The sequence below is a fragment of the Pararhodobacter zhoushanensis genome, assembly GCF_003990445.1.
In the GTDB taxonomy this organism is placed as follows: domain Bacteria; phylum Pseudomonadota; class Alphaproteobacteria; order Rhodobacterales; family Rhodobacteraceae; genus Pararhodobacter; species Pararhodobacter zhoushanensis.
This window is the reverse complement of sequence record NZ_REEZ01000014.1, coordinates 1-55,106: the sequence shown is the minus strand read 5'-3', so window position 1 is coordinate 55,106 and position 55,106 is coordinate 1. Positions and strand designations below refer to the sequence as shown.

Genomic DNA, 55,106 nt, shown 5'->3' with positions numbered 1-55,106 from the left:
GGAGATGTATTTGGCCGTCGCTGGAACAACGCCTCTCCAAGTGTACGTGCCGTCAGCCCGGATCGCTGGGTTCGAGCTGCCCGCGTAGTCGCTGAACGGCGAGGGGCTGGTGATGACGGATTGATCCGCAAGCCGGAACTGCACTCGCAATCCAGCTGCCCCGCCGTAGCCCGAGACCTTAAACGCCAGCTGTGAATACTTCCCGGCGCTGGCGCTCACGTCGCCCAGCAGCATTGAGAAATTCGATGTGCTGGCGTGATAGGCGCCACCCCCCACGGCAGACCAATGCCCGTCCGGGTCCAGCCACCCCGTCAGGTCGTTCGAGAAATCGCCGTTCGATAGCACTTCCGGCCCGAGTGCCAGCCCCTTGCTCTTGTCGAGTACCAAGCCGCTAGGCTGGCCCGGCGTGGATACGTTGGTGATGCCCGCGCTTGTCAGGAAAAGCGTCCTCAGGTCGCGGGCGTCGAACAAGACGCCCGTGTCGGACGGGCCGAAGATGGCAGCAGGCGTCCAGCGACTGCCCCCTGCCCGCGTCTGCGTGAGGCCCAGCCCAAGGCCAAGCGACAGCATCAGTCGATCCCCACGATGTTTGTCGCCGTCGTGCCTGTTGCCAGCACGCGCGCCACCCGGAACGGCAAGAGCGATCCCGCCAGCACGCCCACGATCGGCACCGGATCGCCCAGCTCGCCCCCGTTCCAGGGAATAACCATCAGATCGCCATCGCCGCCGACGTAAAGACCGCGCGTCACAAACGCCAGATCCGCGTCGTCGCTGGGCGTGATCGGCCACAGATTTTCACCAGGTGATCCGTTGTGACGGGAAATATGGATTGCCTTGTCTTTCATTGTGTTTCTCCAAAGGTGAACAGTGTTTCAGGTGCTCGATTGCCAACGCAGCCTATGGGTGGCGAAGGGCGGCACTCAGCCAATCGGCACAGGCAAGCGTGCGGGCGTTCTGGCGCGCCAGGGCGGCATCGAGGCGCAAGACGGCGACGTCCAGACGCTCACCCGCGAGCACGCCGCCACGCGTGGTGCGGCGGCAGTCCTCAGGCGGGGTTGCAAACACCTCGGCCACAGCCGGGGCGGCGCGGGCCGTACCGATCGAGCGACCGGCAGCAGCAAGGCGCGCGGCGTCAGTTTGCGCGCAGGCGGCGCAGCAGATCGGGACCGACAACGCAAGCAGGGTCAACAGTCGTTTCAAGGCGGTAGTCCTCCAATTGCGCCGCGCGCGCCTCGGCCTCGGCCTCAGCCTCGGCGACGCGCCCGCGCAGTCCCTCTGCTGCGACGGCAGCGGCCCGTTGCGCCTTGCGCAGGGCGTCGAGCTCGGCCAGTGCGGCGTCGCGCTCAGCGGCCAGCACGTAGCCCGTGCGCGCCTCAGTCACGGCGGCGCGGCGGTCGATCAGGTGCCAGGAATAGGCCGCGACGGCCAAGCCAAGCCCCGCCGCCGCGCCAATCGCCAGGCGCGACGGCATCAGGCCGCGCCGCCCGCGTACCATGTAGCGACATTGAAACCGGGGCACGCCTTGGAGGCGTATTGGTTATGCCCGCTCAGGGCCATCGACCCGCCGACCCGGCCCTTGATCGCCTCGATCAGGCGGCGCAGGGCCGCGTCTTGCGCGGGCGTGAAGTTGTCGGCGAAGGCGTCGCGCGCGCCCGAACCATGCCCACCGATCAGGCTGACCCCGATCGTGCCCGCATTGTGCCCCGCAACATGCGCGCCGATTTCGGTCTCACTCCGGCCAGCCATCACCGCGCCGTCGCGGTCGATGATCCAGTGATAGCCAATGTCGCGCCAGCCGCGATCCTGCACATGCCAGCGCCGGATCTCGGCGACCTTGTCGGCCAGCGGGCGATTGTGAAACCAGCTCGGGCGGGTTGCCGAACAATGCACGATGACTTCGCGCACCGGATGCCGGGCGCGGCCTTGATAGATCATGGTCTTTCCTTTCAGGGAATGCGCAGGATCAGCCCTGCGCGGGCAGGTCGAAGATCTTGCCCGTGCGCCTTCATCCGAACATTTTGAACATGACGGGCAAGGCAACCAGCAGCACAACAAAGATCGGAATGCCGACCCGTATGGTGTGCCAGAAGTCGTCGCAGGGAGATCGCTTTGGGCGGCGCAGGACCGGGTCAGGCATCGTCGCCCCCCTGCTGCGGCGCGATCGACTTGCCGTCGATCAGCCGCTCGATCAGGGTCACGGCCATCAGGCCAACCAGAAAGGAAGCCGCGCAGAGCGTGCCGAGGGCACCCGCGACGTCATCTGGCAAATCGCCGATCCACGGGCGCAGGATGAAGGGCGCAAGCACGCCGACGCCAAACGCTGTTGAACCGCCCATGAAGACGACGCGCAGACCTTCGCGCCAGGTTGTCTTGAGCGCTGCCGACCGAACAGCACCGCCGAGCGCGCCGAAGAACGTGAGCAGCGCACCCCGTTCATTGAAGATCTGTTGCCACAGGTTCCAATCCATGCGGGCCTCTCATTTTGGGAATTTCGTTGCAATTTGCGAGGATTACGCCCGAAGGCGCGAGATCAGCGGAAGCGACTGCGGCAGGTAAAAAAAAGCCCGCAAACTGCCCAAATATTGTCAGATTTTTTGACGACCACACGGTGTCTCGCCCACTTCAGGGGGGCGGGCGCAGCCACCGAGCCTTGATTGCCAACCTGGTTCGGTGGCACCTGCCACTCCCGCAAAATCCTCTTGGCCTTTGGCCACGTCAGAGATGACCCTGGGGATACAGCAGGCCGTCAGGCAGCAGTCTAAACCACAGCCTAGCGGCATTGGTTCAGGTGCCCCAAACCGGCAGCGTCGCCAGACCATCGTCAGCCGTTGGAAGCGTCCCTGCCCCCGCGTGCGCGGCTTCTTGCTGGTACGCCTGCGGCAGGTGCCACCGCGCCTTGTAGAATCGTCCGAGTACCGTTCAAGTTGTGGACAGCTACGCCGTCGCCCTTCGTTGACGGGGTGGTCAGCCGCCGGGTCTGTGTTCGCCAACCTGGCTCGGTGGCGATACTCAGCGTTGCGAAACTTTCATGGCCTGCACCGATATCATCGATGATTCGCGGGCTTAGGCGTCGGGCCACTGGCCAAGCTTCCCAGCTGCGGCTTGGCTCAGTCTCTCCAAACCGGCAACGCGGCCAGAACGTCGTCGGCGGTCGGCAGCGTCCCTGCCTGCGCATGCGCGGCCTGCTGGGCATATGCCTCGATCCAGACCGCATCGCGCCAGGCGATGAAGCTTTGCGCCTCGGCTGACCAGGCCGGGACCGTTGAGTCGCGATACCCGGCGCAGGCGGCGGCCGAGTTGTAGCCAAGCGCCCGCGCCTGCGCCTCGACCAGCGCGTCGATCGCGGCGGTGATCTGCGCTTGCAGCGTTGCCAGCGTCTCGGCGGCGCGGGCCTCGGGGGTTTCGATCGTCAGGGTGAAGCTCATTCGGCGGGTTCCTCGATCCGTGTGGCGGGAAGGCTGATCGCGCCCGAGGACGCGGTGACGGTCCAAGGGCTGTCGGGCTGATCGGGCGCGGCGGTGTCGCCCAGGATCACGCGCACTGTGCAGCGAATCTCGCCGCCCTCACGGGTGATCGTGCCGACAAAGGGATGCTTGCCCTCGGGTGTCGCGATCCCGCCCTCGGGCACGCCCGACAGATCGAACGCAGCACCGTCGACGCTCAGGACGTCGCCCGCGACGGAGAGGGTGGTTTCGGGTGCGCCGGGCAAGCCCCGGCAGGGAGACAGGGTGATGTGCATGGGTTTGTCCTCAGAACCAGCGACCGACGGCGAAGACGTCGACCGTCACGTCGGTTGCATCCGTGCCACTGCTGAGACGCGAGGCGCGGATATAGGTGATGCCCGTCGCCGAGGCCGCAGAATTGGAGACGGCGAAGAACCGATCCGCGATCTGCACCGGCGCGCCTTGGCCCGCGAAGGGGAAGAATTTCGGCGGGGCGACGAAGGCCGCAGGCAGCGTCCAGTCTTGCGGCCCTGAGTAGTAGGGTAAGGCGCGGGTGCCTGCGCCATTCGCGACCGGACTGCCAAGGTTGAGGCTATGCCAGCAATACTGCGTGCCATCGGCAAAGCGCACATAGCTGCCGTTGGCATTGCTGCCGCGCTCGATCACAGCGCCGGTCGGCACGCCGCCAGCCTGTGACACTTGCCCGATCATCGAGCCGGTGTGGTGCAGCTTGTACCAGGCCCCCAAGGCACCGCCCGCATAGCGCGCGACATAGAGCGGCGACGTGTTCAGCGCGTTTTGTCTGGCGGCAATCTGCACGCCGTTGTTCTGGTTGAAACCGCCCAGATCGAGCACGGACCAGTTCGCTGACCCCGCCTCAGGCGCGCTGATCGCATCGGAATAGGCGTAATAGAAACCAGCCCGCCGAACGCTGTTAAGATCCGCCAAGGGACCGTGCGACGCGCCCAGGCCAAAGGCACCGACCGGCAACAGCCGCCCTGCGGTTGCGTCGATCGCGCCCGATTGAACCGCGGTGCCGCTCAGCAGGCCGGTGATCTCAGCGCCACTGGCCATGAGCCGCAGGCGCAGCGAGCCACCCGTGGCGAACCCGAGGACGTTTGCCCCCTGCCGAAACATCCCCGTGTCAGGGTCAGCAGCAAACGACAGCGCGGGCGCAGCCACCGTGCCATTCGGAAACAGACCATTGCCCGAGCCGACAATCGCGACTGCGATCGCCGCTGCCGCCGCTGCCTCATCGCGGAACCCCAGAGCTTTCGCCGCATGGTGCAGCGCCGAGAACTTGCCGGGCTTTACCGTTGCGTCTTCCGGCTTCTCCGCCCAATCCTCGGCTAGCGCCAGCGCCTCAAGCACCTGCGCGAGGATCGGCGAGACCGGTTGCGCCTGATCCATCAGATCCGCCAGCGTTGCCGTGGCCTCGGGCGGAACCGCGATCAGCACCGCGTAGGTCTCGCCGGTCGCGGGCCAGACCGTCAGCGCGTACTTGCCTGTATAGAGCACGGCGCTGAACTCGCCGCTGGCCCCGGAATGACCGGTGACGATCTTGGGAATGATCGTGGCGCTACCGCTGCCGACGATCCCGCCCGCGCGCGAGAGCCGGTAAGGTGCGCCCGCAAGCGCGATCCCGCTGGGGTCAACCAGCGTGCCTGTAACTGTGCAAGTCATGGGGTGCCTCAGGGTTTGGGGGCGGCGGCGCGCGCAAGGAAGTTGCGAGGGCTGGCTGGCGCGATCATGGCGCGGTCACCCGGTACTCGGACCAGAACACCAGACTAGCGCCGACATTGATGCGGTACTTTGCGCCCGCCGGGACTTCTGCCGTGGCCGAGGAGTAGAAGCCACCGGCCTCGACAAAGTGGCAGACACTGACCCAAGTTGTGCCTCCGTCGTGCGAGACTTGGAAAAAGCAGCTGATCGTGAGGGCGTCCGCAGTGATCGTGACCAGAATCGGCAGGGGCGTGCTGTTGGTGTAGATGGTCACGGCCGCACGGCTGGCGGTCACATCGTACCATTTCCTGCTGTTGAGCAGCGCCACGAGCTTTGCCGGGCTGATCACCGTTTCTGTCGTGCTCACGCCCGCATTCCAGACCGCCTGCGACGCGCTTGTCAGCGTCAGATAGCCCTGAAGCTGCGCGAGGGTCACGGCGTCAGCCGGGTCGGTGCCTGCGGCCAGCCCCGTGACCTTGTTGCCCCCCATGGCAAGGGCGGTCGTCGCCGCGCCAAACAACGACAGCGGATGCACCCAGGCGGTGTTTGCCGGGTTGCGGATCTTCAAGGTGCCGCTGGACGTATCGGCCCAGAATTGCCACGGCACAAAGGCCGTCGGGGCCGAGGCCCCGCTATGGTGCGAATTGACCGCCCCAACCAGCGCGTTGATGTTCTGGCGGACCTGCTGCGCAAGGTCGTTCTCGACCGAGAGACTGGGAACCTGTGTCATGCTACCTCATCAAAAGTGACGCGCAGGACCGTGACGATCGGCGCGTAGTCGATAGTTTTGGTGGACAGAAGCGCGCGCGCCTGAACGCCGCGCGCGGTGATTTCGGTGGCATTGATCCGCCGCCACGCCGACCAGCTGGGCGAGCCGGACGGATCGTCCGGCGTGGTGCGCAGCTGCACCTCGGCGTCGCACTCGGCATTCTCGGTGCCGTCGAAATCGCCCCAGCCGTCGATCGGGCCGGTGCGGCTGTCGAAGATATCGTTGAGCGCGATCGATTCCATGGTGACCACGGCGCGCGCCCGCACCGTCTTTGCAGCCCCAAGGTCGAGCGTCGTGGCAAAGGTATAGATCCCCGACAGAGTGATCCCGAAGGGCAGATCCCAGCTTTGCACGTCGTCGATAAAGCCGGGGATATCGTCAAACAGCGTCGTGCCCGCGAGCGTCAATTCGCCCGCATCAACAGCGGTGCCGTCATGCGTCCCCGAGAACGCGCTATCGGCCTGCAACAGCCCGGCGGTCGAGAACGCCACCGCCTGCGCCGCGTCGGTCTCGACCTGACTGACCGGGCCGGGAATGCCCGTGCTGTCGATCGCGCGCACCAGATAAGTGCCCGGCAGCAGCGGCACCACGGCAATCGTGGTGTTTCCGGTCACCTCATCGACCAGCACCGAGTTTGTCCATTGCGGCGACGCGCTGGACGAATGGCGGATGACGACGCGCCCCCCGATCAGCACGTCCAGATCGACGGGCACGCGCCACTTGAGGACAGCAAGCCCCCCCGCCGACTGGATCGACACGTCCTGCAAGGCTTGCGGCGGTTGCAACAGGCCGTGGATCTCTTGCTCATAGATCGCCCAGGGCGAGCGAACACCGAGCTTGGAAATCGCCGCCACGCGGAACGCCCACGGCCCCGGCGTGATATCCTCGATCACGGCGGTTGTGCTCGCCGTGTCGGTCAGCCGGACCCAGTCGCCGCCCGCGAGACTGCCTTCCAACTCATAGCGCAGGATGCCGTTATGGCTGGACGGCGACCAGGTGATCGTTGCGCGCGCCTTGACCCCGTCGCCTGCGCGCGTGGCATAGAGCGTTTCGACAACATTGGTGATACCCGGCGCGGCCACATCAAAGGCGCTCGGCAGCGTGGTGCGGGGCGCAGCCGCGTAGATCTGTTCCTCGGTCGCGTCCCAGGAATAGACCAGCGGCGAGGTCTCAGACAGGCGCAGCACCGGCATAAGCCCGATGCCGTCGGCGACAGGTTGCAGGGTCAGCCCGGTCGTGGCGAAGGGCTTGGCATTGGCCCCCCAGCGGGCGCGGGTCAGCGACACGGTATCGCCGGGGCGCACGCGCAAATGCGTCAGGTGCGCCGGCCACTCGACACTGAGTTGGCGGCGGGACATTTCCAGCTCGATCTTGGCAATCCGCTGGGCCGCGCTTGAGGAAATCGTGAACGGCAGCGTGATATCGCGCCACGCGCGCCGCCCGTTATCCTCGGCCAGATACACGTCCGACGCATAGACGGGGAAGTCATCCGGCTGCCAATCATTCTCGGGCGAGATGAACGTGCCGCGCACCGCGTTGAAGCTGCTGGCCCGCGACAGCCGCGTCACCAGCTTGAGCGGCCCCGCTGCATCATCGTCGGACAAGCTATGCTCGGGCGTGCGGTAAGCCCCAGACAGGATGCGCCAGACGCCGCCCGAGCGCACAACCTGACCCGCAATCGCCGTCTCCATCGCCTGAATGATCGCCTGGGGCGTCGCGCTGGTGTCGACCACGCCGTTGATCGTGTAGCGCGGCTCGGTGCCGCCGTCGGCCAGCGCGATCTCTTCGTCGCAAATGTTCGCCTCGCCGACCAGATAATCGCCGTCGATGCCCTGCGGATCGCCGATGCCTGCGCCGAGGCCAAACTCTTCATTCGCCATGTAGTCGGCAAGGCACAGGGCGGCGTTGGTGGTGTAGCCCCGCTCGCCGGTGCGCGGGTCCAGAATGTCATTCTTGCCGCGCACAATGGCGGTGACCTTGGGCACACCCTGCGGATAAGTGTCGGTATCGTAAAAGAACCGGATCGCGATGGCAGCGCACCCGGCAAGCCGGTGATCCGCCGTCCACTTCTCCGTCCAGCCGGGCGCAATGAACGCGGTCTGATCGTCCGTGCCCAGCCGCTTCTCGACAGCCGCACGGTCATAGTAGCGGCCCTGCGGAATGCCCTCGGCGTTAAACGCCAGCTCATTGTTGAGATAGATCTCATCGATCCCCGCGACTTCATGCGCCGCGAGGACGATCACCAGGTGATACAGCTGCTCGCCGAACCGGTTGCCCTCGGCGCTCGATCCCTTGAACACGATGGTGCCGCCCTTGCGCACGCGGCCATAGACAATCTCGCGCGGTGCAATCGGTTGCGTGATCGAGACTGTGCGCGAGTTGTTCGCCTGCCCGCGCTGCGCATAAGCCTGCCCGGCGGCGGACAGCAGTAGCGACGCGCCAAAATTGGCGATCGTTGCGACGAACCCGGTCAGGCCGAACGCGCCCGCAACGCCGAGCGTGGCAATCTTTCCGATGATCGCAACCGCGACAGCCATGGCTCACACCCTCCACGCGGCAGAGCACTGGCCGAGACGGGCATAGATCAGCCCGGTCTCGCCGACAAAGGCTGCTGACGCGCCGACGCACACGCCAAAGGTCTGCCCATCCATCACCACGTCACCGCGCTGCGCCATCAGCACCGGGATAGGCGCGCCCAAAGCGGCCTCGGCCCCGGTTGCCAGATCCGGCCACCCCAACCGGCGCAGGGCGCGCGCCGCGCCGATCTCGGTCTTGTAGCGCCCGCGCCATGCTTGGGCGGCGCTCTCGGTGCCAGTCAGGGCCGCGCGCACATCTGCCGCCCAGGTGGCGCAATCATGCACGCCCCACTGAAACGGTCGCAGGCGCGCAGCCTCGATCTGCTCGGCCAGGATGGTTTCCCATCCGGCAATCCGGGTCACTCGCCCCATGTGTCTTCCTGATTCTGAATGGTGGTGACAAACTCGAACCCCAGATCGCCGGGGTGTTTGACCTGCTGATCTTCATGCGTGTAGCGGCGCACGCGCGGGCGCTGGAGGTCGATCAGCTGGTTCTCATAGCTGATCGAAATGGTGCAACTGTCGTCGCCCTCATCAATCTGCGGCACGTCCAGCAAGCCGCCGAACAGGAACACCGGGTCGGCAATCAGCGCGCCGGTTTCCTCGAACATGCCCAGCCAGACGTTGCCGCTGTCGCCTTGTCGCGCTTCATCAATCGCGATCTGCACCAGATCCAGCGGCACGCCCGACAGCGCCACGGTCAGGCCCTGCGCGACAACGCCGTTGGATTCCTCGATCGGTGACACCGCGAGCAACTGCCCCGCGCCCGTCCATTCGTGCCCGCCCCAGCTGATCGGGCCGAGGCCAGACCACAGCCGCAACGCGCCGCTTTCAAACTGCCCTTCCACGAACAGCGCCAGGCGCGGCGTCTCACTGCGGGCGATTGCGGCGATTGCCGCCGCCGTCATGTCCCGGCTCATAGCGCCTCGACCGCCTCGACAGTGAAGCGCAGCAAGCCGAATTCCACGCCGGTAATCACGGGCGACACCGCCCGCAAACGAACCGCAGGCGCGGCGACTTCGACAATCGCGCCATGCTCGGGCGCGGTGCGCAGCGCAGGCACGAAGTCGAGGGTTGCGGCCCCGCTGGACGGCACCACGTCGGCGGTCAGCTGATAGAGCCGGGTTTGGTCGCCCGTGCCCAGGCTGAAGAAATCCCCTGCCACCAAACCGACGACCGTCCATCCTGCCGTGATCAGGCTATTGCCCGATTGCCCTGCACCGTTGACCGTGATCGTTGAATGCGCGGCATTGGCGATCGTCGGATCGCGAAAGATGAACGGGCGGCGCTTGTTCAGCGTCTGGCTTGCGAAGGCTTCAAAAAGGCGACCGCGCGCCTTGACGCCAATCGTGTAAGCCCACCGCTCGCCGCCCCAATCCTGCACCTGCCCGGCATAGGAAAACGGGCTCTGCGTCGCGACCACGGCGCTTTGCAAAAAGCGCTCGGTCTTGGCGCTGCAATTGACGGGGAAATCGACCATCAATACCCCCGCATCTGCGCCGATTTGGTCGCGAGCATGGCCTGCTGAACAAGCGCCGGGGTGCGCGCATCCAGTTGCGCCGCGATTTCCTCGGCGACGCCGCGCTGCGCCCCGCGCGCGTCGATGTTGTAGACGATCGACGGGGCCGCCCCCGCCGAGCGCAACAGCGATGCGGTCTCAAGCGCGGGCGTGATTGCAGCACCGACCGGCAAATTCAGGATCTCGGGGCCTTCCTCGCCGACGATCGACGGGCCACCGCGCCAACTTTTGGTGCCGCGCGCGTTTTTCCCAAGCAGGCCCCCGATGATCGAGAAGATACTGCCGCCGCCCCCGCCCGACGCGAGGGATTGAAACCCGCGCATCGCCTGCATGCGGGCCAGTTCAAGGATCAGGCTGACAACGGCCCGCCGCCCCTGCTCGCCGCCCTGCGCCATTGCCATGAAAATGTCAGTGACAGCCCCGATGCCGCGCTCGCCCGCTTCCTGCACGCGCCGCATGCGCTCTGCGGCCTGTTCGGCATTGTCGCCCGCCGTGACATAGGCCGCCGCCATCGCGTCGATCTCGGCGGTCAGTTCGGGCGTGATTGCCCGCCCCTCGGCTTGCGCAGCGGTCAGCAACCGGGCGCGCTCGCGCGCATACTCGATCGCGTCTGCATACTGGATGCCCGAGGCCGCGACCTGCGCCAGCGATGCCGCCTCGGCCAGCAGCGCCTCGGTGCGCTCGCGAATATCGGCCACCGTGCCCGCATAGCCGGTTTCGCTGTCGCCGCTGCCGCTGCCGGATTGAACCGGCGGCAAATCAAAGTCGATGTTGCGCGGTGCGGGACGCGGGCGGGGCGATGACTGCATGTCGGCATCGCCGGGAAGAAGTGGCCCGTTTGGGTCAAGCGGCGCGCCGGTATTCATCGGCAAACCACCACCAGGCAGCGCCGCCATTGTTTCGGCGGCGACGGTGGCGGCACGGGCAAGGGCTTCAGTAAGCGTGTTTACGCGCCCTGTGACACCGTCGAGATTGACGCCGTCCATGTCCGCAAACTGGCTGATCACACTGCTGATCCGTTCGGCAAGCCGTTCGGCCTCGGCCCGGAACTCTGCCCCGCTGATCGTACCTTCCGCGAGGCTCACTTGCAGAGCATCGGTTTCGGTAACCAGTCTGCGCAGCACTTCCTCTGCGCCAATTTCACCGGCCTGCCTCAGAGCCATGACGAAATAGTCGAGTTCAGGGCGGGCGTCGGTCAGCGCGTTTTCTACCTCGGCTGACGCGATCGCGATTGCCGTCAGTCTTTCGCGCGTCCCATCGAGGCTTTCAAGCGCACCACGTTGAGCGGTCAAGGCATCAAAGACCCCATCGCCAAGGATCGCGCGCGCACGCTCCAATGAGCCGAACATAGTCTCAAGCGCGCCGGTTGCGGTCTCAATGCCGCCCGCAAAAACGTTAACCGCCGCAGTCTGGAGAAGCGCCGTCGCGCGGGCGGTCAGTTGAGTGAATTTCTCCTCCAGGATCGACGCCCGGTCGATCAGATCGCTATCAATCACCAAGCCAAGATCGCGCGCCTGTTGCACCATGTCGCCCAGCCGATCCGCGCCTTGCGCGACAACGCTGACAAAGCGCTCACCCGCCGTGCCGCCGAAAATTTCGTCGCCGATCCGAATGCGGCTCGCATTATCCACGCCCTCAAGGCGGCGCATGATTTCCAACAGCAGCGCCGAGGGGTCTTTCAGACGGTCAGACAGATCGGCGGCGGTAAAGCCCAGACGGGTAAACGCCTCAGCCGCCGAGCCGCCGCCCGTCACAATGAATTCGTCAGCGCGCAGGTTCAGCTCGCGAAACCCGTCAGCGACGACGTCTTGGCCGACACGAAACTGGCCGAACACATAGCCCCATTCCTGGAACGCCTCAGGTGTCACGCCCGCATTGCGCGCCGCATCGCCGATCTGCGCCACGTCACGCATGATGCCACGCACGGCGATCGCCGAGGTCGCGAGCGTCGCCCCCACAGCTGACAGGCCAAGAACGCTTGAGGTCATCCCGCGAATCCCCCGCGCGAGACCCGCGTGAAACCCGGTTACCTCTTGCCGCGCGCCACTCAGGCCCCGCGAAAACTCCGCCGTATCCAAGCCCAGCGACGCGCGCAGCCGACCGATATAACCCGCCATCAGTTCCCCCGTTTCTGGCCGCGAATGCGCGCCCGGTAATCGTCCATCGAAATTGAGCCTATCTTTGACGCCATGCTTTGCAGGGCATGGCCCTGCGCTTCTGGCGGCAATGTCTTGCCGGGCGTTGCTTCCAGATCGTCCAGAAAGCGGCGCAGCCCGTCGCCGTCGACATGCGCGCCGACCCACGCCGCAAGCGCGGCATCGGCCAGGCGACGGCGCTTTGCCAGCGCCTCGCCTTTAAGCGCGCGTTGCAGCGCGCGCGGTGTTTGTGCCCAGAATGCCCCCGGTTCAAAGCCTGCGGCGATCCACTCGACCGCAAGCCCGTCAGCCCAAACTCTCAGGCCGACGGGGGCGGCGGATTTCCCGAGGCGTCACCCTCGGCCTTTTCGGGGGCCGAGCGTTTCAGCGCCTCGGCGAGACCGTCGCGTAGCGCCTGCCCGTTCTGATCCAACAGGTCGCCGACGGCCTGCACCGTCAGGCTGGGGTGATGCACCACAGCACAGGCCCAGATCAGCGCCCGCAGACCAGAGAAGGTGCCGTGAAACCCCTGCTCGATCCCGGTCAACTCGCGCAGCGGGTCCAGCCCGGCGCGCGACACCACGCTTTCAAATTCGCACAGCGCGTTGACGTCGGCACGCAGGTAAAGGGTGGCCCCGTCAGCCAACGGGACCGCGACTTTTTCAAAAGGGGCGCTGCTCATGCTGCGTTCGCAACCGTCGCCATCAAGCGCCAGGTCGCCCGCATCACGATGTTGCCTTTCAGCGCGCCCACCGGCTTGTAATCTTTCAGATAGCCCATGCAGGTCAGCTGCTTCTTGTTCACACCAGTGCCGACCGTGATTTCGACCAGGTGCAGTTCCTTGTCGCCGGTCGCACCGTCGCGGACGTTAAGCTCGGTCAGGGCGGTGTCACCGTCGGACCCGGCGTCCAGCAGCATTTCTTGCGTCCAGTCGACGGCAGGCAAGAGACCCGGCCTGTTTTCCTCGGTCGCACCCGGTGACGCCTGGTGCGTCACATCAAGGTCGGCGGGCATGCGGTCGGGCCATTCGACGTTTTGCAGGCCCGTGATGATGATCCAGTCCGGCGTTTCGCCGCGACCGACGCGCAAGGCAGACCCATGCGCAAGCATGGACGCAATGGACAAAGCGGGGGCGGGCATAGCGTTTCCTTTCAGAGGGGGAGAATGCGGGCGCGCGTGGTTGTCGCGCCAAAGGTCAAAGTCAGAGTCCCGATGCGGGGTGACCCCTCGCCGGAAATCTCGATCGCCGAGGACCGCAACGCAAAGTCGCGGCCCTGTGCTTGCACCCCGGCCTCGATCGGCCCGACCAGCGCTTCGGCGTCGTCGTCAAGGGTGTCTTCAAGCTCGGTGCCGTCGCCGCCCTTGTGTGCGCGCTTGACGACCACAACGGCAACGAAGGTCTGGAAATCAGTGTCCTGCGCCGCCGCGTCGCGTTCCTCGGTCGGCGTTGCAACGCCGATCACGGGCAGAGCGTCGGGCGAAAGATTGGTGGTCCAGGCCGAAATGATCGACTTGCCCGCCCAGGTCGGGTTGCCCGCCATCACCGCAGCGACAGCGACGCGTAGATCCTCGCGCAGGGCCTTGCGCTCGGCACTCATCCGGGCACGGCCTCAAGCTCGCAGATCAGGTGCGCGTCGGCGGCGGGTGAGCCTTGCGGCCAGATATTCAAGACACGCAAAGTGCCGTCCGCGTCCGAAACCCGATCATCGCGCGCCAGCTCGGGCACCAGATCACGCCGCACGCGCCAGGTCGGCGCGGTGATCAGCACGTCGACCCCGTCGGGACCGATCGCGCGCACGGGCGTGCGGCGCAGAATGGACTTAACCACGCGCGCCGAGCCGCCCTGCGGGGTGTAGGGCACGCCACTGCCGAGAACGGCAGCGGCGATCCCGGACATACCGTCAAACAGCGATGTCACCGCACGGCACCGTCCAGCAGAACGACGCCAAGTGCCGAAGGGTTGGCGGCGATTTCCGCCGCCGTGCCCGCGAGCGTGTTGCCGCTGGCCGTGGTGGTAAACACGAAATTCGTGTTGTCCCAATACAGCTTTGCGCCGACGGTCCACGCCTGCGCCGACGTCTTGGCATGGGTAAACACACCCCGGCGCTGGATCTCGACCTGCGCGCCGGTCAGGGCGTCAGTCAGCGCGATACCCAGCAGCGAGCCGATCAGCACGCCCTCGCCCGACTTCACGTCACGCGGGGCGAGGACGCCGACGACCTCGCCCGGTTGAATGTAATTTTTCATTTTTCAGCCTTTCTCGACAGGGCACCACCGCCCGAAATGCAAAGGGGCGGCACTGCTGCCGCCCCGTTTGGGTTCAGATCACGTGCAGGTCAGATCACGCGCCGCCGTTGAACCAGCCGCCGACCCGACCGGCAGCGCCCGCGCCGAAATCGTGCTCCAGCGTCCAGGACATGCCCGCGCGCCCGAACACATCTTCTTGGCGCATGCGCGGCGCGCTGGATCCCTCAAGGAAGCCGAACACAAAGAGCGCAGCGTCCGCAGGGTTCGCCAGCAGATACCAGCCGTTCCCGGTCAGTTCGGCGGTCGACATGACCTCAAGCTTGCCCGAGAACGGGTTGGCCTTGTCAGCATCGGCAGGCGTCAGCGGTGCGACGACCTGCTCGGCGACCGTTTCCTTGTCCGGTGAAACCAGCAGGATTTTCGGCGACAGGTTCAGCTTTGCGCCGCCGATCGACGTGTGCTTGCGGATCGCGGCGCGGCCCGCCGCCAGCGTGGCGATGCTGATCGCCGCATTCGCCCCGGCCTTGGTGCCGTCGGCCGCGTTGAAAACTGCGTTGCCGTCGGACAGGTTCGGCCCGGCCCCGGCGTTGCCGAAACAGGCCGCAAAGAACGTCGCTTCCTCGAACCGGGCCACCATGCGGCCCTGATCGGCGATCGCATCGGCAATGGCGCCGATATCGTCATTGATCAGGGTTTGCCGCGTCACGTCAAAGCGGATGCCATACGACCCCAGCGCGACGGTTTCTGCCGACTCGCCAATGGTGCCCGACTTGATTTCACCGCCTTCGCCCAGCGGGCGCATCATCGGGAAGTCACCGGGGCGAATGATCGAATGCGCCCGGAAATCCTTGAAGGATTTCTCGCGCGCAATCTGGCGGTAAATCGGCACTTGCTCGCGGTAGCGATCGGCCAGCGCCTTATTCAGCGCATTGGACAGCGACAGCGGAAAATCCGACGTCGTGTGCATGTCCATGAACACGCGCAGCCGGTCGTCGGCGGTGCGCAGCGACCCACGGTAGCCCGAGGCGGTCGCCGCCATTTCCGCAAGCGACATGGACATGAACGGGCGGGCCCGCGTGTCGGTCGGATCATTGCGAGCGAATTGCGCAACCAGCGCGGCGGTCATACCCGCGCGGCGCGTGTCGCGCTCATCACGGGTGATACGGGCGCGCGGCCCGGTCGGATTCGGCACGGTATTTCCTCTTTGCTGATAGTGGGCGACAACTTGGCGATAGGTTTGGCGACGCGCGATGAAATCGCCTGCAACCGCTGCCGACTCGCCGTGCATCTCCACCAGGTGACAGATCGCCGACGCATCGCTGGCGGCCGGATCTTCTTCTTCACCGTCTCCGCCGGTTGTGGTGTCGTCACCTTCACCGGCGTTCGTGGTGTCATCCCCCTCGCCGCCGGGCTTGGTATCGTCACCCTCGCCGCCGGTCGTGGTGTCATCGCCCTGCCCTTGGGTCAGGTCGTCGTCGATTTCTTCCGGGTCCATGCCCATTCCTTTCAGTGAAGCGCTTGCGGGATTAGCCCCGCCGATCCAGGCCATGACGGCCTGCCGTGAGGGGCCAGAGGCCCGAGACCCGGCCAGCAAGTGCTGGGGGGCATGCTGATAGGCCGCATAGGAAAAGGCGGCGGCGTTTTGCGCGGCGGCATCCTCGGCAATGTCGGCAAAGCCTGCGGCGATCGCCTCGGCGGGCGTGAACCACGTTTCCGCGCGCATCACGTCGCGCGCCTCTTGAGCGGTGATCCCGGCGCGCGCGGCGTAGATTTCTGCATAGCCGCCAGACATGCGGCCCAGGGCATCGGCGGTTTCGCGGTGCTCGGCTTCTGTCCCGCGCCCGTCGACAAAAGGCACCGCCGGGTCATGGATCATCAGAACCGCCCCGGCGCGCATGGTGATCGTGCTGCCCGCCATGGCGATCAGACTGCCCGCGCTGGCCGCAACGCCGACGATCACCACGTCAACGCCGGGCGCGTAGTCGCGCAACGCGTGGTAAACGGCCAAACCCTCGGTCGCCAAGCCACCGGGGCAGTTCAGCAGGACCGTCACGCGCTCGCCGTTGGCACGCGCCAGCATCGCGCGCACATCAGCGCCGGTAAAATGCGGCTCATCGGGCCAAGGCGGCGTGCCGACCATGCCCTCCAGATAAATATCAGGCATCAAGATTCCTTTCGGTTTCGGAGGCGTCGCCGGGTGCTACCTGCGGCGTCGCGCCAGGCGCTTTGATCGCGGCAAGATTGGCGCGGCGCTTCATATCGGCGTCGATCTCGGCGTCGATGGCGTCGGGGTCGTAACCCGACTTGCGGATCTCCGACCGGCGCGAGGAAAGACCCGCCTCGATCCGCTGCACCGACACCGCCGTTTCAGCTTTCGGGTCGGCAATCACCGGCGGCGGCGGGGTCCATTCAATCCGCGCCTCTTGAAGCGCCTGCGCGTTGTGGCGGTTGCCTGCGTCATAAGCCCATTGCAGCATTGTCCAGGTGCCGATCGGTCGACACAGGCGCGGGATTGCCATGTGCCATTGCCAGCGCTCGACGTTTTGCCCCATGGCGATACGCCCGAGGCGCGCAGAGGAAAAATTGACGTTCGACAGATCGCCGGACATGTCCTCGTAGGTGATGCCAAGACCGCGCGCGATGCGGCGCAAATGAATGCGCCCGAAATCATCGTATCCGGTGACGTCGGGCGGATTGGCGAAACTCACCTCATCGTTGAGGCCGATGCGCTGGATCAGGCCGGGGGCAAGCGTATTTGGAATACCCTCGTTATCCCCGTCATCGGTGCGCCAGAACGCCGCGAAACAGGCGGCGATCTTCTGGCGCATCAGCTGCGCCTCGTCATTGTCAGACAGCGCCACCAGGTCATCCAGGACACCCGCGAACCAGGTGACGCCGCGCCGCTGGCCGGGCCGATCGACCCGGAACAGGTGTGCAACCCGCGACGCGTCAACCCTGCTGGACGTCAGGCCGCGCATGTTCGACCCGAGCACGGGCGAGCCGGGGTGCTCATCGAACAGGTGATAGGCGACCACCCGGTCACCATCGTATTCGATGCCATCAAAGATCAGGTTGCGCCCGCGCCCGACCGGGCCTTGCAGGCGATCGTCCAGAAACTCGGCCTCAAGCACGCGCACCGAGGCCCCGCGCGTGCCCGGAAGGGGCCAGACCACCAGCGCCTCGCCATCGGTCACGCACGCGCTGAACGCGAGCGCCTGCAACCCGCCCAGAGTGGACACCCCGTCAACGTCGATCGCCAACGTGTCAAAGCGCGGCTTGATCAGGTCGGCCCATTCGCGCTTAAGGCCCTTGTCCTTGCTTACCAGGCGCGGCTCGATCCCCGTTCCGATCACGTTATTGACGATCACCGACAGCGCCGAGGCGGCAATCGGGTTATTGCGGATCACGTCGCGCGCCACCAGCGACAGGCCGCGCCGGGCGTACATCGCCACCGCGTCGGCGTCGCCATTGACAGCGCGCAGGCTTTCCGAGCGGCGGGTCAGATCGCCCGCGCGGTAATGCGCCATGACGCGCATCGCCTCGCGGGCCTGCGCACGCTTCACCGCCGCAGCGGGCGAGACCTGCCCGACAATCCAGTCGATTGCGTTCATTGCGGACGTCTCACAAACCGGGGGTAAATCTGCGCCGAGGGGCGCGCCGGGCCTGCAACCTCGGCTTCCATCAGCGCGAGCGTCTGGCGCATTTCGGACAAGGTCCGAAACGTCACCATTTCGTCGCCGATCTTCACCGACGCCGCACCTTTGCCGATCGCGCCCTTGAGCGCGTCGACGTCTTCCTGCGTCCAACTCACAACCATTTTCCTTTTCTCGGTGCGATCCACCCGGCGCGCGGCAGCGCGGCGGGGGTCGGCTTTGGGGCCTCGACAGCGGCGCGCGGCCCGACCCAATCGGCAAACGGGTTATCCGCGTCCAGCCGCGCCCAGAACGGCGGCGCGGCCTCGGTGATCGTCTCGCCCTTGATCTGGATATGCAGCGCACGGGCCTGCACCAAATGGTCCAGGCTTTCGTTGCGCTGCATGCCCGGCTTTTTGACCCAGCCTTTCGGCCCCCGGCGCTCTGCCGTGAATTCCGCCGTCTCGGCCTCGCCGAACCATTCCGGCAGGCCGCACCAGTTGCGGCCCGGCTCGGTCAGACGCAGCGACGACGCGACCGCGTCTTTCAGCCGATCCGTCGCCATGTGCAGGATTTCGACGTCAGACGCCGCGCGGCGGCGCTTGTTCGCCGAGCGCTCGGGCGCGCGAAGCCAGACGCGGTCGCGATGCTCGCCCCCCTCGCCCCGTGTCAGAAACCAGAGCTTGCCCTGCCCCTCTTTGCGCCGCCCGCGATAGAAGCGGTAAGCGTGTTCGGTGGTCGACCCGCCGCCGTGCATGTCGACGGCCAGCGCCACCGGGCGCAAAACCCAATGCGCGCCGTCGACCGGCCAGCTGCGCATTGCCAGCCCGTCCAGCACCGCCCAATCCTCGGCGATATCAAAGGGCCTGATCCCGCGCGACGCGCCACCCGGCGCGCCCTCGGGCGGATTGACCAGGTCGAAACGGTCGATCGGCTGGTGCCGACCGTCCAGCCCCCAAGCCGTGACACCGACAACAAATCGCCCGCCCTGCACGTCAACCGAGACCGTCAGATAGGCGGTCCAGCTGGGCGCGGTTCCCTGCGGAGTCGAATTGCCCGCCGCCTTGTCGCGCAGCGCCTGCACCGACAACTCGCCATCCGCCCCGGCATGGCGCGGCAGATACGGGCGACCAATCGCGGTGTTGGTCACTGTTTTAAGTTGTTCCTCATCCCCGGTGCGATCGAAGGCAGCAACCGCCGTGACCCACAACCCGACAATTTCTGCCCAGGTCGCAAAGCTCGCCGCCGCGCCGTCCAGCCAGTACGACGCCATGTCGGTGCGGCGGATCGCGGGATCGCCGAGGCGCACCAGATCGCGCCCGTTCGCGGCCTCATGCAGCCAGCGGCCCGCCGTGTTCAACTCGCCCTTAAGCTCATGCCCGAAACCCTCGCGGCAATGCGGGCAGATCATCTGCGCCGTGGCCCCGCATTCCGCCGGATCGTTGCTTTCAGCCCACCGCAGCCGCGCAAAGGTCGGCTCAAAGAACGCCCCGCACTCAGGGCAAGGCCAGTACCACCGCCCCCGCGTGCCCGCCGGATAGAGGCTCAGAACGCCACCCGCGACCGGCGGCGCATCGTGCGGCGTCTTGGCGCGCCACGATTCATCCGTGATCGCCCGACCCGGCGACGACTCGATCACCACCGAGCCGCGCGAGCGCAGCGTGCGGGTGCGCGCCCGCATCATCACATAGCCCGACCCCTCGCCGTCGATCGAGTCCGCCCAGCGGTCAAAGTCGGTGCCCATCACCAGCCGCCCGGTGAAGCTGGCAAGTTTGGTCGCGGTCGGCCAGTCAAAGGTCAACTCGGTGCCGCCGATAAACCGCTTTGAATACTGGTTATCAGCGCCCCTGCCCGCGTCCCGGCGCTTGGCGACGTCGGGCGAGTTGCGCACCATCGGCGACCATTTGTTGCGCTCGAATTCCGCCGCTGCTTCGCGGGTCATCTGAAACAGCGCCACCCGCGACGGCTGCGAACAAACCGCGTGAACCGACGCCGCTTGCAGCATCAGCGTCTTGCCCGACTGCGACGGCCCGCAAAACACCGTCGCCGCATAGTCCCGCGACACGGTCGTGTCCTGCGGCTCGACCATGTAGGGCGCGTCGGCGCGCCGGTACGGTTGCCACTGCCCGCCGGTATAAACCCGCATATACTTCTCGGCGGCATCCGTGACCGAGATCAGCTCGGGCGGCGTCAACGCGGGCAAGGCCCGGCGCAGGGCGGCGCGCGCGCTGGCATAGGGCGGCAGCGGCTTGATCGTCTCCAATCGCGCCGCTTCCCTGATCACGCGAGGGTCGCCCATCACACGAACCCGTCGCCGCCGTCGCGCTCGGCCAGCTCGGCGTCCTCGATCCGCACCCGCATGGCGTTGATCGCATCCGCCGAGGCCCGTTGCACGGCACCGGCCTGCGACGGCGTCAGGCCAAGCTCGCGCTCCAAACGATCAGACAGACCGTCCAGCCCCTCGCGCACGATCGTCAGCAGCGCGTCGCACAGGTCGATCACCTCATCGAGCGGCACCAGTGACCGCTTGAGCCGTGCCGCCTGATCCCAGGCAACCGAGGCCATCGCCATTTCCTTGCGTTCCTTTGGCGTCAGCGTCGCCTCGGGTTGCGCGACGTCGACGCCCAGGAAATGCGCCTGCAACGCCGTGACCTGCGCGGCGTTATGCGCCGAAGCTGCCTTTTCTCGGGCCTCGCGATCGTTGACCCACGCCCAGCAATGCGACAGCCGGTAGACATAAGAACGGCCCTGCCCGCCCTCTTGCACAACCGGCATTCCGGCGCGCGTCCACTTCGCGACCGTGTTGACCGTCTTGCTGATCGCCTGCGCAATCTCTTCCTGGTTCATGTCGGCGTCGGCGACACCCTCGGGCAGAGGGAATGCAGCCAGCATGGCGCGCAGATCGTCAGCGACGTCGACCGGCAACAGCGCCGGGGTTTCGGTTTCAGCCATTGCCCAATCACAACCCCTATTCACACCCCACCGGATCACCCAGCCCCCACCCGAACCGGGGCGCGAATTACCCGCGTGCAGGGTTTCGGCGGGAAGGACCCAAACCGGGGGGGATGCGGGTCAGCGCGGGTTCTTCATCGCGCGTTCAAAGGCGCGACGCAGATTGATTTCCAAACGCTCTGTATAAATCCGCGAGATCACGCCCTCGAAATTCAGCAGCGGCGTGTATCGCGGCGCGTGATCCACAAAATGCGCGACCTTGGACAAATCGCCCTTGCGAGTCCGCTTCCAGATGCCGGGCGATAGCCCGCCGTTCGTTGGCACGAAATACGATGCCCTACCGCGTTTCCGTGCTCGCGCTATGGATTGAGCCGTCGCGTTTGCAGTTGCGCCCCGACGCATGTCTTGACGCTGTGCCCCGATTTCGGAGAGGGCTTGGTTGCGCTCACCCGGCGACCAGTTGCCGTAAGAATTCAATTTAGCGCCCGAGGCTGGAACAACGGCCCGCAGGATCTGTGCCGAGACAACCCGCGCCTCTACCAGCTTCTCAAGCGCCGTTTGCGGACGTGGCCCGCCTTGGTTCTGCACCTTCAGGAAGTGCTTCTTCTTCAGAGCGCCGCGCTCTTCAATCACCGCCTCGCGCGTCGATTTCCGGGCACGCCACACATAGAACGCACCCGTTTTCGGATTTCCGGCAACGCCCGCAATCGCCTTTGTGGGCCGATCAAAAACAACGCTCATACGGTGCTTCAGCGCGTCGACAGCTTCGTCCGCTGTCCAGTTCAATGCCCATGTCTCGATAATGGACAGATCCCGGTTCATCAGATCGCCGGTGCGCTTAAGGAAATCGGAGGCATCGACGGCCATCTTGAACACGGCGGGCACCTCGCGGACATGACAACGCCCGCGCCGGGGGTCCGGTGCGGGCGTGATTGGTCATCTTGGGAGTTCTTGTAGCTGCAAGTGACTTAAGGGGGCAACGCCCTTTTTTCACAAAACGTCACGCAGCCTTTCCAGTGCCGCTGACAGCGCCTTCTTGAGCGCGGCAGTTGAAACGCCATTCTTTGCCCAACCATGCGACACAAGCACCGCTTCCAAGGGCAGATCGTGCAGCGCAACCGCGTCGACCAACGCCCGATCGGTGATTGACCGCCGATCCGGCCCGCCCCGCGTCGACGGTCGAACACGGCGCACGGCAAGCGAGACCCCGTGCCCGATCGCGTTGACCGCGCCGTCATAGCGCCGCCCCGCCATCAGGTGCCAATCCATCGCCGACATGGTCCCCGATCCGCCCCCGCTATGCGGCTGCATGGACGCGAGCGCCGACTTGGGCGACAGCCCCGCCGAATAGCCTTCGACCGTGTCGCGAAAGCGCCGACCCGCCGAGACCTGACCGGGCGTGAGGAAAAACGGAACATCGTGACGGATCGCGTCGCTTTCCATCCGATCGAACACGTCGCCCAGGCGCAGGCGCGTTCCGTCGTCGTCAGGCCCGTTCACATAGCCCGGCCCATCCGCGCGGCGCTCACGTCCGACCACCAGCAGGCCCCGCGCCGGGGCGGGCGTCACGATATGCGCGATCTCGGGCGGCACCACCGTGCGCGTGTTCACCAGCTTGCCGCCGTCGCTGACCGCATTCGCAGGCGTGCGCCGCTTAATCTTCATGCGCGCACTCCAACGACAGCGCGCCGATCTTCCGGCACTTTTCGGTCGCGGCCCGGCGGCGCTCAAGCCATACGGTTTCCTCGGCGGTCAGCGCCTCGCCACCGCGCTCGATGCGTTCAAGGTCCGCCGCCCGCCGCATGGCCTTGTCGGCACCGTCGCGGATCGTCTTGACCGCAAATGATTTCGGGAAGGCCCGGTTCTTCTTGGCCCAGACCAGCAGTTCCGGCGCATAGCCCGCCGCGATCGCCTCTTGCCCGGTGGCGTGCGCAAAGATCGCGCGCAGCAAGGGCGACGCATCATCAGGCGGCGCTTGAATAGCGATCCCCCATTGCAGGACCAGCGGGCCAGCAGGCCAGCGGTCAGACCCCTTGCCTGGGGGGCGCGAGGTTATCTGCTCGGCCAGCGCGGCCAGATTGGCGGCGCTCATATACGCCAGCTTGCGCGCCAGCTCCTCGCGCATGGCGTCAAACTGATCGACCTTCATTCCCGCCGGGCGCAGCAGCCCCAGCCCGACCAGCGGGTCGATCAGACAGTCCTTAACCCTTTTCTCGCCCGCCTTTTGTGCCTCAGCGTCCATCGTTATTCCCTCGTTTTCTAAGCCAAATCCGTTGCACCTCTCGCCGTGTCGGTTGGTCAATCTCGGTTCCCGCCAGTTTCTTTTCTTATTTTTTCTTGTTGCATCCGCCCGAACTCAGTCTTTCTCAATTCCTCTTTCTCGACCGTTCCGCAGTTATCCACAGTTTAGCCGGTCGATTTTGCCCGGTTCTGTCTTCTGTGTTTGTGTATGTGTTTGTGCTTGTGCTTGTGCGCAGGACTGTCGCAATTCAGTCCAAAACTGTCGTTGCGACAGTCCAAACTGTCGCTGCGACAGAAGTGCGACAAAAACTCGGCTAAGCCCTTGTTCTTACACGACCCCCATTAAGAAGCCCTTGCTCACTGGCCCACTTCACAGCGCGCCCATAAACGGCTGGCGTGCGGTTGCCCCGGCAAGTGGCCTCCAAGTAGTCCTCGATCGCCTCAATCGCAGCGCGGTCCTGTAGAAATGCCTCTGGCATGGACATACCCCGAAACGTGCTTACCATCCGCTCGATGCGCTTTTCGCGGGCTCGGCTCTGCGCAGAGAGGGTGCGAGCCTCTCGGCGGGTAAACACGTCGTCCAGCACCTCGATCACAACAGGGTGCATCCAGCGCACCTCCCCCTCAGAGGTGCAGCGCTCCCAGCCATGCAGGGGCGAAATCGCAGCGCGGCACATGTCGCGCCATTTAGATTCCTCGACCCGCAGCAGGCGTGCGAGCATCATATCGTCGCAAGGCAGTGACCCGACCGGCGTTTGGTTTTGGGCGATGCAAAACAGGGCCGTCGCCATGCCCTGGACCTCGTACGACCCCTTTAGGTGAAGGCTCGAATTGAGCCAGCGATTGAATTGAAGCGGGAAAAAGAAGTGTGTCGGCAGCCGCTGATCGCGCGGAATAGGATATTCCGGCAACCCATCATTCCCGACGCTGGCAAGGCGAGCCATCATCTTCCGCCCCCAACTTTCGCGCCGACGCGGCGATCGAAGCTTTTTGCCAGCGACGCAAAGCGTACCTCAAGTTTCGCCAGATCGTCCCGAACGGCGCGCACCTGATCGACCTTGCCTTTCAGCGCTTCAAAGTCAGCCTCGACCGCAGCGAATGCGTCGGAACAGCGCTGGCGCAATGCGGCCAAATCATCCGCGTATTGGCCCGCTGCCTCATTGCCGCCGCCTTCACCGAAAAACTCGGCGCGCAGGTCGGCAACCCAACCGGGCAGAGCGCCGCGCACCGCCTCGGCAACGGTGCCGTCGGTGTCCGCTCCTCGATAGCGCCCGGCGTCGGCGTCATAGGACACCTGCAACAGTTCCAGGATTTCGCGCTTTTGTTCACGCGTCGGCCCCTTGTCAGTCCCCGCGACGGCTTGAACCGCAACGGGCACAGGCGGCGCGTTGCCCGCCTTTCGTTTCGCTTCACACGTCATACACCGCAGCTTTCCTTTGACGATTGACCACCCCTGAGCCCGCAACTTCGCGTGCGCTTGCCCTTCATTGGCGCTCCAGACACCACCCGACCCGCGCGTTATTTCGCACGGGATGACCTCGCCACGCTGGCAGTCGTAACAAGTGGCCTTGACGCGCGAAACAGCGCCGCCGCTCTTTGGCAGAATCTCAAGCATTGAACCTCCCTTTCGCTTCCTCGGCCCGCGCCCGACGGCAGCGCAGCCAGTGTGTTTGCAACTCGCCCAGGTAGCGGCGCGCTGCCGCTGACAGGGCACGCAAGGCGGGGTCGCGGGTTTCATACTTTCCCAGCCGGTGCGCCAGCAGAGCGGGCGCAGCCTTGAGGCCGACGCGGCGGAATTCCTTCTTGTCGGCTGCGCGGCAGGCGTCGGAGCAATACCGCTGCCAGTCGCGCCGCAGATCGAAAGGCCGCTGACAGTCGGGGTTTTGACACCGGCCCGGCTCGCCCAGCGGGCAGGCCAGCAATTCCGCAAAGGCGAAATCGGCAAAAGCTTCCACGTCAAAATGCGGTGCCACTGCATCCGCGACCGCCTCTGCCTGTATGGTCACGCCCCGGCCCCCGTGCCGTCGGCGCGCTGCGCGGCTTTTTCCAACGCACGCACCGCGCGGTCCTCAACCAACCGGCGCAAGACTTCCTGCCGCTTGATCGAGCGCAGTTCCGGCGGGTAGATCGCATCCCAGCGGCCCCGGCAGGCGATCTCTGATCGGCCCGTCTCCGCAACCGCACCAGCAAACCCATTGCCCCGCAGGACACCGACGACCAGCTTGCGATCATCTTCGCAGGTCCAGTCGCCACACAGCGCGGGCGACTGCATCAGATCCAGCAACGACGCGAAATCCTTGACCGTCTCGACCCATTCAAACATCAAGTGCCCCCTGCCGCCCGTCGGCGACCTCACGGAACAGCCGCCGCTTGCGCCATTCGTGCGGGCCAAGCGGCGGGCGGTTCACGTCCCAAACAAACCAAGAATTTGACTGCGGCGGAGCACCGCCGCCGCGAAAGTCGATCCGAAAACAGCAGACGTATTCGATCGACGGCGGGTGATCGTGGAACAACGCGTCAAAGCCATTGATCCGCGCTTGTGCCCATTCCGACCCGAGCAAGAGCGCGACGTAGCGCGCGCCCAAATTGAAGGCGTGCCGCAGCCAGCGGCCCTTGCCGTCGCGCGCGCTGATTTCACCGAAAGGCGGGTTTGTGATCTGCACGGGCGACAGCGCAGTTGCGGACGTGAAATCAAAGAACGATTGCAGCGCCACGCCGGGAAAACCCCGGTCGACCAGATCAGAGCCGACCACGTCGAACCCCGCCGCGATCAGCGGCCCGGCCAGATCCCCGCGCCCGACAGCGGTTTCCCAGATCGGCATGCCCTGCGCCGTATGCTTGCGGATCGCGTCGCCCTCGGCGGCAATGAAAGGCGCGGTCGCATAATCGGGCGTCGGGTCGAAATCGAGCGGGTCGCGGGCGACAGGACGCCCGGCTTGCGGCAGATCGGCGAACATGCCGCCCTCGGCGATGCGCGGACGGCGGGCGTTGAACAGGCCATTTGCAGGGTTTGCGGTCATGGGCGATCATCCTCGCCCGTGGCGCGCGCCTCAAAGGCGATCAGGAACACCAGACACGCCAGCGCGTGCCACAGGTGTGAGCGCCCCGTTTCAGCGTCGGGTCCAGAGCGTGCCCACCACGCCCAAAGGTGCCGCATCAACGCGGCAAAGACCCGTCCCCAACGGAAACCGCATTCCCAGTTTCGAGGCGCATATTTCGCCGCGCCAAAGGTCAGGATTTCGGCCAGCGCCTCCAGCGCCTCGGGCGGGATAAGGTCATACCGCGGCTTGCTGTCATCCGCCTTGACGGCAGCGGTCAGAATGTCCTGATCCCGAAAATCAGCGTCGGCAGCATTCCATTGGTTGCCCTTCATCAGACAACCCCCACCAAAAGCCCCCCGGCACAAGGCCGGGGGCAGTTGAGGCAGTGAACCGGAAAATACCGGCACGGCACCCCGCCAGAGGCAAGGACACCCCCGACGGAATTCTTGGGACGAAGGGCGCACATCATGCCGCGCCCCCCGCCTTTGCGACCATGGCCGCGCGCAGCCGCAGGGCTGCGCCGACCAGTTCGTCAATCTCGCAGATCTGGCGGCGCGCTTCCTCGGGCGTGTAGTCGGCAGGATCGCCCGAGGTCGACGAATGCGCCTCGGCATGGACCTGCAACACGTCGGAAAACTCGCGCGTCAGGGTATGGACACCCCCGGCAATCGGTCCCGACCAGTCGATCGGCTGGAACACCCCGCCCGCCAGCGTGGCGAAGTGCTGCGCAACCGGCAGCGCGGCGGCGACGTCGACGCGCCCGAGGCGGTCCAGATAATTGACCCCCAGCCCGCCGGGGCGATCCTCGCGCAACTCGGTGCCGTAAGACGCCGACGACAGCGACAGCCCCATATCGGCAGCGGCGTTTTCAACACCCCCGACCGCCACATAAGCGCGGCGCACGGCGTCTTGGATGGTTCCGGGGCGAGAGGGGCGGGTCATGACCGGGCCTTTCTTGTGAAGATTTCACGGGGGGTTTCGCGTGTTTTCGCGGCGTCGCGCGTGGCAGTGTCGCGGTATGGAAATGACACGCCGATCGTATTGCCGTCCGACCTGCCATGACGCGACGTCCACGCGAGTGCTGCGTTGCGCCACCGCCCGACACATTTGCTGCCCAAGCGCGAAGTCAGATCGCACCGTCGCAAAGGCGCGGCGCAACTACCCAAAGACGCAGTGTAGTCGACCGGAAGTTTGTGGCAGCGTGCGCCACTCAATACCAAAGCGACCTTGCGCAAACCGCACTCTTCGTTGCCCAACTTCAAACGCTTTGGCAGCGAGGCTAACCCCGCAGCGGAACGGACATTAAATGGCTGCACCCCAATCATGCGGCACCACTTTGCTCGCCTACCCCAACCGCGTGCAGGGCAACGATCAACTCGGCAGAAACCATAGGGAACCCACGCCGACGCGCCGCCTCAATAACGCCTTGCTGGTAGCGCGGCGGGATCGAATTCGCCTGCGCCCACTTGTGGACCCGTTCCGCCTGAACTCCCAAGTCATCGCCCAAAGCGCGACGGGTCGGCCAAAGGCCGATCAGACAGCGAACTGACCCAATCTGGTCTGCGGATCTTTTTTCCATTCACCTGAAATAATGGAGAAAAGATCCATCCGTCAAGATGGAGAAAACACCAGTGGAGATTTATTCCATAAGTAGCCACGATGCAGTCATGTCAAAACTCGCATCCTCTCTCATCGAGCGACGGTCCAGACCGGACCAGGTGGCACCCAGGGTGTTCGCGATCCGCGAACACTTGGGCATGTCGAAAGCAGAGTTTTCCGAAGCGGTCAGCGTCGATCGTAGCTCGCTTACCAAGATCGAGAAGGGAACTGCCGGTCTTGATATTGCTGTTGCAGAACGAATAGCAGAGCTTTTTGGCTTCGGTCTGGACTTCATCTACCGTGGCGATTTAGCCGACGTGCCACTTGCTCACCGACCGGAAATTCTTAGCTTGATGCACAGCCACCGTACGACCCTATAGGCCGTAGCGACCCTGCAGCGCGTCAAACGCGCTATCATCAGCACAACCATATCACTCAACTTGTAGGGCACTCACTCATCCTCCAGATGTAGCTTGTGCCGTTCCCTTTCCGTTCTGTAAATAGATTTTTTATCCACTTTTGTGTTGACGGTGGAGTTTTTCTCCATATTCTCCCCTCACATCAACCGTGAGAGGCGAGACCATGACCAAACCCAACGACCTGCAAACCATCCTCGCCGATCCCGCTGCCCTTAAGCGCTGGATCAGTTGGTGCGTTGCCCTGCGCGCGCGCCGCGACCGCAACGCCGCGCGCGTTGTGTTTTGCTCCAGCCGGAAGGCAGCGCAATGATCCAGGTGCGCGGCCTGCATGGCGTCCCGCTCGCCGCCCCCGCCTCGCGTGCGCTGGCCGAGGCAATCGGGCTGACCTTTCAAACCCTCGACCCCGACGCGCTGCCGATGGACGCGCCCGAGCTTTCGCGCAGCCTTACCCGCCGGGCGCTGCGCGTGCTGCACGCCATCGGTCAGAGCACAAGCACCCCCGACGCGATCCTGGCAACGCTGGCCGTCGACCAGCCGACGAAAGAGCAAGTGACCGATACGCTTTATCGCCTGCGCAAGTTGGGGCTGGTTGCCCGCGCGGGCGCGCAGAGCAGCGGGACTAACCGCCCGTCCATTTGGCGGCGTACGCCCTTGGGCGCGGCACGGGCCTTGCTGGACATGACCAGCATTTCCGACAGCGAGATCCTTGACGCCGTGCGCGCGATCAACGCCCGCGATTTGGCGGGGCGTCCGCAATGGTGGCCGGTGACATGCAGCGTGACCCGGCGCGAACCGGCCACCACCGACAAGGTCTGCCGCTATCTTTTTGCGAAAACCAAATCGGCGCGCGCAATCGGCAAGGTCGCCCCGCAGCTTGTCGCGCTTACCAGCTCGGGCGCGTTGATCGCCGCCGACTGGAACCGGGGCGACGTCGTATCGCGCCTCTACTGGGCCGCAGCCCATGGCTGACCCGGCCAAGGCGCACGCCCGACGTGCGGGCATCCTGTGCAGCGACAGCGCGTTTCAGCGCTTTGCCGGTGAACGCAGCGGCTTGAGCGGGGCACAGTTCACCAGCACCGCCGCCGCCCACTTCCTGCGCCGCGAATGCCAGATCGCCAGCCGCAAAGACCTCGACACCGACGCCGGGGCGCTGGCACGCTTTGATGCCCTGACCACTGAATTTGACGCATGGCGCGGGCGCATCGCCGCGCCCCGCTGATCATCCCAGCCGTGCAACCCTCAGCCCAGCGAGGCCCCATGCCCCCCGATTTTCTGACCAACCTCCTGCCTGTGTTTGTCGTCGCCCTGACCGGCGGTTTCGGCGCGGGCATCGGCTTTTTCACCGCCGCGTGGATCACGCGCAGCGCCCGCAAGACAGGCTGACCCATGACAGCCCAAGTCCTGCAATTACCCGTCGGCGAAGTCGCGTTTTTCCACGACCCAGACAAAGCCGCCAAAGCCGCACGGATCGGAAAACCTCCGATGAAGCATGACGCCGATTTCGCCGCCGCAGCGCAGCCCGCCTATGACGCCACCGCCGAGGAACTGCGCCAATTCATCGAGCGGTACGAAACCCTTGAGACAGAGAAAAAGGACATTGCCGACCAGCAGAAGGAAGTCATGGCCGAGGGCAAAGGACGCGGCTACGACGTCAAAGTTTTGCGCATGATCATCGCCCTGCGCAAACGCGACCCCGACGACATAGCCGAAGAAGAAGCGGTCCTTGACCTCTACAAAACCGCGCTCGGCATGACCTGAGCCCATTCCCAAGAACCCAAAGTGACCGCCCCGCCTCCGGCGACCTATCACTTCCCGCCGAGGGCGGCTGACCGTGGAGCGACCCGCAATGACCGCAATCCCCAAACTCTTAACCGCCGCCGAGGCCGCGCACCTGCTGGGCGTGCCTGAAAAAACTCTGCTGCGCGTTGCCGAAGAAACCGGCCACCTCGTTGCCTTTGGCCGCGCCAAACGCATTCCCGCCGATGAATTGAAGGAACTGATTGAAAAATGCCGCAGCCCAGCAAAGGCCCCCGCCTCTATCTCAGACGCCGTAAAGGCCGAACAGGCGTCTATGTCATCCTTGACACAGGCGCAGCCGAGCATTCAACGGGCACAAGCGACCTTCGACAGGCTGAAACAATCCTCGCGGGGTACATTGCCCAAAAGCAGCGCGACGCGCGCGGGAGTAGTCCCGTTGCGGCCAGCGACTTCCTGATCAGCGACGCGCTGGACATTTACGCCCAGGAGCACGCACCAACGACACGCGACCCGGTTCGTATCGCACACGCGTGTTCGGCGCTTCTGCCGTTCTGGGGGGCGCTTCCGCTGACAGCAATCAAGGCAGAGACCTGCCGCCGCTACGCCAAATCGCGCACCGTGCCAATTTACGGCCCGCAGCTGGAAAAGGGCACCGGGCGGCGCGTGGTCGGACACCGGCCTGCCGCACCCGGCACCGTGCGCAAAGAGTTGGGCACCCTGCAAGCGGCAGTGAACTACTGCGCCGCCGAGGGTCACACGCTGGCCGCGCCGCGCGTCACCCTGCCACCCAAGCCCGAGACCACAGGGCGCGCCCTCACCCGCGCCGAGGCAGCAAAGCTGATTCGGGCGGCTCGCTCGATCGGTGCGGAGCACATCGCGCGGTTTATCCTTGTCAGCCTCTACACCGGCACCCGGCGCGACGCGACGCTGGCGCTCTGCCTGCATGGGCCGAACGCAAAGGGCGGCTGGTTCGATCTGGAGCGCGGCGTGCTCTATCGGCGCGGCACGGGCGAGACCGACAGCGCAAAGCGCCGCACCCCTGCCCCGATCCCGCGCCCGCTTCTGGCGCACGCCCGGCGCTGGCGCGCTTCGGGTCAGGTCTGGGCCGTCGAATGGCGCGGCTTGCGCGTCGGTTCTATCAAGACCGCATGGCGGTCGACGGTCACGGCAGCGGGCCTCAGCTGGGCACCGACCCCGCACACGCTCAAGCACACAGCGATTTCATGGGCGATCGAGAACGGCATGAAGCTGGAAACCGCCGCCGCATATTTCGGCACGTCGGCGGCGACGATCGAGCGGACCTACTGGCATCATAGCCCGCACTACCTCGCCGACGCCGTCGCGATCATGGAGCGCCGGGTGCGGCGTTGACCTCGGAAGATCGCGATTCGGCCCATTGCGGGCATCGGATCAGCTCGCAGCGAGCGACAGCTCCCCCGCCCGATACTCCGGGCAGGTTGAACCCTGACCAATCCACACGTGATCTCAACCGAATGTCTTGACAGGATGCGTGCCGCGTCGGACCTTCTGCCAAGGGTTGCGTATCAGGGAGGGAGATTTGAGCATCAAAAAACCATCAAGCAGCTGTGGCATCGATTGAACCAGCGCGCGGACAGGACGCCCACCGAGGAGACCGTGGAGCAAGTCCCATATTGCACACATTAGAAAGCCAAGCGGTTGGCGCGCTAATGGCGCTAGATATTGGAACGGTTTTTGATCGCTCGAATGTGAGTTTCTATAGAGATCAGTGCAGGCTGACGCATTCTCAGCACCTCTCACCCTCCTTAATTCGCCGATGATTAAGAAGCGGCAAATCTATTTATCGCAGGCAAATCAGGTAGAAAATATGAAAAAGATAGATCTGCACATGCATACAAAGAGTAGCAGTCAGGATAAAGATTTTATCTTCAGCTTGGACAATTTGAAGCGATATGTTGCGGATGCCGAGCTTGACTGCATTTCGATTACAAATCACAATCTTTTCGACGTATCACAATTCGAATTAATCAGATCCAGTATCGATGCATTGTGTCTACCCGGCATCGAAGTGGATGTCGAAAATTGCCATATTCTAGTTATATCGAGCGGGCAGGATCTCAACGAATTTTCCGAGCGTTGCCAAAAGGTATCTGACAGTTGGGCGGACACGGAGAACCCCTTGAACGCGGCGCGATTTGAAGAGATATTTGGGAATCTCTCTCAGTACATACTTATTCCTCACTACCTCAAGAACCCACGAATAGGGGTGGACCTACTAGGAAGGCTGTCTAGGTATATCACCTGCGGCGAGGTTAGTAGCCCGAAAAAGTTTCTGTCCTGCGTTAAGGACGCCGAGATGCTAATTCCAGTATTTTTTAGCGACTGCAGGATATCAGAATGCCTTTCTGATCTGCCGACCAAGCAAACTTATATAGATTGCGATGATATCTCGTTCGGAAGCCTGCGGCAGGCGCTTAAAGATAAAAGCAAGGTAAAGCTATCGAAGGGCGAGGGAAACAAATTTTTCCAAATTGGATCCGATGGGCAACTTCTTTCGACTGGCCTAAATGTGGTTCTGGGTGACAGGTCGTCCGGAAAGTCTCACACTCTTCAGAGAGTTTTTGATTGGTTTGGCGAGGAGAACTCGTATTATATTAGACAGTTCGACCTAGTGTCTCGAGATGAGGCCGAGGATGCGAAGAAATTCAAAGACTTTCTGAGCGAGAGCACCAGCCTATTTGCGAGGGATTACTTGTCAGACTTGCAGTCAGCTGTCGCAGATGTTTTAGAGATAGACTTAGAGTCCGACAATGCATCAGTCGAGAAATATATTTCATCGCTCCTATCGTATGCAAGAGAAACTAGTCGCCAAGACGCATTCTCTAAGGCGAAGTTTTTTAGTGAAGATGCCTTCCGGAAGAAAGACCTAGCAGGCCTCATTGATTTAGTCTCCTCAACCAAGAAGCTCGTGAGCAACGTTGAGTATCGAGAGGCAATTGATAAGCACTTAAACCACGATAGCCTGAAAGCGCTATATGTGGAATTAATGAGGACCTATGAGGGACATGAAGAGGTCAACCTCAAAAAAGAGTGGGTGAACAGCGTCCTCTTTGACATAAAGGGAAAACTTCAACGAAAATCTTCCGCAACCGGCGTCACCGAGGTTGATCTCTTTCGCGTTGCGTCAAATAAGAATGCTGTCAAAAAATTTGAGGAGCTTGTTGAAGTTGCGCGAATGCCGAAGACCCCGCTACGGAAACGAAAGGGAAGCTTCGAGGTGGTGGCTCAGGTTGGAAGGTTCTCTGGCGCCGGTGAACTTAAGGCTGTTTCGCGATCTCCCAGGAGTTTTAGCGCAGCCTTTTCGGCATACTCCCAGCCGTATAAATTCATTCAAGAGCTGAGAAAGATTGGTGATCCAGTTGTTGCTTCGGAGTTCAGTAGGTATTTGGTGAAGGTCGACTACAAAATCTTGAACAGAGATGGCCTTCAAGCCTCCGGTGGCGAGCGGTCGGAGTTTTTCCTTTTGGACAGAATTGAAGGCGCGAGCTCAGCCGAGGTGCTTTTGATTGATGAGCCAGAGTCCTCCTTTGACAACCACTTCCTTAAGGCGGAGGTCAACGAAATGATCAAAGAGATGTCAGCTCAGATGCCTGTAGTCGTGGTAACACATAATAACACTGTTGGAGTATCCATTCGACCTGATTTCCTCTTGTATACCAGGAAAGATGTTGAGATGGGCGAGCTCAAATGGAGAATTTATTCTGGACGACCAAGTAGCAAAACACTAGTTTCTACTGACGGTCTTTCCCTGAACACCAGGGACGTGCTTTTAGGGAATCTGGAAGCTGGCGTCGCCACCTACGAAGAAAGGAGCGCGACCTATGAAGATCTTAAAAATTGAAAATGGGAATGGTTTTTTCGTTGAAAAGTCCACAGGCGACTGGAAGAAAATCGACGAAATCGATAAAGCTGGACTGCTCTCCCTCTTAGACACTTTCCTCAGTGAGGATGTTGAGATGGACTCCCCGGAAGACAATCACCTCGCCAATGAGGTTCATGTGATTGTTTATCAGCACATTCTTAATAAGCTTCAATCGCTTTCTGAGAGCAAGTCCTCATTCAAAGATGACAGTGAACGCAGGTACTTTGAGGAGATCAGTAAGTACTCTTCAGCGTAACACGCAACGGCACCAATCGTATATCTAACGAGTATGCCATCTCTATGAAGCGGGTACCCGTCCAAGTTGGGCATGGTCTTCATATTGGCGCTGGAAAGCGGCTCATTTTGCGCTCTCCTTCCTGAGCAGTGCGGCGCTTAACCCGGCATCTACTTGCACAGAGGCTCCGATCGTCTAGGACGGAGTGAAAGCCCGCTTCCCGGCCTTAGAGTTGTGGCTTGTAATTTCGGCGAAGCAAACCTGGCCAAAAGTCTGCTTCTGCCCTTGTTCCACGACTGGTTCGCGCGTGCGGCGAACGTCAGCTATCCGCCATTATTGACCACGTGACCGGCGCGTCGTCCACGACCCGACGGCGACATTCACGCTTGGCACCGATGCAGCACTGCGGCTTTCCAAGGCTGGTCATTCGTGCATCGTGCAGCATTCTCAAGGGATCAATGACAGATGTGCGGACAAAGCGCCAATTCGCCGCAGCTCCGCTAATTTCTGATCCGCATCCGCCACATGCCGGGACTGAACACCCAGGCGGGATACTCTTTACTAGTTGAGCGCGCCGAGTTCCATCCGCTCCTGACTTTTGCCTCACATACAACGTCCCTCCACGGACACTCAAGATTTTTATCTCGCCATGACTGGAACGAATCGTAGCGGGCAGAAACTCCATGGTAAGATATTCTCGATTCATGTTGCCTAATCTGGCCGACAACTTGAAATATGACATGCTGCGGCCTATCTTTTTTTAATCTGGATCGCAAATCAACACAGTCGTATCGCAGTTTAATGAATTGATTTATCTATTCTTTGTCCTTTTCAGGGATTTGTGAGAGGCGGCGAAGAGAGTTGCAAAACATCTCCCACCAAAGAGGGCTTTGTGACATCACATTTTGTAGGTATTGCCCTATAACTTGGTCATTATTAGTGAGAAACAGCAACAAGTAATGTCCGGCGACGGTATGGCTGACGAATCCGCCGGGCGGGTCCTTGGCGATACGCCAAGCTTTCCTAACTACGCTAGCTACAAAATTCCAAGCCCATTCCTCCAACTCACCCAACGCGGCTACCCCTGCGGGCGTATCTAAATCAGAGGTTTGGATGTTTTCTCGTGCGACTGATGTAGCGTCATCTGCCACGGCATTGGAAGACTCGGCAGCTTCCACAATTGTTATCGCAGCCTTCCGCCGTTCCCGACCATCCTTTTGATTAGCGTGTCTGCTTGCACGCTGCTCAACCTCGCGTGCACCGGGGTGGCCGAGGAACCAAACTCGATGAGTTTCTGCAAGATCGGCGAGTTTTGCAGCAACTGTTGAGGGTAACTCGTCAGATGCTCTGTCATTTTTTACTGCATGATCGTGAACTTCTAGCGTCGCTTCAAGGCTGTTAGCCAAAGACCAGATCTTACGTGCTCCGATTGAAGAAGCATCGTTACCGATCATTTCGCGGTATTTTTTAGCGGTATACAACAGGTTTGGAGCGACGTTCGCAGCCAGATCAACGATTCCTAAGAGTTCTTCAACCTTACGTTTGCACTCTTCTTGAAGCTCAACTTGGTCTTCGTCGTCGCTTTCAACTAGAGGAACATCAACCAGTTTGATCGGGCCATGGTCATCAACTATGAACTCAGGGCCACCTTCTATAACTTCGGGAGGGTCTGCCACTTTATTGGCATCCAACCATCCTTGCAAAAGTTCACTTCTCTGCGCAACGTCAGTAGTTGTTGCGATCATTTGCAGTTCAGCATCGTTTTCTGCTGCTGGTATGCCTTCAAAATTGACTTGTCCAAGCCTGCCCAGATTGGCGAGAGGTCGAAGGTCATTGATGCCTGTCCCCCTCAACTCAATGAACACACCTGACGTCAGATGGCGAACTTCGTCAGGCAAAACTGTAAGATCTTTGAGTATTGCGAAGCCTTCCCTTGGATTGCCATCACCTTGAAAGAGCGGACTTAAACAAACGTAGCTCCACTGCTCTGAAACGGCCTGAAGCACCATTTTCTTAGCCAACAGATAGGCAGCCTGTTCTTCCTCGTTAATCACTAAGGGTTCTCCAATCAAACAATCCGCCTGCTTTCATTGACCCACATGCAGAACTCACTTTGAATAGAGCCTTTGTATATGACGTCGGTCCGTGTGCCAATGTCTGCTTCGAAATAGGCAAGAGTTGGCTGGTGTGTCCGCAGCAAAGGTCCGCTCTCCGCCCTTCGTGCCAACACAGCACGCGACTGAAATCGTGCTCAAAGCTCGCGTAACTTTCGGAAGGTGCCCAAACAACCAGAAGCCGCCGCCCTCGATCAAGGGCGGCGGCTTCTTCTTGGGACATTTTGCGTCAAGCTTGGGCGAATCTTGGGCGGGCCTATTTCGGGGCGCCCAAATTGGGCGATAAGCCATTGATTTCATTGGTCGGAGTGAGAGGATTCGAACCTCCGGCCCCTGCCTCCCGAAGACAGTGCTCTACCAAGCTGAGCTACACTCCGACCGTGAGCGGGGGATTACCCCGCCCTGCAGGGGTTTGCAAGAGGCTTCGACACCTCAAGAGGCACTGTTTTCCGGCATCGGTTCAAGCTCTTCCATCACAATCGGCCGTGGAGCCGACACGGATTCGTTGCGCATCCGGGTTTGTTGCACCGGGCGGTTGGCCGACACATTGCGCCGCGATTCGCGGAATACGATGTAGAGCCCTGACGCAATGATCAGCGTGGCCCCGGCGACGGTTGCCAGCTTGGGCGACTCGCCGAACAAAAGCGCGCCGAACAGCGCTGCCCAGATGATCTGCGAGTATTGCATCGGCGCGACCAAAGCGGCCTCGGCCCGACGGTATGCGCCGATGGTCAGCGTCATCGCGCTCAACGCCAGCGTTGCAATGACACCGACAAGCGCCAGATCGCGCAGCTGCATCGGCACATAGACGGCCGGCAGCAGCATTGCCATCACAATCACATTGGCCAGCATCGGATAGAGCAGCAGCACGGCAGAACGCTCGTCGCGGCCAATCTTGCGCACGATGACGCCGTTCATCGCCGCCGACATTGCCGAAACCAGCGCGGCGACATGGCCCAGCCCCAGTGGTGCCGCGCCCGGCTGCAGCACCACCAGCACGCCGCACAGGCCAACGATCACGGCCAGACCCCGGTGCAGGCCGACCCGCTCGCCCAGCATCGGAATCGCCAACACAGTAATGAGCAGAGGCGAGGCGAAGAGCACGGCATAGACCTGCGCCAACGGCAGCACGGTGAAGGCGTAGAACGCGCCGCCGGCCGAGGTGACCACACAGACCGTGCGCGCCAGTGACCACCAGGGATGCACCGCGCGCAGGGTGCCCGGCTCGGGATCCCGGATCAGGATGACGACCAGCAGCGGGAAGCTGAGCAGGCCCATGTAGAACATGATCTGAAAAACGCTGTATGTCGCGCCGAGGATCCGGATCAGAACGTCATGGGTGGCGTATAGCGCGAAGCCCAGCAGCGCCATCAAAGGTCCGATCGGACCCGAGGGAGCACGCTCTTGGGTCATGGCGGTCGGAGCTGTCATCGGCGGGTCCATTTCACTGTTTGCGCCACCAGCCTAAACCGCCCCGCTCTGACGCCGCAAGGGAGGGGATCGGCGCAAGGGGGCTTTCCGCCCCCCTCTTTGGCTGACGTCAAATTCACCCCCCGAGGATACTTTCAGACAGAAAATGTGCGGTTAACGAAACCCTAATGCGCCCATTTTCTGTCTGAAAGTATCCTCCAGGAGGGTCCGGGAGGATGGAAAATCCTCCCGGGCGGGTGCGGGTGGCAACCCGCGCGGGCCGAGGGGGGCTCGATGCCCCCCGAGGCCCGCCCTGCCCTTATCCGCGCAGCACGCCGCCGGTGGCCTTGCCGACCTTGTCGATGATCTTGGCGCTGACCGCCTCGATGTCTTTTTCGGTCAGTGTCTGGCCCTGCGGCTGCAATCGCACGGTGATCGCCAGCGATTTCTTGCCCGCGCCCATTTGTGCTGCGGCCTTGTCGCCGGTGAACTCGTCGAACACCCGTACGCTGTCGATCAGCCCCTTATCTGCGCCTTGCGCCGCATTGACCACGGCAAGGGCCTCGACGCTCTCATCAAGCACGAAAGCGAAATCGCGCTCTACCGGCTGCAGGTCATTGAGCACCAGCGCCGCGCGGGTGGCCGAGGCGTTGCGTGGCATTGGTGCGGCGGCGACGGGCAGCGTGAAGGCGACAACGCTGCCCTTAATGCCGTAGGCTTTGAGAACGCGCGGATGGACCTCGCCAAAGCTGGCCAGCGCCAGTTTCGGCCCCAGCGTCAGGCGGCCCGAGCGGCCCGGGTGGAACCACCCGGCAACGCTGCGATCCGCCTGCATCCGCGCCGGTGCGCCGATCGCGGCGAGCACGGCCTCGGCGTCGCCCTTGGCGTCGAACACATCGACCGGACGGCGCGCATGATGCGGATCGCGCGGGCCATTGGCCCCGACCAGCAAGCCGGTGGCGTGGATCGCCTGCTCGCCCGGCTCGCCGCCGTGGAACACCGGGCCCAGTTCGAACAGCGCCATATCGGCAAAGCCGCGCGCCTGATTGCGGGCTGCGGCCTGCAGCAGGCCGGGCAGCAGATCGGGGCGCATATGCGTCATCTCGCTGGAGATCGGGTTCTCCAGCTTCAACGCATCCTCACCGCCACCGAACAGCGCCGCCGACGCACCATCAATGAAGCTGTAGGTGACGCATTCATGGTAGCCGAGCGCCGCCAGCGTGCGGCGCATCAGCCGCTCGCGCTTTTGCATCGGCGTCAGGATCGGTGCCGGAACGCCCACCGTCGCCCGCGCCATCGGCTTGCCCTCAAGCTTGGTCAGCGAGGCGATGCGCGCGATTTCCTCAACGATATCCGCGTCGCCCAGCACATCAGGTCGCCAGCTCGGCGGGGTCACCTGCGTGCCGTCCAGCCCGAAGCCCAGCGCCTCCAGCGTGGCGCGCTGTTCGAACTCGGGGATGTCCATACCGACCAGACTGACCACACGGGCGGGGTCGAAGCGGTACTGTCGCGTGGTGTCGGGGGCTGTGCCATCAACGGCCAGCTCACTCGCCTCGCCGCCGCAGAGCTCCTGAATCATCCGCGTTGCCAGTTCCAGCCCCGGCAGGGTGAACGCCGGATCCACGCCGCGCTCGAAGCGATAGCGCGCATCCGAGTTGATCTTGAGCGCGCGGCCGGTGGTGGCCACGGTGATCGGGTCCCAATAGGCGCTCTCGACGAAGACATCGGTGGTCTCGTCGGTGCAGCCCGAATGCTCGCCGCCCATGATGCCCGCGATGCTCTCGACGCCATTCGCGTCCGAGATCGCCATCATTCCGGCGGCCAGCATATAGGTCTTGCCGTCGAGCGCGAGGATCTCCTCGCCGCCCGCCGCCGGATGGATGCGCAGCGTGTCGCCCGCAACCTTGGCCACGTCGAAGACGTGCAGCGGGCGGTTCAGCGCAAAGGTGAAGAAGTTGGTCACATCGACCAGCGCAGAGATCGGCCGCAACCCGATCGCCGTCAGCCGCTTTTGCAGCCATTTCGGCGAAGGGCCGTTCTTGACGCCGCGGATCACGCGACCGGCGAAAAGCGGGCAGCCCTTGTCCTTGAGCGACGGATCAATGGCGACGCGCAGAGGGCTGGGGAACGCGCCCGCCACCGGCTCGGCCACCAGCGGTTTCAGCGTGCCCAGACCGCGCGCGGCCAGATCGCGCGCAACGCCGCGCACGCCCAGCGCGTCGGGGCGGTTCGGCGTGATCTTGATATAGATCATCGGGTCATTGAGGCCCGCATAGTCGATATAGCGCGCGCCCAGCGGCGCATCGGCGGGCAGGTCGATGATGCCGTCATGGTCGTCGCTGAGCATCAGCTCGCGTTCCGAACACATCATGCCGTTGGACGCCTGCCCCCGGATCACGCCCGGTTTCAGATCGACGCCGGTGCCCGGCACATGCGTACCCACGGGCGCGAAGACGCCGACCAGCCCGGTGCGCGCATTCGGCGCACCGCAGACGACCTGTACTTCCTCAATCTTGCCCCCCGGCCCGTCGGGCAGGGTTTCAACCCGGCAGAGCCGCAGTTTGTCAGCGTCGGGGTGCTTCACGGCTTCCAGAATGCGCGCGATGCGGAACGCGCCCAGACTTTGGGCCGGGTCCGAGACCTCTTCAACCTCAAGCCCCAGATCGGTCAGCGCCTCGACGATGGTGTCGAGACTGGCTGCAGTGTCCAGATGTTCCTTGAGCCACGACAGGGTGAATTTCATCGCCAGACCTTCGGTTTCGTTCCGCTTTGCGCGCCCTGTTAGCCGATCCGCGCGGCCAAGGAAAGGCGGCAGTCCGGCCTGTGCGCGCGCCAGTAAAAAAGGCGCGCCCCCGGGGGGACGCGCCTGACAGGGTCAAAGCAAAGGCGATCAGCGGCGAGGCTTGTCGTCTTCCTCGTCCTCATCGTCGTCCTTCTCGCCATCGGGCAGGTTGAAGAAGCTGTCGGCGTTGGAATAATCCACCGGCTTCTTGTGCTCGTCGGCCTCTTCATCCGAGGAACCGCCCAGCGTGAAGGTCTCAAGCCCGGCCATGTTCGAGGGCAGGCGCGGCTCGTCCGACATGTCCAGCGACTGCTCGGTCGACACCAGCTTGCGACGCTCGTCATCGGTCATCACGGTGCCTTCGGCGGCCTTGGCCTTGGCGGCTTTCTGCACTTCCAGATCCAGCTCGGACTGGCGGCACAGACCCAGCGCAACCGGGTCGATGGGCTGGATGTTCTGGATGTTCCAGTGCGTACGCTCGCGGATCGCCTGGATCGACGGGTTGGTCGTGCCGACCAGCTTGCGGATCTGGGAATCGGCCAGCTCGGGGTGGAACTTGACCAGCCACAGGATCGAGGCCGGGCGGTCCTGACGTTTGCTGAGCGGCGTGTAGCGCGGGCCACGGCGCTTTTCCTCACCGACCGAGGCCGGGTTGAACTTCAGCTTGAGCGCATAGGCGGGATTCGCCTCGCCCTTCTTGATCTCGACTTCTTCGAGCTGATTATGGGCGATGGGGTCGAACCCCTTCACGCCCGTCGCGACATCACCGTCGGCAATGCCCTGCACCTCAAGCTCGTGCAGGCCGCAAAAATCAGCGACCTGTTTGAAGCTGAGCGTCGTGTTGTCTACCAACCACACGGCGGTAGCCTTCGCCATCAACGGTTTAGCCATCGTTATCGATCCTTCAATCCGGCGAGAACCGCATGGCGCGGCAGTCGCCGGGGGACCGGCCGCGGCCGCGGGCCACGCATCCTCGATTTCGGGGAATGGAGCGTATATAAGCGCCCCGAGGACCATAGGAAAGAGAAAATGCAGCGCCTGATCCCCGCCTTTGCAGCCCTTTTGCCGATTTTCGCCGCCCCTGCCGCTGGCGCGCAGGACCGGGCGGGCGCGTTTGACCATTACCTTCTCGCGCTCAGCTGGATCCCGGCCTATTGCGCCACCGATGGCGACGACCGCGATGATCCGCGCTGCCGCGAGGGCAGTGCCATCGGTTGGGCGGTCCACGGGCTCTGGCCACAGAATGCGGGGGGCGACTGGCCGGAGTACTGCAACACCACCGAGCGCGCGCCCTCGCGGCGCGAAACCGCGCAACAGGCGGATCTGTTTGGAACGTCGGGCTCGGCCTGGCACCAGTGGAACAAGCACGGGCGCTGCTCGGGCCTGTCGGCGCAGAACTATTACCGGCTGGTGCAGGCTGCGGTCGACGAGATCGCCCTGCCCGAGGTGTTCGAGGGCGTTAACCGCGAATTGCGCGTCGGGCCCGAGGTGGTGGAGGCGGCGTTTATCGAAGCCAACCCGGACCTGACGCAGGACCGCATCGTCACCAGTTGCCCAGGCGGCGCGATGGTCGAATTGCGGATCTGCCTGACCCGCGCGCTGGAACCGATGGATTGCGGCCCGGCCCTCACCCGCCGCGAATGCCGCCTGAGCGCAACGACGCTGTTGCCCTTGCGGTGAACGCGAAAGGGGGGCTGTCAGCCCCCCTCTTCGCTTTCAGCGAATTCACCCCCCTGAGGATATTTGAAGCATAAAGTTGGGCGTTAAGATTCTGTTAACCCAACTTTATGCCTGAAATATCCCGGGGGGCGGGCCGGAACGGCCCGGTGGGGGGCAGCGCCCCCCGTCCGAAGCCTCAGCTTACCCATCGTTCGTGGCCGGCGCTTCGGCTCCCGCCGCGTCCGGCTCGACCAGCACGCCCTGTTCCCAGCGCCCCGAGACGACCTGCCCGGCGGCGTAGCGCAGCGTGCCGCGACCGACGCGTTGGCCATCAACGAACTGCCCCTCATACACATCGCCCGTCGCATAGGTCGCGGTGCCTTCGCCCTCGATCCGGCCTGCGCGCCATTCGCCGGTATAGGTGAACCCATCGGCCAGCGTGATCGTCCCCTGTCCTTCGCGCTCGCCGCCGACAAAGCCGCCCTCGAAGCGGGTCGCATCGGGGTAGACCATCACGCCTTGCCCCTCACGCACACCGCCGACGAAATCGCCGGTGTAGATGCGCCCGTCGGGGTATTCCATGCGGCCCTGCCCCTGCGGCTGGCCGGCGCGGAAATTGCCCTCATAGACCATGTTCTCACCAAGACGCGCCCGACCCTGGCCTTCGATCCGGCCCTCTGACCACTGCCCGGTATAGCCTGTGCCATCGGCATAGGTGATCACCCCCTCGCCGTCGGGCACGCCGTCGCGGAACTGGCCGTCATAGCGCGCGCCATCGGGGGCCGTCATCACGCCGGAGCCGTCGATGCGGTCCGCCACCCAATCGCCGGAATACACATAGCCTTGCGCCGAACTGAGCCGCCCGCGCCCCTGACGCATGTCATCGACGAAATCGCCCTCGTAGATCGCCCCATTGGCCATGATCAGGCGACCGACACCCTGCAAGACGCCCTGCTCAAAGGTGCCTTCGCGCCGGTCACCGCCCGGCAGGGTCAATACGCCTGCGCCATGCAGCATGCTCTCTGACCACTCGCCGTCATAAATCGTGCCATCGGGCCGCGTTAGCCGCCCCTCGCCGTGGCGCTGGTCGGCGTGCATTGCGCCGACATAGGTCGAGCCATCGGGGTAGGTTATGGTCCCCTGCCCCTCACGCAGTCCATGCTGCCACTCGCCTTCATAGCGCAGCCCGCCAGGCCGCTCCATCGTGCCGGTACCATGCGGCTGGCTGTCGTCGAAGGCGCCGGTGTAGACCACACCCGTCACATAGCGACGCACACCCTGCCCCATGATGCGGCCTGCGTCCCAGTTGCCCTCGTAGGACGAGCCATCGGCAAACACCATGCGGCCCTGCCCTTGCGGGCGGCCGTCCTCGAACTGGCCCTCATAGACCGAGCCATTGGGATAGCGCGCCGTGCCCGCGCCGGTGATCTGCCCCTGCACCCAGTCGCCGGTGTATTCAAACCCGTTGGGCAGCCGGTAAGTGCCGGTGCCGTGCTGCAAACCGTCCAGAAACGTGCCCTCGTAGATGCCGCCGTCGGCATACTGGCGGGTTATCACCTCGCTGAGGTCCTGTGCAAAAACAGGTCCGGCGAGACAGGCAACTAGTCCGGCGGCGATCACCCGGTTGCGGAACGGCGTCATGCGGTGGCTTCCCCTTTGGTCATCCGCATCCCCTGGGGGGTGCGGCCCAAACCTAGTTGAGCGGTGAGGGGCATGGCAAGGGTGCACGGGTCAACTCACCGGGACTGCGGCCCATCAGGCGGCAAAAAGCGCCCGTAGTTCGGCTCAACCCGGCAGGGGACAGGCCCACACGAGGCACCAACCGGGCCGAAGAAAAACCTCAGCGCGGCAAGGCGACGCGGGCATGTCGGCGTACACGGTGCAGCAAACGGTTCCCGCAGCGCCAGCTAGTCGGCGCGGCTGTTGTGCTGGTTCATTGTCGCCGCGATCCACTGCTGGAAATGCGACACCCGCGTGTAGACCCCCGGCAGATTGGGCCGCGCGCAGCCATCGCCCCAGCTGGTGATGCCAATCACAAACCACTGGCCATTGATAGCCGCCGACAGCGGACCGCCCGAATCTCCCTGGCAAGCGTCGAGCCCGCCGCGATACAGGCCCGCGCAAATCATGCTGTCGGTGATGGCACCGTCACCATAGTTGGTCCGGCAGCGCCGCCGGGTGGTGACGGGAACGACCACACGCCGAAGCCGGTCAGGATAATTCCCCGCACCTTCGCCCATATCGCCCCAGCCGATTGCGTTCAGCCGCATACCCGGACGACCGAGGGCGCGCATGGCAGCAAAGGTGGCCGGCACCGCCAGCGGCAGGTCTACCGGCGTGGCCAGATGCAACAGGCCGATGTCATTATGCTCGGGCCCGGCTTCGTAATCGGGGTGGGAATAGATCGCATCAACGTCGATCATGGTGCCACCCGTGGACAACAAAGGCGAATCCGTCAGCACCTGCACAGCCGACGGGGACAATCCCGGCAGGCAATGCGCTGCGGTCAGCACCCATTGCGGCGCGATCAGCGAACCGCCACAGAATTGCCCCAGAAAAGGATCGGCCCCGGCGGATACCAGCGCGACAACCCAGCGAAAATGCCGGTTGTACCCGCGGTTACTGACGCCCCAACCGCCCACGATCGAGGGGGTCGGGGCGGTCCCGGACTCAGCGGCGGCGAGGGCACGCGCCTCGACAATCTGCTGGGCAAAACTGGGGCTCTGCGCCAACGCGGGCAGCGCCGCCACCGCGCTGAACGCCAAAGCCGCGCTCAGGCTGCGCCACAAGGCATATAACTTTGATACCGACATCCCCGAACCTTCCCCACTACTCATAAAAACTCAGCGTCCAGCATGCGCACGGACGGTGTCAAGTCTTCGTGAGTACAGAGCCAAGCGTTAAGAAAGTCTTACCTGCGCAACCGATTTCCGGGGCAGAGACGCCAGCTATCGCACAAGCGCGCGCGTCAAGGCTGGCGGTCGACAACCTGTCTGCCTTGCAGGCGCTCGGAGGGCGGGCGCACGCAGGAAGCACCGCCCCGCAGATGCTGGGGCCTGAGATCGCGCCAGTGACGTGGTCCTACGCCGCCGCCATCAGCACATTGACCGACCGCGCCTCGGGCGCACCGTATCCGTTGACGATCCGATGCCAGCGCCGGTGCGAGAGGGACAATCACGGTAGAGTGCCCGGTTTGCCCAGGACGTAACAGCCCGTCCAACTGCAGCCGGGAGGCCCGGCTGCCCGGGCTGAACCTTACCCGGCGTGCACGCTCGGCGCTTCGAGCGCACCAAAGCCATAATGCCGCAGCCAGCGCAAATCGCTCTCGAAGAACGCGCGCAAGTCGGGAATGCCGTATTTCAGCATCGCCATACGGTCGATGCCCATACCAAAGGCAAAGCCCTGCCACTGGTCGGGATCAATGCCGCCCGCGCGCAGCACCTTGGGATGCATCATGCCCGAACCGAGCACTTCCAGCCAACCGTCCCCCTCGCCCACGCGCAATTGCCCGTTGACCCAGGAGCACTGGATATCCACCTCGGCCGAAGGCTCGGTGAAAGGGAAATGCGAGGCGCGGAAGCGGGTCTTGACCTTGGTGCCGAAGAAGGCGGTGAAGAATTCCTCAAGCACCCATTTGAGGTTCGCCATCGAGATATCGCGATCAATCGCCATACCTTCGATCTGGTGGAACATCGGCGCGTGGGTCTGGTCCATGTCCATGCGGTAGACGCGGCCCGGCGCGATCACGCGGATCGGCGCGCCCTGCTCCTGCATGGCGCGGATCTGCACCGGCGAGGTATGGGTGCGCAGCACATGCGGCGGGCGGTTGTCGCCGGGGGCGCGGTGCATGAAGAACGTATCATGCTCCTGACGCGCAGGATGCTCGGGCGCGATGTTCAGGGCGTCGAAATTGTACCAGTCGGTCTCGATCTGCGGGCCCTCGGCCACGCGAAACCCCATGTCGGCGAAGATTGCCGTGCATTCCTCGGTCACCTGGCTGACCGGATGGATGGTGCCGCGCGCGCGGTGGCGGGCGGGCAGCGTCACGTCCAGCCATTCGGCTTTCAGCCGCTCGTCGAGCGCCGCGTCTTCCATCGTCGTCTTGCGGGCGCGCAGGGCCGAGTCCAGCTCGTCGCGCAACTGGTTGAGCGCCTTGCCGGTGGTCTGGCGCTCTTCGGGCGACATCTTGCCCAGCTCGCGCATCATCAGGCTGATTTCGCCCTTTTTTCCCAGCGCGGCAAGCCGCACCTCTTCCAGCGCGGCCGCATCGGCAGCGGCCGAAATACGGGCCAGATAGGTTTCGCGCAACTGATCCATAGCAGCCTCCGACATCACGCGCCCCTGCTATCCGTGACGTGGCGTGATTGCAAGCGGCCGGGGTTGTTGTGACGCAAACGACGCGGCATCAAAGAGAGGAACGCCGGGGGGACAGGCCGATGAACGAGACGAACACGGCCAATCCGTGGCTGGTGCTGACCGGGCTGTCTCTGGGCGTGCTGGTCACCAATGGCTTCGCGCGCTTTGCCTATGGTCTTATCCTGCCCGCGATGCGCGCCGATCTGAACTGGACCTACGCACAGGCGGGCTGGCTGAACACCGCCAATGCGCTGGGGTATATTCTGGGCGCGGCGGGAACGATGCTGGCGCTCAGGCGACGCGGACCCGCCGCGCTGTTCGCGGCCGGACTGGTGATGACGGCGCTGTCGCTGGTGGCCACAGGACTGGTGCCGGCGCTGTGGTGGCAGAGCCTGTGGCGGTTCATCGCCGGGCTGTTCGGCGCGCTGTCGTTTTCGACCGCCGGAGCGTTGGCGGCGCGGCTCTGGGCCACGGACCCCAGGCGCAATGCGCTGGGGATCGGTATCCTGTTCGGGTCGGGCGGCGGTATGGCAATTGTACTGGCCGGGGCGACGCTGCCGTTGATGCTGGACGAATGGGGCGACAACGCCTGGCCCTTTGCCTGGCTGATCGTCGGGGGTTTAAGCCTGCTCTGCGTCCCGCTGGGTCTGTGGGCCGCGCTGAAAGCGCCGCTGGTGCCGCGCCGCGATGTCAACGCCCCTGCCCTGCCTCTGGCGCGCATGTTGCCGCAATTCGCCGGCTATGCCGGGTTCGGGCTGGGGTACATCGTCTATCTCACTTTCCTGTCCGCCTGGATGAAGGAACAGGCCGCGAGTGCGCTGCAGGTGGCGCTGGTCTGGGTGCTGCTGGGCGCGTGCATTTCGCTGTCGCCGATGCTCTGGCGCGGTGTGTTTGCCCGCCACGCCAGCGGGCGACCGCTGGCGCTGGTGTTGACAGGCATCGCCGTCGGTTCGGCCCTGCCCGTGCTGTGGCCGACGCTGCCGGGGCTGGTCGTCTCGGCTGTCGTGTTCGGCTCTTGCGTCTTCATGGCCCCAAGTGCGGTGACCAACTTCACCCGCCAGAACCTGCCTTCCGAGAGCTGGGGCAGCGCCATCGCCCTGTTCACGCTGGTTTTCGCGGTGGCGCAAACCGTCGGCCCCTACGCGGCAGGAATGCTGGGCGACCATGCAGGCAGTATCGGCGTGGCGCTGCTGGCGGGATCGGCGGTGCTGCTGGTCGGCGCGGGGATCGTGTCGCGCCAAAAGCCGCTCTAGATCACGGGTTTGTCATCGCGCGCGCGCAACGAAAGGCCCGGTAGGTCCGTATCGTAAGGGAAAGGCCCCAACCGGACCGGAGCAGATGGATATTCTTCTCGGCTTTCTCGCCGGCGCACTGACGCTCCTGAACCCCTGCGTGTTGCCGGTGCTGCCCATCGTACTGGCCTCGGCGACGGCGGCTGACCGGCACGGGCCGCTTTATCTGATGGCCGGCATGGGCAGCAGCTTTGTGCTGATCGGGCTGGCGCTTGCGCGGCTGGGGCCGTCGATCGGCCTGACGCCGGAGACAGTTGAAGCCGCCGCAGCGCTGGTCATGGTCGCCTTCGGGCTGGTGCTGCTGGTGCCGGCGCTGAACACCCGCTTTGCCAGTGCGACGGCGGGGCTGGCCAATCACGCCGACGCAAGGATCACGCAGCTCGACCAGTCCGGCCCCTGGGGCATGGCGCTTGGCGGCGTGCTGCTGGGTGCTGTCTGGTCGCCCTGTATCGGCCCCACGTTGGGCGGTGCCATCGCGCTGGCCGCCAGCGGCGATGGGCTGGCGCAGGCCGCTGCCATCATGGTCGCCTTTGCGCTGGGTGTCTGCGTGGTGATGCTGGCGCTAGCTTACGGTGCGCGCAGCGCCCTGCAACGCCGCGCCGCGCTGATGCGGCGCATCGCCCAAGCGGCAAAACCGGTGCTGGGCGTGACCTTTGTTCTGGTGGGGCTGGGCCTGTGGTTCGGCGTTCACCGTGTACTGGAAATCTGGGCGATCCAGACCCTGCCCAACTGGTTCAACGACCTGTCCATCCTCATCTGACCCCAAGCCGGAGACCTTCCCCATGCTGAGACGCGACTTCCTGATGTTGACCGCCACCGTGTCCCTGATGCCGCTGGCCGCCCGCGCCGAGTTTGTGCCCTACACGCCCGGACTGGCCGAAGACGCCATGGCGCGCGGCGACCGGATCATTCTGGATTTCTACGCCACCTGGTGCTCGACCTGCGCGCGCCAGCAGCGGATCATGGAACAGCTGCGTGCCGAGAACCCGGCCTATGACAGCCAGTTGACGCTGATCCATGTCGATTGGGACGACTATGGCAACGGCGCGCTGTCACAACGCTTCGCGGTGCCGCGCCGCTCGACGATCATCGCGCTGAAAGGCGAGGTTGAACTGGGCCGGACGGTTGCGGGAACCTCGGTCAGCGACATTCAGGGATTGTTCGACCTGGCGCTTAACGCCTGAGCGGGTGTGCGAGGGACTCCTCGCCCCTCGCGCTCCCTCGCCAGAGGAGGGGGCACACCCCCTCCTCTGGACACCTCCCGTGGATATTTTCAGACAGAAAATGCGGTAAGGTTAACAGAGGATTACCGTCCCTTTTGCTGTTCAAATAGCCTCAGAGGGGGGAAGTCGGCGTTAGTCGATCTGGGGGCCCAGACTGCGGCTGCCCGGTCTGTCTTAGGCGACCGTGGCCGACAGCTGCGCTAGGGGGCGGTGACATCATGGTCATAGATCCACGCATACCGCCGCAGCGCCATTCCCGGCGCCAGCCGGTCACCAGCCCGCAGGATGGCGTGAGCCACTGGGGCCAGCGGCGCGCGCAGGTGGTAGTTGCGCGCGTTGCTGTTGGCTTCGGCGACGACCTTTGCCGCCCGGGGCGCGCGACGCATGGCGTAGGCGCTCAGGGCTGCGGCCGTGTTCTCGGGAGTCGCAGCGAGCGTCGAGGCGAGCGCCCAAGCATCCTCGAGCGCCAAATTGGCGCCCTGAGCCATGAAGGGCAACGTCGGGTGTGCGGCGTCGCCGACGAGAGCCGCGCGCCCGGCGCCGTCGTGCCATTGCCTCGCAACCGGGTGGCGGAACAGGCCCCACAGATACGTGTCGCGCACAGCCGATAGCCACCCGGGAACCGGGCCGCCAAAGCGGGCGAAAGCCGCGCGCAGGGCGTCGGGATCGTCGGGATGGTTCCAGCCCTCAGCCGCCCAGCTCTGGCGCTCTTGCACGGCGACGATGTTGCGCAGCGTGCCGCCGCGCAGCGGGTAGCTGACCAGATGTTGGCCGGGGCCGGTGAAAATCTGTGCGACGCGCGCACCGCCATCGCCGGGGATCGTCGCCCGCCAGGCGACCTGGCCGGTGAAAAACGGCTGAGCCATGCCATTGAGCGCGGCGCGCAGGGGCGAGTGCAGCCCGTCGGCACCGATCAGCAGCGGTGTATCATGGCGCGCGCCGACGCCTGTGGTGACGCGCGCGCCTCCCTCAACCAGCGCGATTCCCGTGACTTTCTGCAGCAACTGCACCTCGGTCCCCGAGGCCCGCATGGCACGCTCGAGCGCCGCAATCAGGTCCGCCCGGTGGCAGAGGAAAAAGCCGGGATCTTGTGGCAGGTCCAGCCGCGTGACCAGCCGTCCGCTGCGATTGCGCAGCTCGACCGCCTCTGAAAGATCGCCAACTTCGGCGGGATCGATCCCCAAAGCCCGCAACACCCGCGTGCCGTTCGGGCTGATCTGCAACCCCGCGCCGACCTCGGTGATCGCGGGGGCCTGTTCCAGAATACCGACCTGCGCACCAAAGCGGCGCAGCGCCGTCGCGGTGGCAAGTCCGGCGACACCGGCACCCAGAACCAGCGCACGGTGGCCGGACAGCAAAGCGCTTCCGTCTTGGGGCATGCTGCCGACCTTGAGCCTGTAACGATCAGTCGTCGCGGTGGACGCGCTCGCTGCGTTCGTGGCGTTCCTGCGCTTCCAGCGTCATCGTGGCGATGGGGCGTGCATCAAGACGGCGCAGCGAGATCGGCTCGCCCGTCATCTCGCAATAGCCGAACTCGCCATTCTCGATCCGGCGCAGGGCCGCGTCGATCTTGGACACCAGCTTGCGCTGACGGTCCCGCGTGCGCAGTTCCAGCGCGCGGTCGGTCTCTTCGCTGGCGCGGTCGGCCACATCGGGAAGGTTGCGGGTGGAATTCGCGAGATCCGCCAGGGTCTCTTTGTTGTCCACGAGGATCTCGTCTTTCCAAGCCAGCAGCTTGCGACGAAAATACTCGAGCTGACGGTCGTTCATGAACGGCTCGTCTTCAGCGGGCTTGTAATTGTCAGGAAGAAAACTTTCCGGCTTCATCTCAACTTCCCCTGTTTGCCCGGAAAGCATGGTAACCGACTCGACGATTTGGTTCTTCGCGGTCATTCCGGGTTCCCTATTGGGGACGCCTTACTCCGCGGGACGCTCAATGTCACGCGCCATTCGGTAACTTTTGCCCCGGCGTGACCTTGGAAGCCCAGCCCGGGCGCGCTCGTCTTGCGGTGCTGCGGCGGCACGGCTAGGGTCTGCGCAACGTCAAACAAGGGTTTTTACGGATGCGCTTTTCCTCGACCGACACTTATATCGCCACCGATGACCTGACGATGGCCGTGAACGCCGCCGTAACGCTGGAGCGGCCTTTGCTGGTCAAGGGCGAGCCGGGAACGGGAAAGACCGAGCTGGCGCGCCAGGTGGCCGACTCACTCGGACTGGACATCATCGAGTGGAACATCAAATCCACCACCCGCGCGCATCAGGGGCTCTACGAGTACGACGCCGTCAGCCGGCTGCGCGACAGCCAGCTGGGTGAGGACCGCGTCCATGACGTGCGCAACTACATCAAGAAGGGCAAGCTCTGGCAGGCCTTCGAGGCGGGCAAGAAGGTCGTGCTGCTGATCGACGAGATCGACAAGGCGGACATCGAATTTCCCAACGATCTGCTGCAAGAGCTGGATCGGATGGAGTTCTTTGTCTATGAGACCGGCGAGACAATCCGCGCCGAAATCCGGCCGATCGTCATCATCACCTCGAACAACGAGAAAGAACTCCCCGACGCGTTCCTGCGCCGATGCTTCTTCCACTTTATCCGCTTCCCCGAACCCGAGGTGCTGGCGCAGATCGTCAAGGTCCATCATCCCGGCATCAAGGACATGCTGCTTTCGACGGCGCTGACCCAGTTCTTCGAGCTGCGCGAAACCCCGGGTCTGAAGAAGAAGCCCTCGACCAGCGAGATGCTGGACTGGCTGAAGCTGCTGCTCGCTGAGGACCTGCAACCCGAAGACCTCAAGCGCGACGGGGCCAATGCGCTGCCCAAACTGCATGGCGCGCTGTTGAAGAACGAACAGGACGTGCACCTGTTTGAACGCCTTGCCTTTATGGCGCGTCGCCAACCGGGCCGGTGAGGGGTTTCTCCCGCGGCCGAGACGGCTGACGCCGCCACGTCCTTGGGCGACCCACGCGCCTCCTTGCGGCGGCGCAGGGGGCATTCTGCCCCCTCGGCCCGTACCGGGCCTCACCCCCTGAGGATATTTGAGGCATAAAGTTGCAGGGTTAACGCTTCGTTAAGACCCAACTTTATGCTCCAAATATCCTCCAGGAGGGTCCGGGAGGATGGAAAATCCTCCCGGGCGGGCCTGGGCGGCAGCCCAGAGCGGCGCGCGGCGCCCTCAATGGGGGCCGCGCGCCGCCCCTCGCCTAGCTGCGCCCTTGCGGCAGCATCAACCGCGCAAGCAAGCCGCCAAATTCCGGCGTCTCGCCACGTCCCAGATCCAGCCGTCCGCCATGGCTGCGCATCGCGTCCGCGACGATAGCAAGGCCCAGCCCGGCCCCGGCCCCGCGCGAGGCACCCCGGGCCGGGTCGAGGCGCACAAACGGCCGTACCGCGCGGTCATAGTGTTGCGGCTCGATACCCGGGCCATCGTCTTCGACCGAAATGATCGCCCATCCCTGCTCGGACGAGACCGACACGCGCGCCTTGCGCCCATAGCGCAGCGCATTGCCGATCAGATTGTCAACCGCCCGCGCCAGAAGTTGCGGGCGCAGCGGCAGTATCGGACCTTCGGGTGCGCCGATCAGGTCAACCGAGCGCCCGAGACGCGCGGCCTCGCCCACCCGTTGCGCCACCAGCGCGCCCAGATCGGTCGGCGAGACCGGTTCCTCAGCCTCGCTGCGGGTAAAGTCGAGGAAGCGGTCGATCAGCGCTTCCATCTCGGCGACATCGGCCAGCAGCGCCTGCGCCTCGGTCTCGTCGTCGAACATCGACAGGGCCAGGCGCATCCGCGTCAGCGGCGTACGCAAGTCGTGACTGATGCCGGACAGCAGCAGGGTGCGCTGCTCGATATGGCGTTCGATCCTTTCGCGCATCTCCAGAAACGCCGCCCCCGCCGCGCGCACCTCGGTCGCTCCGGCGGGCCGGTACGGCAGTGTCTGGCCGCGGCCAAAGGCTTCGGCCGCACGGGCCAGCCGCTGCATCGGACGCATCTGGTTCTTCAGATAGATGAACGAGACGAACCCCATCCCCAGCCCGATCACCAAGGTCAGCACCAGCATCTGGTGCGGGTTGCGCGCCGAGATCCGGCCAAGCCCGAAATCGAGCTGCAATTGCCCATACCGGGTGGTCATCCACAACGAGACATCGGCGCGCCGCAGCAGCACCGAGGTCATCTCGGGCAATCCCCGTTCAAGTTCGCGGATCGCCAGACGCCCCGAGAGATCGTAAAACGGCAGATCCTCTGCCGTTGCGGTAGGAGGCGCTGTCGGCACCACTGTGGCGTTCAGATCGAACACCAGCGCCAGAGAGGCGGCCCGCGCTTCGGCCGTGGCGCGATCGGGGGCGGCATCGACCTCATCGCGCAGGTGATCCGCAACCAGCACAAAATTGCCGGTCATCTGCCGCGTCACGCCGTCATAGTGGCGCTGGATAAAGGCCAGCGAGACGACGAGTAGAATCGTTGCCACCGGCACAAAAACGATCAGCGCGGCGCGCCACAACAGGCCACGGGGCAGAAACGGTTTGAGCAGGCGGCCAAGCATGGCGATACTCTAGGCCGAGCGCTGGCGCTTTGCCAGCCGTCCCAAACCCGAGGCCCCTGTGACCGACCCTGACTTCGCCCCGCGCTCCGGGCATCCGCTGATCCTTGAACCCGGCCTGCGGCTGGTACTGGCCCCCAACCCCTCGCCGATGACCGAGCGCGGCACCAACACCTACCTTCTGGGCGAAGGCGCGGTAACCGTAATTGACCCCGGCCCCGCCGACCCCGCACATATGGCGGCGATCATGGGCGCCCTCGCCCCCAAGGAACGCATAACCCAGATCCTTGTCACCCACGCGCACAAGGACCACTCCCCCCTCGCCCGCCCGCTGGCCGAGGCTACCGGTGCGCCGGTAATGGCCTTCGGCGATGCGTCAGCGGGGCGTTCAGCCCGGATGGCGGCCCTGAACGAAGAGGATATCGGCGGGGGCGAGGGGGTCGATGCCGGATTCGCGCCGGATGAAATCTTGGCCGACGGCGTCACGTTCGACGTAGCGGACCGCCCGATGCAGGCAATCCACACGCCCGGGCATTTCGGCAATCACCTGTCGTTTCGCTGGGGCCAGGCGCTGTTTTCCGGAGACCACGTGATGGGGTGGGCCCCCAGTCTTGTCTCGCCCCCGGATGGCGACCTGACGGATTTCATGGCCAGCCTTGATCGGCTCGAATCGCTGGGCGCGCTGCGCTACTACCCCGGCCACGGCGCTCCGATCGCCGACGGAAGGGCCCGCACCCGCGCGTTGCGCCAGCACCGACTCGGACGCGAATCATCGATTCGCGCCGCCGTGGCTGCCGGAGCCTCGACGCTGAACGCGGTGACTGCGGTGGTGTATACCGACATCGCCCCTGCCCTTCTCCCCGCCGCTGCGCGCAACGTTCTGGCCCATCTGATCGATCTCGAGGCCCGCGGCATGCTTGTTTTCAACGGCCCGCCGGGACCCAACACGCCCCTCTCCCCACCCTGAGATGCGGGTCTTAAAGGACGGTCCGAGGGCCCGTTTCGACGCCGTGACATTCGGGTAAAAAAAACGCTGAAATCCTCTGGACGCCGGTATGGTGCCTTGTTATACGGCCCACGTGTTCCGGCGTAGCTCAGCGGTAGAGCAGTTGACTGTTAATCAATTGGTCGTAGGTTCGATCCCTACCGCCGGAGCCAAATCCCTTTGTTTTCATTGGGGAAATTGGCAAAACACAAAACCTACTAACAACCTGCTCTTGCTTTTGTATTGGTTGTTCGAGGTGCTTTGCCCTTTCAAAGCGTTTGGATAATCACACAAACGTGAACGACTGACGTGCGCAGGCGCCCCATGATCGAAACTAACGCCGAACTTGTGCGCCGTTGCCTATTCATGCTGCGTCACGCACAATAGTACGAAAAGGGACAGCACACATTGGACGCGCGATGGGAAAGACCAAGCCGGTAGCACCTGTATTTATTGATACAAACATATTGAAGTTTTCAGCGGTTAGGTTCCAGACTCATTGATTTTCAAAGCCAGAAGAGAACGGTCGCAGCGAGGGCGATGGCCGAGAGGAACACCTT

61 protein-coding genes and 2 tRNA genes (1 of these 63 running past the window's edge) are annotated in these 55,106 nt (G+C 63.9%); 17 read left to right on the top strand and 46 right to left on the bottom strand.

Annotated elements, in window-relative coordinates:
* The 35 genes from EAE28_RS21010 to EAE28_RS20840 form a co-directional block, all read right to left on the bottom strand.
* A protein-coding gene (locus tag EAE28_RS21010) for a LamG-like jellyroll fold domain-containing protein (RefSeq protein WP_127109961.1) crosses the window boundary here: on the bottom strand, nt 1–570 show its 5' portion. 603 nt of this gene lie to the left of the window's left edge; 570 of the gene's 1,173 nt are visible here — the first part of the coding sequence; it begins with the start codon at nt 568–570; its stop codon lies off the left edge, out of view.
* On the bottom strand, nt 570–845 hold the full coding sequence (locus EAE28_RS21005) for a spike base protein, RCAP_Rcc01079 family (RefSeq protein ID WP_127109959.1): 276 nt from the start codon (nt 843–845) through the stop codon (nt 570–572). Before EAE28_RS21005 ends, EAE28_RS21010 begins: the two co-directional genes overlap by 1 nt.
* Nucleotides 846–897: 52 nt before the next feature.
* Nucleotides 898–1,188, bottom strand: a complete 291-nt coding sequence (locus EAE28_RS21000; RefSeq protein ID WP_164736729.1) for a hypothetical protein — start codon at nt 1,186–1,188, stop codon at nt 898–900.
* Nucleotides 1,133–1,471, bottom strand: a complete 339-nt coding sequence (locus EAE28_RS20995; protein ID WP_127109955.1) for a hypothetical protein — start codon at nt 1,469–1,471, stop codon at nt 1,133–1,135. Before EAE28_RS20995 ends, EAE28_RS21000 begins: the two co-directional genes overlap by 56 nt.
* A complete protein-coding gene (locus tag EAE28_RS20990; protein ID WP_127109953.1) occupies nt 1,471–1,935 on the bottom strand; it encodes an N-acetylmuramoyl-L-alanine amidase in 465 nt (154 codons plus the stop codon). The genes EAE28_RS20995 and EAE28_RS20990 overlap by 1 nt, the downstream gene beginning before the upstream one ends.
* Nucleotides 1,936–2,129: 194 nt before the next feature.
* Entirely contained in the window at nt 2,130–2,468 is a 339-nt protein-coding gene (locus EAE28_RS20985; RefSeq protein WP_127109951.1) for a hypothetical protein, read from the bottom strand.
* Between the two features lie 639 nt (nt 2,469–3,107).
* Complete coding sequence (locus tag EAE28_RS20980; RefSeq protein WP_127109949.1) at nt 3,108–3,425, bottom strand: hypothetical protein; 318 nt, start codon at nt 3,423–3,425, stop codon at nt 3,108–3,110.
* A complete protein-coding gene (locus tag EAE28_RS20975) occupies nt 3,422–3,739 on the bottom strand; it encodes a hypothetical protein (protein ID WP_127109947.1) in 318 nt (105 codons plus the stop codon). Before EAE28_RS20975 ends, EAE28_RS20980 begins: the two co-directional genes overlap by 4 nt.
* Nucleotides 3,740–3,749: 10 nt before the next feature.
* Nucleotides 3,750–5,126, bottom strand: coding sequence for a hypothetical protein (locus EAE28_RS20970; RefSeq protein ID WP_127109945.1), 1,377 nt, complete (start codon nt 5,124–5,126; stop codon nt 3,750–3,752).
* 64 nt (nt 5,127–5,190) lie between these two features.
* Nucleotides 5,191–5,895, bottom strand: coding sequence for a hypothetical protein (locus EAE28_RS20965; RefSeq protein ID WP_127109943.1), 705 nt, complete (start codon nt 5,893–5,895; stop codon nt 5,191–5,193).
* Nucleotides 5,892–8,471 (bottom strand): phage tail protein, encoded by a 2,580-nt coding sequence (locus EAE28_RS20960; RefSeq protein ID WP_127109941.1) that lies wholly within the window; start codon nt 8,469–8,471, stop codon nt 5,892–5,894. Before EAE28_RS20960 ends, EAE28_RS20965 begins: the two co-directional genes overlap by 4 nt.
* A 3-nt stretch (nt 8,472–8,474) precedes the next feature.
* On the bottom strand, nt 8,475–8,882 hold the full coding sequence (locus EAE28_RS20955; protein ID WP_127109939.1) for a DUF6950 family protein: 408 nt from the start codon (nt 8,880–8,882) through the stop codon (nt 8,475–8,477).
* Nucleotides 8,870–9,430, bottom strand: coding sequence for a hypothetical protein (locus EAE28_RS20950; RefSeq protein WP_127109937.1), 561 nt, complete (start codon nt 9,428–9,430; stop codon nt 8,870–8,872). The genes EAE28_RS20955 and EAE28_RS20950 overlap by 13 nt, the downstream gene beginning before the upstream one ends.
* Entirely contained in the window at nt 9,427–9,990 is a 564-nt protein-coding gene (locus tag EAE28_RS20945; protein WP_127109935.1) for a hypothetical protein, read from the bottom strand. The genes EAE28_RS20950 and EAE28_RS20945 overlap by 4 nt, the downstream gene beginning before the upstream one ends.
* Nucleotides 9,990–12,146 carry a hypothetical protein gene (locus EAE28_RS20940; RefSeq protein ID WP_127109933.1) on the bottom strand — a complete coding sequence of 719 codons (2,157 nt, stop codon included), beginning with the start codon at nt 12,144–12,146 and terminating at the stop codon, nt 9,990–9,992. The genes EAE28_RS20945 and EAE28_RS20940 overlap by 1 nt, the downstream gene beginning before the upstream one ends.
* 337 nt (nt 12,147–12,483) lie before the next feature.
* Entirely contained in the window at nt 12,484–12,846 is a 363-nt protein-coding gene (locus EAE28_RS20935) for a hypothetical protein (protein WP_127109931.1), read from the bottom strand.
* Complete coding sequence (locus EAE28_RS20930) at nt 12,843–13,304, bottom strand: phage tail protein (protein WP_127109929.1); 462 nt, start codon at nt 13,302–13,304, stop codon at nt 12,843–12,845. The genes EAE28_RS20935 and EAE28_RS20930 overlap by 4 nt, the downstream gene beginning before the upstream one ends.
* Nucleotides 13,305–13,315: 11 nt before the next feature.
* The gene (locus EAE28_RS20925) at nt 13,316–13,762 is read right to left on the bottom strand and encodes a hypothetical protein (protein ID WP_127109927.1); all 447 of its coding nucleotides are present in this window, start codon (nt 13,760–13,762) and stop codon (nt 13,316–13,318) included.
* Nucleotides 13,759–14,082, bottom strand: a complete 324-nt coding sequence (locus EAE28_RS20920; protein WP_246022517.1) for a head-tail joining protein — start codon at nt 14,080–14,082, stop codon at nt 13,759–13,761. Before EAE28_RS20920 ends, EAE28_RS20925 begins: the two co-directional genes overlap by 4 nt.
* Nucleotides 14,079–14,411, bottom strand: a complete 333-nt coding sequence (locus tag EAE28_RS20915; protein ID WP_127109925.1) for a DUF2190 family protein — start codon at nt 14,409–14,411, stop codon at nt 14,079–14,081. Before EAE28_RS20915 ends, EAE28_RS20920 begins: the two co-directional genes overlap by 4 nt.
* A gap of 94 nt (nt 14,412–14,505) precedes the next feature.
* Nucleotides 14,506–16,575 (bottom strand): head maturation protease, ClpP-related, encoded by a 2,070-nt coding sequence (locus EAE28_RS20910; protein ID WP_127109923.1) that lies wholly within the window; start codon nt 16,573–16,575, stop codon nt 14,506–14,508.
* On the bottom strand, nt 16,568–18,022 hold the full coding sequence (locus tag EAE28_RS20905; RefSeq protein WP_127109921.1) for a phage portal protein: 1,455 nt from the start codon (nt 18,020–18,022) through the stop codon (nt 16,568–16,570). The genes EAE28_RS20910 and EAE28_RS20905 overlap by 8 nt, the downstream gene beginning before the upstream one ends.
* The gene (locus EAE28_RS20900; RefSeq protein WP_127109919.1) at nt 18,019–18,222 is read right to left on the bottom strand and encodes a phage head-tail joining protein; all 204 of its coding nucleotides are present in this window, start codon (nt 18,220–18,222) and stop codon (nt 18,019–18,021) included. The genes EAE28_RS20905 and EAE28_RS20900 overlap by 4 nt, the downstream gene beginning before the upstream one ends.
* Nucleotides 18,219–20,342 carry a terminase gpA endonuclease subunit gene (locus EAE28_RS20895; RefSeq protein ID WP_127109917.1) on the bottom strand — a complete coding sequence of 708 codons (2,124 nt, stop codon included), beginning with the start codon at nt 20,340–20,342 and terminating at the stop codon, nt 18,219–18,221. The genes EAE28_RS20900 and EAE28_RS20895 overlap by 4 nt, the downstream gene beginning before the upstream one ends.
* The gene (locus EAE28_RS20890; protein ID WP_127109915.1) at nt 20,342–20,995 is read right to left on the bottom strand and encodes a terminase small subunit; all 654 of its coding nucleotides are present in this window, start codon (nt 20,993–20,995) and stop codon (nt 20,342–20,344) included. Before EAE28_RS20890 ends, EAE28_RS20895 begins: the two co-directional genes overlap by 1 nt.
* Nucleotides 20,996–21,115: 120 nt before the next feature.
* Nucleotides 21,116–21,871: a hypothetical protein gene (locus EAE28_RS20885; protein WP_127109913.1), complete on the bottom strand. Its 756-nt coding sequence runs from the start codon at nt 21,869–21,871 to the stop codon at nt 21,116–21,118.
* A gap of 114 nt (nt 21,872–21,985) precedes the next feature.
* Nucleotides 21,986–22,660 (bottom strand): hypothetical protein, encoded by a 675-nt coding sequence (locus tag EAE28_RS20880; protein WP_127109911.1) that lies wholly within the window; start codon nt 22,658–22,660, stop codon nt 21,986–21,988.
* The gene (locus EAE28_RS20875; protein ID WP_127109909.1) at nt 22,650–23,237 is read right to left on the bottom strand and encodes a hypothetical protein; all 588 of its coding nucleotides are present in this window, start codon (nt 23,235–23,237) and stop codon (nt 22,650–22,652) included. Before EAE28_RS20875 ends, EAE28_RS20880 begins: the two co-directional genes overlap by 11 nt.
* Before the next feature lie 313 nt (nt 23,238–23,550).
* Nucleotides 23,551–24,183, bottom strand: coding sequence for a hypothetical protein (locus tag EAE28_RS20870; RefSeq protein WP_127109907.1), 633 nt, complete (start codon nt 24,181–24,183; stop codon nt 23,551–23,553).
* Complete coding sequence (locus EAE28_RS20865) at nt 24,180–24,851, bottom strand: hypothetical protein (RefSeq protein ID WP_127109905.1); 672 nt, start codon at nt 24,849–24,851, stop codon at nt 24,180–24,182. Before EAE28_RS20865 ends, EAE28_RS20870 begins: the two co-directional genes overlap by 4 nt.
* Nucleotides 24,844–25,242 (bottom strand): hypothetical protein, encoded by a 399-nt coding sequence (locus tag EAE28_RS20860; RefSeq protein ID WP_127109903.1) that lies wholly within the window; start codon nt 25,240–25,242, stop codon nt 24,844–24,846. The genes EAE28_RS20865 and EAE28_RS20860 overlap by 8 nt, the downstream gene beginning before the upstream one ends.
* Complete coding sequence (locus tag EAE28_RS20855) at nt 25,239–25,559, bottom strand: hypothetical protein (RefSeq protein ID WP_127109901.1); 321 nt, start codon at nt 25,557–25,559, stop codon at nt 25,239–25,241. Before EAE28_RS20855 ends, EAE28_RS20860 begins: the two co-directional genes overlap by 4 nt.
* Entirely contained in the window at nt 25,552–26,256 is a 705-nt protein-coding gene (locus EAE28_RS20850) for a hypothetical protein (protein WP_127109899.1), read from the bottom strand. Before EAE28_RS20850 ends, EAE28_RS20855 begins: the two co-directional genes overlap by 8 nt.
* Nucleotides 26,253–26,609 (bottom strand): dATP/dGTP diphosphohydrolase domain-containing protein, encoded by a 357-nt coding sequence (locus tag EAE28_RS20845; RefSeq protein ID WP_127109897.1) that lies wholly within the window; start codon nt 26,607–26,609, stop codon nt 26,253–26,255. Before EAE28_RS20845 ends, EAE28_RS20850 begins: the two co-directional genes overlap by 4 nt.
* Before the next feature lie 133 nt (nt 26,610–26,742).
* On the bottom strand, nt 26,743–27,219 hold the full coding sequence (locus tag EAE28_RS20840) for a hypothetical protein (RefSeq protein WP_127109895.1): 477 nt from the start codon (nt 27,217–27,219) through the stop codon (nt 26,743–26,745).
* A 725-nt stretch (nt 27,220–27,944) separates the two neighbouring features.
* Here EAE28_RS20840 and EAE28_RS20835 point away from each other — a divergent pair.
* The 10 genes from EAE28_RS20835 to EAE28_RS20800 all read left to right on the top strand — a co-directional run bounded on the left by EAE28_RS20835 (nt 27,945) and on the right by EAE28_RS20800 (nt 34,210).
* Complete coding sequence (locus EAE28_RS20835; RefSeq protein WP_164736728.1) at nt 27,945–28,256, top strand: helix-turn-helix domain-containing protein; 312 nt, start codon at nt 27,945–27,947, stop codon at nt 28,254–28,256.
* A 202-nt stretch (nt 28,257–28,458) separates the two neighbouring features.
* Nucleotides 28,459–28,605: a hypothetical protein gene (locus EAE28_RS23890; RefSeq protein WP_164736727.1), complete on the top strand. Its 147-nt coding sequence runs from the start codon at nt 28,459–28,461 to the stop codon at nt 28,603–28,605.
* Nucleotides 28,602–29,264, top strand: coding sequence for a hypothetical protein (locus EAE28_RS20830; protein WP_127109891.1), 663 nt, complete (start codon nt 28,602–28,604; stop codon nt 29,262–29,264). Before EAE28_RS23890 ends, EAE28_RS20830 begins: the two co-directional genes overlap by 4 nt.
* On the top strand, nt 29,257–29,514 hold the full coding sequence (locus EAE28_RS20825; RefSeq protein ID WP_127109889.1) for a hypothetical protein: 258 nt from the start codon (nt 29,257–29,259) through the stop codon (nt 29,512–29,514). The genes EAE28_RS20830 and EAE28_RS20825 overlap by 8 nt, the downstream gene beginning before the upstream one ends.
* A 38-nt stretch (nt 29,515–29,552) precedes the next feature.
* On the top strand, nt 29,553–29,678 hold the full coding sequence (locus tag EAE28_RS24385) for a hypothetical protein (protein ID WP_281279614.1): 126 nt from the start codon (nt 29,553–29,555) through the stop codon (nt 29,676–29,678).
* 99 nt (nt 29,679–29,777) lie between these two features.
* Complete coding sequence (locus EAE28_RS20820) at nt 29,778–30,053, top strand: DUF2312 domain-containing protein (protein ID WP_164736726.1); 276 nt, start codon at nt 29,778–29,780, stop codon at nt 30,051–30,053.
* A gap of 88 nt (nt 30,054–30,141) precedes the next feature.
* Nucleotides 30,142–30,510 carry a helix-turn-helix domain-containing protein gene (locus tag EAE28_RS20815; protein ID WP_127109885.1) on the top strand — a complete coding sequence of 123 codons (369 nt, stop codon included), beginning with the start codon at nt 30,142–30,144 and terminating at the stop codon, nt 30,508–30,510.
* Between the two features lie 161 nt (nt 30,511–30,671).
* Nucleotides 30,672–31,424 carry a tyrosine-type recombinase/integrase gene (locus EAE28_RS20810; RefSeq protein WP_164736725.1) on the top strand — a complete coding sequence of 251 codons (753 nt, stop codon included), beginning with the start codon at nt 30,672–30,674 and terminating at the stop codon, nt 31,422–31,424.
* Between the two features lie 475 nt (nt 31,425–31,899).
* A complete protein-coding gene (locus EAE28_RS20805; RefSeq protein ID WP_127109881.1) occupies nt 31,900–33,933 on the top strand; it encodes a hypothetical protein in 2,034 nt (677 codons plus the stop codon).
* Entirely contained in the window at nt 33,914–34,210 is a 297-nt protein-coding gene (locus tag EAE28_RS20800) for a hypothetical protein (RefSeq protein ID WP_127109879.1), read from the top strand. The genes EAE28_RS20805 and EAE28_RS20800 overlap by 20 nt, the downstream gene beginning before the upstream one ends.
* 794 nt (nt 34,211–35,004) lie before the next feature.
* Here EAE28_RS20800 and EAE28_RS20795 read toward each other — a convergent pair.
* From EAE28_RS20795 to EAE28_RS20775, 5 genes are all read right to left on the bottom strand, one after another.
* Nucleotides 35,005–36,243, bottom strand: coding sequence for a hypothetical protein (locus EAE28_RS20795; protein WP_127109877.1), 1,239 nt, complete (start codon nt 36,241–36,243; stop codon nt 35,005–35,007).
* Between the two features lie 360 nt (nt 36,244–36,603).
* Nucleotides 36,604–36,680, bottom strand: a tRNA-Pro gene (locus tag EAE28_RS20790).
* A gap of 55 nt (nt 36,681–36,735) precedes the next feature.
* Nucleotides 36,736–37,734: a DMT family transporter gene (locus EAE28_RS20785; protein ID WP_246022516.1), complete on the bottom strand. Its 999-nt coding sequence runs from the start codon at nt 37,732–37,734 to the stop codon at nt 36,736–36,738.
* A 298-nt stretch (nt 37,735–38,032) separates the two neighbouring features.
* Nucleotides 38,033–40,456 (bottom strand): phenylalanine--tRNA ligase subunit beta, encoded by a 2,424-nt coding sequence (pheT, locus tag EAE28_RS20780; protein WP_127109875.1) that lies wholly within the window; start codon nt 40,454–40,456, stop codon nt 38,033–38,035.
* A 147-nt stretch (nt 40,457–40,603) separates the two neighbouring features.
* On the bottom strand, nt 40,604–41,386 hold the full coding sequence (locus EAE28_RS20775) for a DUF1013 domain-containing protein (protein WP_127109873.1): 783 nt from the start codon (nt 41,384–41,386) through the stop codon (nt 40,604–40,606).
* 138 nt (nt 41,387–41,524) lie between these two features.
* On the opposite strand from EAE28_RS20775, the gene EAE28_RS20770 reads away from it, so the two are divergent.
* Nucleotides 41,525–42,175, top strand: a complete 651-nt coding sequence (locus EAE28_RS20770) for a ribonuclease T2 family protein (RefSeq protein WP_127109871.1) — start codon at nt 41,525–41,527, stop codon at nt 42,173–42,175.
* A 180-nt stretch (nt 42,176–42,355) separates the two neighbouring features.
* Here the strand turns inward: EAE28_RS20770 and EAE28_RS20765 are convergent, their stop codons facing one another.
* The 3 genes from EAE28_RS20765 to pheS form a co-directional block, all read right to left on the bottom strand.
* Nucleotides 42,356–43,795: an MORN repeat-containing protein gene (locus EAE28_RS20765; protein ID WP_127109869.1), complete on the bottom strand. Its 1,440-nt coding sequence runs from the start codon at nt 43,793–43,795 to the stop codon at nt 42,356–42,358.
* Between the two features lie 266 nt (nt 43,796–44,061).
* Nucleotides 44,062–44,967 (bottom strand): S1 family peptidase, encoded by a 906-nt coding sequence (locus tag EAE28_RS20760; RefSeq protein ID WP_164736724.1) that lies wholly within the window; start codon nt 44,965–44,967, stop codon nt 44,062–44,064.
* Between the two features lie 442 nt (nt 44,968–45,409).
* Nucleotides 45,410–46,471, bottom strand: a complete 1,062-nt coding sequence (pheS, locus tag EAE28_RS20755) for a phenylalanine--tRNA ligase subunit alpha (RefSeq protein ID WP_164736732.1) — start codon at nt 46,469–46,471, stop codon at nt 45,410–45,412.
* A gap of 119 nt (nt 46,472–46,590) precedes the next feature.
* Between pheS and EAE28_RS20750 the strand changes: the two genes are divergently transcribed.
* From EAE28_RS20750 to EAE28_RS20740, 3 genes are all read left to right on the top strand, one after another.
* A complete protein-coding gene (locus tag EAE28_RS20750; RefSeq protein WP_127109863.1) occupies nt 46,591–47,763 on the top strand; it encodes a YbfB/YjiJ family MFS transporter in 1,173 nt (390 codons plus the stop codon).
* Between the two features lie 85 nt (nt 47,764–47,848).
* Nucleotides 47,849–48,562 (top strand): cytochrome c biogenesis CcdA family protein, encoded by a 714-nt coding sequence (locus EAE28_RS20745; RefSeq protein WP_127109861.1) that lies wholly within the window; start codon nt 47,849–47,851, stop codon nt 48,560–48,562.
* 22 nt (nt 48,563–48,584) lie between these two features.
* Nucleotides 48,585–48,986 carry a thioredoxin family protein gene (locus EAE28_RS20740; RefSeq protein ID WP_127109859.1) on the top strand — a complete coding sequence of 134 codons (402 nt, stop codon included), beginning with the start codon at nt 48,585–48,587 and terminating at the stop codon, nt 48,984–48,986.
* Between the two features lie 239 nt (nt 48,987–49,225).
* On the opposite strand, the gene EAE28_RS20735 is transcribed toward EAE28_RS20740, so the two are convergent.
* Together EAE28_RS20735 and dksA are read right to left on the bottom strand one after the other, a co-directional pair.
* On the bottom strand, nt 49,226–50,404 hold the full coding sequence (locus EAE28_RS20735) for an FAD-dependent monooxygenase (protein WP_127109857.1): 1,179 nt from the start codon (nt 50,402–50,404) through the stop codon (nt 49,226–49,228).
* Between the two features lie 25 nt (nt 50,405–50,429).
* Nucleotides 50,430–50,852: an RNA polymerase-binding protein DksA gene (dksA, locus tag EAE28_RS20730; RefSeq protein WP_127110084.1), complete on the bottom strand. Its 423-nt coding sequence runs from the start codon at nt 50,850–50,852 to the stop codon at nt 50,430–50,432.
* A 236-nt stretch (nt 50,853–51,088) separates the two neighbouring features.
* Here dksA and EAE28_RS20725 point away from each other — a divergent pair, with 236 nt between their 5' ends.
* A complete protein-coding gene (locus EAE28_RS20725; RefSeq protein WP_127109855.1) occupies nt 51,089–51,934 on the top strand; it encodes an AAA family ATPase in 846 nt (281 codons plus the stop codon).
* A gap of 292 nt (nt 51,935–52,226) precedes the next feature.
* On the opposite strand, the gene EAE28_RS20720 is transcribed toward EAE28_RS20725, so the two are convergent.
* Complete coding sequence (locus EAE28_RS20720) at nt 52,227–53,564, bottom strand: ATP-binding protein (RefSeq protein WP_127109853.1); 1,338 nt, start codon at nt 53,562–53,564, stop codon at nt 52,227–52,229.
* Between the two features lie 58 nt (nt 53,565–53,622).
* Here EAE28_RS20720 and EAE28_RS20715 point away from each other — a divergent pair, with 58 nt between their 5' ends.
* Nucleotides 53,623–54,528, top strand: a complete 906-nt coding sequence (locus tag EAE28_RS20715; protein ID WP_246022515.1) for an MBL fold metallo-hydrolase — start codon at nt 53,623–53,625, stop codon at nt 54,526–54,528.
* 116 nt (nt 54,529–54,644) lie between these two features.
* A tRNA-Asn gene (locus EAE28_RS20710) sits at nt 54,645–54,719 on the top strand.
* Nucleotides 54,720–55,106: the final 387 nt, after the last annotated feature.

Bases quoted from the DNA above. Each gene is read 5' to 3' on its own strand.
- EAE28_RS21005 (WP_127109959.1), bottom strand. From the start codon at position 845: ATGAAAGACAAGGCAATCCATATTTCCCGTCACAACGGATCACCTGGT.
- EAE28_RS20995 (WP_127109955.1), bottom strand. From the start codon at position 1,471: ATGCCGTCGCGCCTGGCGATTGGCGCGGCGGCGGGGCTTGGCTTGGCC.
- EAE28_RS20990 (WP_127109953.1), bottom strand. From the start codon at position 1,935: ATGATCTATCAAGGCCGCGCCCGGCATCCGGTGCGCGAAGTCATCGTG.
- EAE28_RS20985 (WP_127109951.1), bottom strand. From the start codon at position 2,468: ATGGATTGGAACCTGTGGCAACAGATCTTCAATGAACGGGGTGCGCTG.
- EAE28_RS20980 (WP_127109949.1), bottom strand. From the start codon at position 3,425: ATGAGCTTCACCCTGACGATCGAAACCCCCGAGGCCCGCGCCGCCGAG.
- EAE28_RS20975 (WP_127109947.1), bottom strand. From the start codon at position 3,739: ATGCACATCACCCTGTCTCCCTGCCGGGGCTTGCCCGGCGCACCCGAA.
- EAE28_RS20970 (WP_127109945.1), bottom strand. From the start codon at position 5,126: ATGACTTGCACAGTTACAGGCACGCTGGTTGACCCCAGCGGGATCGCG.
- EAE28_RS20965 (WP_127109943.1), bottom strand. From the start codon at position 5,895: ATGACACAGGTTCCCAGTCTCTCGGTCGAGAACGACCTTGCGCAGCAG.
- EAE28_RS20960 (WP_127109941.1), bottom strand. From the start codon at position 8,471: ATGGCTGTCGCGGTTGCGATCATCGGAAAGATTGCCACGCTCGGCGTT.
- EAE28_RS20955 (WP_127109939.1), bottom strand. From the start codon at position 8,882: ATGGGGCGAGTGACCCGGATTGCCGGATGGGAAACCATCCTGGCCGAG.
- EAE28_RS20950 (WP_127109937.1), bottom strand. From the start codon at position 9,430: ATGAGCCGGGACATGACGGCGGCGGCAATCGCCGCAATCGCCCGCAGT.
- EAE28_RS20945 (WP_127109935.1), bottom strand. From the start codon at position 9,990: ATGGTCGATTTCCCCGTCAATTGCAGCGCCAAGACCGAGCGCTTTTTG.
- EAE28_RS20940 (WP_127109933.1), bottom strand. From the start codon at position 12,146: ATGGCGGGTTATATCGGTCGGCTGCGCGCGTCGCTGGGCTTGGATACG.
- EAE28_RS20935 (WP_127109931.1), bottom strand. From the start codon at position 12,846: ATGAGCAGCGCCCCTTTTGAAAAAGTCGCGGTCCCGTTGGCTGACGGG.
- EAE28_RS20930 (WP_127109929.1), bottom strand. From the start codon at position 13,304: ATGCCCGCCCCCGCTTTGTCCATTGCGTCCATGCTTGCGCATGGGTCT.
- EAE28_RS20925 (WP_127109927.1), bottom strand. From the start codon at position 13,762: ATGAGTGCCGAGCGCAAGGCCCTGCGCGAGGATCTACGCGTCGCTGTC.
- EAE28_RS20915 (WP_127109925.1), bottom strand. From the start codon at position 14,411: ATGAAAAATTACATTCAACCGGGCGAGGTCGTCGGCGTCCTCGCCCCG.
- EAE28_RS20910 (WP_127109923.1), bottom strand. From the start codon at position 16,575: ATGCCTGATATTTATCTGGAGGGCATGGTCGGCACGCCGCCTTGGCCC.
- EAE28_RS20905 (WP_127109921.1), bottom strand. From the start codon at position 18,022: ATGAACGCAATCGACTGGATTGTCGGGCAGGTCTCGCCCGCTGCGGCG.
- EAE28_RS20895 (WP_127109917.1), bottom strand. From the start codon at position 20,342: ATGGGCGACCCTCGCGTGATCAGGGAAGCGGCGCGATTGGAGACGATC.
- EAE28_RS20890 (WP_127109915.1), bottom strand. From the start codon at position 20,995: ATGGCTGAAACCGAAACCCCGGCGCTGTTGCCGGTCGACGTCGCTGAC.
- EAE28_RS20880 (WP_127109911.1), bottom strand. From the start codon at position 22,660: ATGAAGATTAAGCGGCGCACGCCTGCGAATGCGGTCAGCGACGGCGGC.
- EAE28_RS20875 (WP_127109909.1), bottom strand. From the start codon at position 23,237: ATGGACGCTGAGGCACAAAAGGCGGGCGAGAAAAGGGTTAAGGACTGT.
- EAE28_RS20870 (WP_127109907.1), bottom strand. From the start codon at position 24,183: ATGATGGCTCGCCTTGCCAGCGTCGGGAATGATGGGTTGCCGGAATAT.
- EAE28_RS20865 (WP_127109905.1), bottom strand. From the start codon at position 24,851: ATGCTTGAGATTCTGCCAAAGAGCGGCGGCGCTGTTTCGCGCGTCAAG.
- EAE28_RS20855 (WP_127109901.1), bottom strand. From the start codon at position 25,559: ATGTTTGAATGGGTCGAGACGGTCAAGGATTTCGCGTCGTTGCTGGAT.
- EAE28_RS20850 (WP_127109899.1), bottom strand. From the start codon at position 26,256: ATGACCGCAAACCCTGCAAATGGCCTGTTCAACGCCCGCCGTCCGCGC.
- EAE28_RS20845 (WP_127109897.1), bottom strand. From the start codon at position 26,609: ATGAAGGGCAACCAATGGAATGCTGCCGACGCTGATTTTCGGGATCAG.
- EAE28_RS20840 (WP_127109895.1), bottom strand. From the start codon at position 27,219: ATGACCCGCCCCTCTCGCCCCGGAACCATCCAAGACGCCGTGCGCCGC.
- EAE28_RS20835 (WP_164736728.1), top strand. From the start codon at position 27,945: ATGTCAAAACTCGCATCCTCTCTCATCGAGCGACGGTCCAGACCGGAC.
- EAE28_RS23890 (WP_164736727.1), top strand. From the start codon at position 28,459: ATGACCAAACCCAACGACCTGCAAACCATCCTCGCCGATCCCGCTGCC.
- EAE28_RS20830 (WP_127109891.1), top strand. From the start codon at position 28,602: ATGATCCAGGTGCGCGGCCTGCATGGCGTCCCGCTCGCCGCCCCCGCC.
- EAE28_RS20825 (WP_127109889.1), top strand. From the start codon at position 29,257: ATGGCTGACCCGGCCAAGGCGCACGCCCGACGTGCGGGCATCCTGTGC.
- EAE28_RS24385 (WP_281279614.1), top strand. From the start codon at position 29,553: ATGCCCCCCGATTTTCTGACCAACCTCCTGCCTGTGTTTGTCGTCGCC.
- EAE28_RS20820 (WP_164736726.1), top strand. From the start codon at position 29,778: ATGAAGCATGACGCCGATTTCGCCGCCGCAGCGCAGCCCGCCTATGAC.
- EAE28_RS20815 (WP_127109885.1), top strand. From the start codon at position 30,142: ATGACCGCAATCCCCAAACTCTTAACCGCCGCCGAGGCCGCGCACCTG.
- EAE28_RS20805 (WP_127109881.1), top strand. From the start codon at position 31,900: ATGAAAAAGATAGATCTGCACATGCATACAAAGAGTAGCAGTCAGGAT.
- EAE28_RS20800 (WP_127109879.1), top strand. From the start codon at position 33,914: ATGAAGATCTTAAAAATTGAAAATGGGAATGGTTTTTTCGTTGAAAAG.
- EAE28_RS20785 (WP_246022516.1), bottom strand. From the start codon at position 37,734: ATGACAGCTCCGACCGCCATGACCCAAGAGCGTGCTCCCTCGGGTCCG.
- pheT (WP_127109875.1), bottom strand. From the start codon at position 40,456: ATGAAATTCACCCTGTCGTGGCTCAAGGAACATCTGGACACTGCAGCC.
- EAE28_RS20775 (WP_127109873.1), bottom strand. From the start codon at position 41,386: ATGGCTAAACCGTTGATGGCGAAGGCTACCGCCGTGTGGTTGGTAGAC.
- EAE28_RS20770 (WP_127109871.1), top strand. From the start codon at position 41,525: ATGCAGCGCCTGATCCCCGCCTTTGCAGCCCTTTTGCCGATTTTCGCC.
- EAE28_RS20765 (WP_127109869.1), bottom strand. From the start codon at position 43,795: ATGACGCCGTTCCGCAACCGGGTGATCGCCGCCGGACTAGTTGCCTGT.
- EAE28_RS20760 (WP_164736724.1), bottom strand. From the start codon at position 44,967: ATGTCGGTATCAAAGTTATATGCCTTGTGGCGCAGCCTGAGCGCGGCT.
- pheS (WP_164736732.1), bottom strand. From the start codon at position 46,471: ATGGATCAGTTGCGCGAAACCTATCTGGCCCGTATTTCGGCCGCTGCC.
- EAE28_RS20750 (WP_127109863.1), top strand. From the start codon at position 46,591: ATGAACGAGACGAACACGGCCAATCCGTGGCTGGTGCTGACCGGGCTG.
- EAE28_RS20745 (WP_127109861.1), top strand. From the start codon at position 47,849: ATGGATATTCTTCTCGGCTTTCTCGCCGGCGCACTGACGCTCCTGAAC.
- EAE28_RS20740 (WP_127109859.1), top strand. From the start codon at position 48,585: ATGCTGAGACGCGACTTCCTGATGTTGACCGCCACCGTGTCCCTGATG.
- EAE28_RS20735 (WP_127109857.1), bottom strand. From the start codon at position 50,404: ATGCCCCAAGACGGAAGCGCTTTGCTGTCCGGCCACCGTGCGCTGGTT.
- dksA (WP_127110084.1), bottom strand. From the start codon at position 50,852: ATGAAGCCGGAAAGTTTTCTTCCTGACAATTACAAGCCCGCTGAAGAC.
- EAE28_RS20725 (WP_127109855.1), top strand. From the start codon at position 51,089: ATGCGCTTTTCCTCGACCGACACTTATATCGCCACCGATGACCTGACG.
- EAE28_RS20720 (WP_127109853.1), bottom strand. From the start codon at position 53,564: ATGCTTGGCCGCCTGCTCAAACCGTTTCTGCCCCGTGGCCTGTTGTGG.